Source organism: Actinophytocola sp., from assembly GCF_036002505.1.
Lineage (GTDB): Bacteria > Actinomycetota > Actinomycetes > Mycobacteriales > Pseudonocardiaceae > DASYTH01.
In genome coordinates this window covers 1-56,886 of the sequence record NZ_DASYTH010000335.1, presented here as the reverse complement: position 1 = coordinate 56,886, position 56,886 = coordinate 1, and the positions used below count along the sequence as shown (strand labels likewise).

The window sequence follows — 56,886 nt, the reverse complement described above, 5'->3', positions numbered from 1 at the left end:
CACGGCGCGGACCAGGGCATACAAAGAGCTTTCCCGGCGGACTGAGGGATGCATTACAGTACGTACGAGTAAGTGGACCCGTGACTACTAGGCATCTGACTATGGATCAGAAGGTTAGAGGTTCGAGTCCCTTCGGGCGCGCAAGATTAAATGGCGTCTGGCCTGCGAAAACGCGGGTCAGGCGCCGTTCAAGGTCTGTCCATTGCGGACCTATGGTGCTCCTACGGTGCTCGTCAGTTTCGGAGCCGCCTGGTCCGGGGTTCGCAGCTGTGTCCAGCGCAACGCGGATCAGTCCGGATCACGAGTGGGGCTGGTTACACAGCGTGTCGCCGCGGGGGCCGGGAAGGGCCGCGGTGGGCCGCCGCCTTCGCGCCGGAATCGACCTTGCTGGGCAGCAGGTCCAGGCCGCGGGCTGATCGACGCCGCCGTGCGGGCGGAGACGTGCCCCATTTGGTTTCTGGCACGACCGTCTCGCCTCGCCTCGAGTCGACCGCGTGGCGGGCAGCCAGGGACCAACGTCGGTTACCTCGATCGGCGGCGTTGCTGACAAAGAGGAGTCCGGGTACACGTCGGCGTGACTTCGGATCACGGCATACGACGACTTTCTTGAGCGCCGGGACGGACACGCATACTTCTCGGCACGACCGGACGGCCGTCGTATCCACTCGCCGTGACGCTACGTAGCGCACGTTCGGCGGCGGCTGTTCTATGGTCCGCTTTGGACTGAGCGTCATAAATTCCGCCACTACCCGGCAGGCCGGCCTGAGGGCTGGTTGTGCCTGCGGTCGGTCGCGGTGATTATCGATGCGTGACCTGGCTGTACCGTTTCCATCTGGGTGAACGTCCGGTTGTGGGCGTGGGGCGGCTCGACGTCGTACGCGGATCTTCGCTGCTCAGCCGCTGCCTGGGCATGCTCCTGCGGCTCCCGAGGCAAGGAGCGGGCCAACCGTTGCGGGTATGGATCGAGGAGTACGACGGCATCGAGACATGGCACCGGCTGATCGGTGGGCGGCACCTGGACAGCCGCCAGCGCCGGGACGGTGACCTGCTCGTCGAGTCTGCGGGCGTAGCCGAACTGCGGATGCGGATGCAGGTCACGGATGACTCGATCACGATCGCGCCGGTCAGCGGCGCGTTACGCGTCGGCCGTCTGCGTAGCCCGCTACCGGATGCCCTCGCTCCGCACTCTGCGGCCACAGCGACAGCCACGGCTGACGGCTTCGAGGTGGCGGTCCGGATCTGGATACCGTGGGTCGGACTGCTGGTCGCATACCGCGGGTACGTGTACGAGGAAGGAAGCAGCGATGGCTGAAGTCCTCTGGCTCCTCGCCGTGCTGGGGCTGCTGGGCGGCTTCGACACGGTGTATTTCCATGAGATCCGCGGGCAGTTGCCGGCCCAGTTGCCCGGTCTGCGCCCGGAGCTGGTGCTCCATGCCGGGCGCAGCTTCATCTACGTCGTCGTGTTCGGAACACTTCCGTGGATCTCGTGGCGCGGGGGCTGGGCGATCGTGTTCGCCGTTCTGCTGCTGGCCGAGATCTGCATCACCATCGCTGACTTCATCGTCGAGGATCAGGTCCGCAAGCCGTTCGGCGGTCTGCTTCCGGGCGAGCGCACGACGCACACGATCATGGCGATCGTCTACGGCGCGATTCTTGCGAACCTGATCCCGGTGCTCGTCGGCTGGTGGCGGCTCCCGAGTGGGCTGGTGGGGGATCCGGCGCCCGTGCCGCTCTGGCTACGGCTCGCGCTGTCCGCGCTGGCCGTCGGCACCCTGGCATCGGCGATCCGGGACGCGTACGCCGTGGGCGGGTTCCCGCGTCCGCTGGCGCGCTGGCCCTGGCGGCCGGGCCACGCGGCGACGCGCGCCAAGTGATCCGGCGGCGGCTGCACCGGGTTACGTTCGCGCTGGCCGGGGTTTACAACATTCTGTGGGGCGGGTACGCGGTGCTCGATCCACAGTGGTTCTTCCGGATCACCGGCCTGCCCCTATCGAACACCCCGCAGATCTTCGCCACGCTGGGCATGGTGCTCGGCCTCTACGGAATCCTGTATCTCGAGGTGGCGCGGGTGCCCGAGCGCGGCTGGCTGGTCGCGGCGATCGGCCTGACCGGCAAAGTTCTCGGGCCACTGGGGCTGGCCTGGTTGCTGCTCACCGGAGTCTGGCCCGCAAAGACGCTGATACTGGTGGCGACCAACGACCTGATCTGGTGGGTTCCGTTCGCACTGTACGTCCGTGACGGCTGGCCGTACATGCGGGCTGAACTGCGGCAGCGATGAGCTGGCCACCTGCGTCGTCGCGGCGCGGCGCGGGCTCGGTCAACGGCAGCGGTGTCGGCGCGGCGGTCACAAGCTGATGCTTGATCTTGGTGCGGCGTCCCAGCCGCCGGCGCGCGTCGGATCAAGCGGAGGGAAACCCTCGGATGGCACGAGTCATCATCGGCGTGCACCCGCACAAGCGGTCGGCCACCATCGAGATCATCAACGACCGTGAGCAGACCTTCGGCAAGGGCCGGTTCGGCACCGACCGCGACGGCTACCAAGCGATGCTCTCCGAGCTGATCCACGAACTCGTCGTGATCGACAAGAAGATCAAAGTCGCCAAGCAGGAACTCACTGAGCTGGTCACCAGCACCGGTAGCCGGCTGCTGGACCTGCACGGCATCGGCCGTCCGGACCCGACTGCTCGGCGACATCGGCCGGTTCACCAGCCGCGCCCACTTCGCCTCCTGGAACGGCACCGCCCCCATCGACGCCTCCTCCGGCGAACAGAACCGCCACCGGCTCTCCCGCGCCGGCAACCGGCGCATCAACCGGGCGCTGCACATCATGGCCATCGTCCAAATGCGCCACGACACCGAAGGTCGCCGCTACTACCGGCGCAAGCTGGCTGCCGGCAAAACCCCGATGGAAGCCCTACGCGCCTTGAAACGGCGGCTGTCCGACGTCGACGTGCAGTGACAGTCCCTGCCGGGCGTGCGAGAGCCGGCCGCGGACCGGGAGCGGCCCACCGATGGCGGTGGGCCGCTCGCGGGGTTCAGGCGGCTGGGGTCAGCGGGCGTCCCGTGCCGGTCGGGACCGTGGGCGCGAGGATGGGCGACGGGCGGAAGCCCTTGACGACCATCCAGACACCCAACGACAGCTCCCAGGCAGCCACTGGGAGGGCCGCGATCGCCGACCACGCGGACGTCTGGTCGGTGAGGCCGAACAGGGTCGCCGTGGCGGCGGCGAGCAGCAGCGGCGCTCCGATGAGTCCCATCGCCGGGATGATGCGGGGCACGAGCCGGGATCGGTACATCAGCGTGCCCAACAGCAGGGCGTTCAGGGCGGGCATGAGCCCGGGCCCGAGGAGGAACGTCCAGTCGCGAACGGCGACGAGCGCCCTTCCGGTGGTCACCAGCGTGGCCGTATCCGTTCCGGGGTGGCCGGCGAAGTCCTGTCGCAGGGTCACCACCGCGAGCAGGCTCACCACGCCGATCATGATGACCGCGGCTTCCAGCATGCGAGAGGTCACGAAGCCCAGCGCGAGAGCCTCGTTCTGCCGTTTGACCACCGGGAACAACGTCACTGCGGTGCCGATGCAGGCCAGGGCATTGACCACGTCGAGAAGGCAACCCCACACCACGCGGGTGTCGCTGCCGGCGCTGACGATGTAGTTGGCGTTGTTCAGGATGGGGTCCAGAAACAGGAGTGCGGCGGGGATCGAGGCGATGAAGGTGATCAGGTAGAACGTGCCCGCGACGAGGGCGGTCTTCCGGGTGGATGTCATGGCGGTCTCCTGGAGGCGTCGTTGAGTTCGGCTAGGTCGGTTCGCCCTGGCGCGGGTCGACCCGGGTGACAGAGAGCAAGGGCAGACCGATGTCGCGCAGGGTGCGCAGCAGCCCGTACAAGGCGGCCTGGTCGACGACCGGGCCTTCGATGAGGGTGGTGCCGTCGGCCCGGGCGGTGAGGGTCATCCCGTCGAAGCGGGCCGCCCAGCGGGCTCCGAGGTGCCCCTTGATCCGGATCTCGTACCGGCCGGCTGGCGTGTCGGTCATCGTCCCTCCCCCTTGCCGTGCTGGCCGGACGGGGAGTTCCGCCGTACGCGTCGGCCCGTCGGCTTGTCCGCAAGGTAGGCGCCGATGTGGTGACCACACATCACCACATGTGGTGAGTGGCGGGATCAGTGTTCGCGCGTACGCGACAGAAGGTTGAGGTCGGCGGCCTGGCGCACGGCGGCTCGGCGGTTGTTCACGCCGAGCTTGGCGTAGATGTTCCGGGTGTGGGTCCGCAGGGTGTTCAGCGACACCATGAGCGCCCGGGCGATTTCGGGCCCGTCCAGGTCGGAAGCGAGCAGCCGGAGCACGTCCAACTCGCGTTCGCTCAACGGCTGGACCATCCGCTGCCTGCCCGGTGCGTTGTGTTCGGCAGGGTTGCCGGCCGCCAGGAGTCGACGGACGTAGTCCCGCCTTCCGGCCCGTCTGAGCAGCGACACCATCGGTGCACCGGCGCCGGCGAACACGCGGACGTAACCTTCCGGCTCGGCCAGGGTCAGCGCGCGCTCCAGCGCCGCCAACCCGCCCCGGACGTCGCCCCGGGCCTGTTGAGTGAGCGCCTGCAGCACAAGGATCTCGATGACACTGCCCCACCTCGCCCCGCCTTCGGCCGCCCGCAGCAGGCGCCGCAGGAGCTCGGCGACGTCGCGGACGACAGGCTCCGCGGGCTCCTGCCGGTGCTGGGCCAGAAGCACGCGGGCCAGGGTGAGGTGCTCGAACTCGCGAAGGTAGGACGGGTCGTCCTCGGTCGACAGTCCCTGTTCGCGCGCCCAGGACAACGCTTCGCCCAGGCGACCCTGGGCGGTCAGCACGCGTGCCCGCATCGCCGGGATCGGCCGTACGTTCGGGGAGAAGTCGCCCGTGTACACCCGCTGCGCCTCGTCGAGCAGGTCGAGGGCGCCGTCCAGATCTCCCTCCGCCTCCCGGACCTGCGCCATCGCGACCCGCCAGCGGTACGGGTTCTGCGGCAGCCAGGTGTGTTCGCCCAGTTCCTCGGCGCGCCGCAGGTGCTCGGCAGCGGTGGCCAGGTCGTCCCGCTCGCAAGCGATCTGGCTCATCCCCACGTACATGTCCGCCGTACCGCGCAGCACTGGCCCGTCGTCCTCGGCGGCGAGTCGCAGCGCTCGGCGATAGGTGCGCAGCGCCTCGCCCAGGCGGGCCTGGGTGATGCGGATGTCGGCCAGCGTGATCGAGCAGCCCAAGACGTCGGAGAGGTGCCCGGCCCGCTCCAGTCCCTCGACGCTGACCGAATAGGCCTGGTGTGCGGCGTCGAGGTCTCCGCCGCCCCAGAGCGCGAGCCCGAGGAGGGCCGACGCGGCGGCCCGGACCAGATGGTCGTCGCCGGGCGCCCGATCCATGGCCAGCCGAGCGTGGCGGATCGTGGCCGGCGCGTTGCCGCGAGCCAGTGCCAGGGCGGCGCGGTACGTCTCGATCGCCGCGGGCAGGCGCGGAAGCTCTCCCTCGTCCATGACGACCATCCAGGCACGGTCACCGGTGCCGCCCAGCCATCGCTCGGCGTCCCGGAGCCGCCGCTCCGCGTGGTCGAACTCGCCGACCGCCATCAACGCGCCGATGAAGCCCACCGCGAGCACCGGCCGGATCCGGACGACCTCGTCGGGGATGGCGTCCACCCACGCCCGGATCGTGGCCTCCTGCCGGCTCCTGCGCAGCGCCGGGATGGCCAGCTCGACCAGGCCCGCGGCCCGTTCCACGTCTCCGGCGGCCAGTGCGTGGCGGATCGCCGGCGCCGGTTCGCCGTTCCGCTCGTACCACTCGCTCGCCCGCCGGTGCAGGTGCGGGACCCGGTCGGGCTGCTCGTCCACCAGGTGGGCGTGCAGGACGTCGGCGAAGAGATGGTGGTAGCGGTACCAGCGGCGGCTGTCGTCGAGCGGGACGACGAAGAGGTTTCCGCGGTCCAATGACTCGAGCCTGGCCCGGCCACCGCGCTGCGCCGTCACGGCGTCGCACAGCGGGCCGGTCAGCCGGTCCAGGATGGACGTCTGGACCAGGAAGTCGCGGACATCGGCGGGTTGCCGCTCCAGGACCTCCTCGACGAGGTAGTCGACGATGTACCGGTCGTCGCCGGCGAATCCGGCGATGAAGCCTGCGACGTCGTCCCGTCCCTGTATCGACAGCGCCGCCAGCTGCAGTGCGGCGATCCAGCCTTCGGTACGGCCCTCCAGGGCCGCGATGTCGCTCGCCGCCAGGTCCAGCCCGATGACGTCGTTGAGGTAGGCCGCCACCTCCTCCGGGGTGAAGCGCAGATCGGCGGCTCGGACCTCGACCAGATCGCCGCGTGCCCGCAGGCGAGCCAGCGGCAATGCCGGATCGGCGCGGGTGCTGACCACCAGGTGCACCCGCGGCGGAAGATGCTCGACCAGGAACGCCATGCCACCCTGCAGGTCCGGCCCGTCGACCAGGTGGTAGTCGTCGAGCACTAGGTAGACGTCGTCCGGCACGGCGCTGAGATCGTTGACCACGGCGGTGAGGACGGTCTCGACGGGTGCCCCGGCCGATTGCAGGAGCGGGAGCGCACCGGCGCCGACGCCGGGCACCGCCGTCTGCAGGGCCCTGATCACGTACGTCCAGAATGACGCCGGCCGGCCGTCGGTCTCCTCGAGCGACAGCCACGCCACCGACCGCTTCTCGCCGCCGGCGGCCAGCCACTCGCCCAGCAAGGTCGTCTTGCCGAACCCGGCCGGGGCGGAGACGAGCGTCAGCCTCGACTCGGCCGCACGGCTGAGGCGTGCGCTCAGCCGGGGACGCGCCACCAGACTGCGCCGCCGCCGGGGAACGTAGAGCTTGGTCTCGACCAGGGGGCTTGCCATGTCCGCTCCCCTCATGCACACGAGCGTAGGCGATTCGTGGGCGCCAGAGACGCTTCGGTCCGAGACGGCTGCCGTGACAGCCGAGCGGCCAGAGGCTCTCGCTCAGCCCGGTGCCGGAGGGGTCGGCGACGATCCGCCGGTCGTCCGGCAGATGGCGGGTGACGCCCATGCTCGCGCAGTTCGAGCAACGGCACCGCCACCCGGCGACTGGTGTCCAGCGCCCGGCGCGCCTCGCTCACCGTGAACGGCTGCGGCAGCCCGGCCAGGACCGGCACGGCCTGCTGCGGCGCGCCGGACCGGAGGATCACGTTGCCGGCGAGCTGCACGACGAGCCCGGCGCGGACCGCGGCGCCCGGCGGTTGGGCGGTGGCCCGGTCGGCGGGGATGAGCACGGCGGCGCCGCGCCGAGCAGGACAGGCGGGCCGTGGCGGCCCAATGGCGAGCGCCCAGCAGCTGCGCCGCGCCGCCGCGCGAACTTTCCCGTCAGGCCCGGCTGATCGTGATCGACGAGGCCCAACGGCTGCCCGAGGAGTGCATCGAGCTGCTGCGCTACCTGCACGACCACGACGACACCGCCTTCGGGCTGCTCTACGTCGGCGGCAACGGCTGCTGGGAGGTGCTCTCCCGGCACCCCATGCTGCGCTCGCGAGTCTGGCGCCGCCAGACCTTCACCCCGATGGCCCGCCAAGAGGTACCGCAGATCATGCGCGCCTACCACCAGCTCTACCACGACGTGGACGACGAGCTGCTGCACTACGTCGATGACAAGCTCGCCCACAGCATCTGGCGAAACTGGGCGCTGTTCTCCACCACCGCGGGCTGCCGTACTATGTCAAACACATCGACAGACATCGATTAAGCGGCGCGACATCTGCCCGCGACGCCATATCCAACATGGACATACCCGCCAAGAACACCAACACCGCAACCCGCATCCACGAGTTCGAGGTGTCGCATGATCGCCTACCCGCGCGCTACGGTACCGCGCCATGAGGAATCGCCGCGTCTGTCGCGACGTCGCCCCGGACGCGGGTGCCTGACGGTGTCGCTGCTGGTGGCGGTGAGCGCCACGGTGCTGGAGTTCGGCGGCAGCTCGGCCCAGGCGGCGGTCACCCGACCGACGCTGACCTTCGCGAAGGCCGGCCCGCAGTCAACCCTGGGTGCGGCCTACGGCAAGGCGCTGAAAAATCTGCTCGACATCAACACGGTTCGCTACGACCCCGACGTGTACAACCAGACGGGCCTGCTGACCGACCCGCCCGGCACGTTCATCCGCGCCGGTGGCGGCTACCAGCAGCCGTGGGCCCGCGACGCGTCGGTGAACTCGTGGAACGCGGCCAGCCTGCTCGAACCCGAGGTGGCCAGAAATACGCTGTGGTCGGTGGTGCGCCGGCAGGCGAACGGGCAACTGATCGTCGAACAGGACAATCAATGGTGGGACCAGGTGGTGTGGTTGACCTCGGCCTGGAACCACTATCTCGTGACCGGCGACCGGAGCTTCCTCACCGATGCGTACCAGACGGCAACCAACATTCTCAACCTACGCCGCTGCGCGAACTACAACGCCACGTACGGCCTGTTTCAGGGGCCCTCGTTCTTCAACGACGGCATCGCCGGGTATCCGGTACCGCCGGCGGACACCACCGAGAGCAGAGGCTCGTTCGTCGGTGATTACCCGACGACCGACAAAATGATGTCCTTGAGCACGAACGCGCTCTACTACACCGCCTATCGTGGTGCCGCGCAGATGGCTTCCGCGCTCGGCCGGCCCGCCACCGAGGTATCCGCGCTCAACGCCAACGCGGATTCCCTGAAGACGAAGATCAACCAACACTTCTGGATCGCCAGCAAAGGAACGTACGGCTATTTCATCCACAACGGTGACAGCCTGTCGGGCACGCTCGACCAGTCGGAAGAGGGCACCGGGCTGTCGTTGGCGATTCTGTTCGACATCGCCGATGGCAACCAGGCGCGCTCGATAATGCAGAACACCCATGTTCAGCCGCAGGGCATCGTCGACGTCTACCCGCATTTCGCCCGTTATGGCGACGCTAAGCCCGGCCGGCACAACGTAATCGTATGGCCGATGGTGCAGGGTTTCTGGGCCAGTGCCGCCGCTCACTCCGGTGACCAGAGCCGGTTCGCCACCGAAGTGGCAACGCTGGCCAGCCTCGCCAACTCGAGCGACGGCTTCTACGAGATCTACAACGCGCAGACCGGCGAAGTGGACGGAGGCTGGCAGACCGGCGGACATTGGGGCTCGGTGGAGAATCAAACGTGGTCGGCGACCGCGTTCCTGCGCATGATCTACTCCGGCCTGTTCGGCATGACGTACACGACCGGCGGTATCAACTTCACACCCACGCTCCCGTCGGGCTGGGGTGATGTGACGCTGTCCGGGGTGCGCTACCGCGACGCGACCCTCAACATCACGTTGCGCGGATCGGGCAATGTCATCAGCTCGTTCACACTCGACGGCGCGGCAACCGACAACCACTCGGTCCCGACCACACTGACCGGGACCCACACCGTCGAGATCACCCTGACCAATGGCGAACCTAGCACCACCCTTCAGGCGGAGAACGCGGTGCTCACGGGCGGTGCCAAGGCGAACAACGACCACGCCGGCTACACCGGAACCGAATTCGTCGACGGATACTGGAACCAGGGCGCGACCACCGAGTTCACAATCAATACCACGAGCGCGGGGCAGTACAAGGTCGCACTGCGATACGCCAATGCCACTGGCTCGGCGAAGACGCTCAGCGTATTTGTGAACGGGGTGAGGGTGCGCCAGACCAGCCTGCCGGCGCTGCCCGACTGGGACACCTGGAGCACAAGGTCGGAAACACTCAGCCTCAACGCCGGCCGAAACACGGTGGCCTACAGGTTCTACGCCGGTGACAGCGGCAACGTGAACCTCGACGCCATCACCACCAGCGGCCCGGGCACCGGGTCGAACCTGGCGCTGAACAAGCCCGCCACCGGCAGCATGTCGTGCAATGCCATGGAAGGCCCGGAAAAGGCCGTCAACGGTGGCGTCTCGGGCGGCAACAGCGACAAGTGGTGCTCGGCCGCATCGACCAGGTTCCTCCAGGTGGATCTGGGCCGGGAGTACGCGATCGGATCCTTCACCGTGTACCACGCGGGCGCTGGCGGGGAACCGACCGGTTGGAACACCCGCGACTTCGACCTGCTGGTGTCCAAAGACGCCGGCACCTGGCACACGGTGGCCTCGCCACGAGGCAACACGGCAAACGCCACCACACACCCGCTGGCCGCACCGGTCAACGGGCGGTACGTGCGGCTCAACGTCATCACGCCGACCTCGACCACCGACACCACCGCACGCATCTACGAACTCGAGGTGTATGCGTAGGGGCTAGTCGGCGCCTAGTACCAAGATCGTGTTTCGCCCGGTGAGACCCTCGAGTGCCTCATCTTCCGCGGCCGGCCGGCCGATACACGGTCAACCTGTTCTACACTGGCCGAGACCAAGCACGACAGCTGGTTCGCGAACTTTCCCCTGCCGCCCAGGCGTTACCACTCCTCGAACAGAAGGGAATTCATGGAGACACGCGGGGCCGGGACGGAACGCTACCTGATACGCATGTGGTGGTTCGAAGACCTGCCGGTCGACGTCGCCGACGACCATTGAGGACGAAGCGGGCCGGATTCGGAACCGCCCGGCGTCGCGAGTACCGCGGGTTGGCCGCCCGACACGTCTACGCGCAACGTCTACGCCGAGGCCGCCACGACAAAGAGCCTGGTGTCGTTGGTCCACTCGGCGACCTGCCGAACCGGTCGAGCCGCGCCTTGGTCAGCCGCCTCCGGTTCCAGCCGCGCGAAGGGGAACACGCTGATACCGTCCGGGCCGTCGTCGTAGGCGTACAGCATCTCCTCCTGAGGCGGACGGACACCGCCCACCATCGCCTCCACCGCTAGTCCATCGCGACCGGTCCGCACGACCGCGCGCGGGACATGCGCAGAAGCGACGACGACCTGGAACCCCTCCGAACCAGCCCTGTCAACAACAGCGGTGCCGCCGTCGACCGACGAAATCTTGCCGACGACACCTTGCCGAGACAGCACCAATTGCCCAGGTCGAGGCGAGCTCCCGTCGACTCTGATGGCAGCGTGGCCGGCCGCGCGACCGTTGTGAATCATCACCGCGGTAAAAGATCGGCGGGCGCCGACCGCATCCTCATCAGCCCAGCCCTCGATGTGGACGCCACCATCGACAGTCGTTGCTGAACGCTGGGGGAGCCTAGCTCCGCCGGGCGTCCTTGACGAACACGATCCCGTCGGTGCTGGCCAGGTGGGCCGGGTCCAATGGGGAGTAACCGTACCAGGGGGACACGCGGGGGGCGGGCGTCACGTCGCCGAGGACGGTGGCCAGTCGGCGGGCGTCGACGACGTAACGGTCCTTCGGCAGCGCGTACAGCAGCCCCTCGATGGTGTCCGGGGGTGGGGCGTCCACGCCATGGTGGCGGATCGTGCCGAGGGCGGTGGCCAGGAAGGCGTACCCGTCGCCCAGGTGGGCGCTGACGATCGCGCCGGCGCTCCACCATTCCAGCGGCAGGTCGCCCATCCGCATCGTGCTCTTGTCCCGCTGCAGATGGCCGTTGTGCGCGTTCACCAGCGTCGGGCTCCGTTCGGCGAGGGCGAGCAGGTTGGCGGCCATCATCGAATCCCGCAGGCCCACCAGCCGCGCCATCCGGCCCGGTGCCGTCTCGGCCATCCAGAAGTGGTACCGCAGCAGCCCGATGGCGGTACGACCGTACAGGCGTGCCCGGTCCCGGTCGTCCCGCGAGGACGCCGCGATCAGATGTGGCGTCTGCGCGTCGAGCAGGGCCACCAGGTCGTCGGCGAGCAGCCGCAGCTGGTTGGCCTCGGGTGTCTGCCCCACGGACTGGGACGGGTCCATCATCGCGGCGGGATTGGTCCAGCGGTCGTCGGCGCCGAGCAGGCGGTCGAGCGTATCGGCGGTGCAGAGGAGCAGGTCGGCGTCGGCCCAGGCGGTGAGGTAGGCGTGCAGTGCGGTGAGGGCCTGCCGCGGGCTCGCCGCGCCGGTGATCTCCAGCGGGCCGTCGAACCCGGCGAAGCGGAGCTGCTGTGACCCGGGCCGGCCGTCGTTGTACGCGCGCATCCAGCGCACCAGCTCGCGGTTGGCCGCGAAGGCGCCCCACTCGTGGCTGAAGCCGCGCTCCATGACCTCGTCGAGGGTGCCCGTGCCCGACGTGACGTAGTCGTCCACGACCAGGCCCATCATGCAGTCACTCTCGATCGCGATCGTCCGGTAGCGCTCCTGCTCGACGAGTTGCCGGAAGAGATCGTTTCGCAGTCGAGCAGAACGTCCTCGCCGTGGGTGGGCTCGCCCAAGGCGAGCAGCCGCGGCCGGGCCGGGACCAACCCCATGACGGTAGCAGCGTCGACGACATGGGCGGCGTCTGTGATACCAGCAGTCATGCCCTCAACGGTATCGTTGAACCAACGATGAAAACTTCTCGTCGATATCGGCAGAACAGTGACGCGAAACCTTCAAGACGGTGGACGGCTCAGGCCGGTTGACCTGGCGCGAGCGCACGGGCTGTCCACACAGGCGATCAGGAACTACGAGGCGGCCGGAATCCTTCCGGGCGCCGAACGCACCCTGCATGGCTACCGCACCTACACGCCGTGGCACGCGCAAGCCCTGCGCGCGTTCCTCGCGCTCGTGCCCGGACACGGCCACCAGACGGCCACGGCAATCATGCAGGCGATCAACCGGGACGCCACCGAGGACGCGCTTCGACTCATCGACGAAAGTCACGCCCAGCTGCTCGACGACCGCCGCACCATCCAGGCCGTCGAAGCCGCGCTTCGCGACCTCAATCCCGTACCGCAGGAACGCGGCGGCACGTTCGTCGGCCCCCTGGCCAGAAGGCTCGGCATCCGCGCGGCCACGCTGCGCAAATGGGAACGCGCTGGCCTGGTCCAACCGCGCCGCGACCCGCAGACGGGCTACCGGGTCTACAGCGCAGCCGACGTACGCGACGCCCTACTCGCCCACCAGCTCAGACGGGGCGGCTACCCGCTTGAGCAGATCGCCCCGCTGATCGTCCAAGTCCGTTCCGCCGGAGGCGTCGCACCGCTCGCGTCGACGCTGCGCGACTGGCATGCCCGCCTCTCGGCCCGCAGCCGCGCCATGCTCACTGGCGCCGCCGCACTGGACGCCTACCTCGACTGCCGACCGGCCCCACCCGGAGGCAGGCCGAGTGCCGCACCAGCACCGCCGGGCGCCCGAGCGGGTCATCCCGGTCGCCGTACGCAGGTCACCGTATGACGCTCCGGCTTCCGCAGCCGCGCGAGCCGCCGCCGTGCTGGGGTCGTCATCACCGCGATGACGTCCCAGCGCGGCGCGCCGACACCCCAGCCGGTACAACCCGGACCGGCCCGTGGGGCCCGATCAGCTCCGTGGTGGCGTCGACCTCGACCATGGGTAGGCGCCGTCGGACCGCGCCGATCACGCCGGGCCGGATGACGGCGGTCGGCGAGGCCGCCCGGCTGTTGCGCCCGGGTGGCCGGCTGGTGTTGGCCGATTTCCGCCACGCGCGGGCGTACGCCGACCAATTGGCCGGCCTGGGTCTGGTGCGCGACCTGGGCTGGCGGTTCTGGTACGGCGGGCCGTGGGGACGCACCAGCGCGGTCACCGCGACCCGATGACCGAACACTTCGCGTCAGAGCGGGGCCCGACCGCGCGATGAGGCGATGCGCGATCCTGCGGGCGCATGTGAAAGGCTGGCCCCTGATCAGCCTGGAAACGGGCGCAGGGGCGACTTATCGCCTACCGACCAGTTGTGACCGAACGGGTCCGTGAAGCCACCTTGACGGTGCGTCCCCCAGGGCACGCGGTGATCCTCGATTTCCGCTCCGGCGGTTGCGCCGGCGCCGACGGCGCGCTCGATGAAGGTGTCTGGGTCCTCGGCAAACACCTCGATGCGGGTGCTCGTGACCCCCGCGTGGTCGGGACTGGTCTCCGTGGGGTTCTTGGGATTGACCTCGTGGAGGAAGAAGGGGCCGCCACTGATCTCAAGGCCGGCCACGCCACCAAGGTTCCACAACTCTGTCGCGCCCAGTGCGGTCTTGTACCAGGCAACCGCAGCGTCTGCGTCTGGGACGATCAGCATCACAGAGATCACTGGTGGTGAAGTGGACACCGTGTCGCCGGACGGGGCGGAACGATCTTTCGGTTCCTCGGTCATGCCCACAGCATGCCGGACGTCACCAGCAGCGTCTCCCCGGTCTGGCCGACAGCCCGACTCCACCAGCACCAACGGCCAGCAGATCACGCAGTGTGCCGTCCAACCCTTGCTGAGATCAACCTCAGTGCCCGCACAGCCAGATGAATGCGCGTCACGCGCACCGCGGCGGACGGGTATGGCCGGTCGCCGATGCCGGGCAGGCCGTCAGCGGGTCGCTGTGTCGTGGTCATCTTCTGGGTTGGGGTATGCGGGGCAGTCGAGGTGCCGGCCGATGGTCTGTAGCAGAGCGGCGAGGTCGCGACGCATGTGGTGGGGCAGGCGGCGTTGCATCAGTGGTACGGCCCAGCGGCCGCGTGTGGCGACGTTGTGCACGGTATTCGACCAGGCTGCCGCGCGGGCACTCTAGGCGGAACAGTGCGCCGCGCGGCGCAGCTTGCAACCAGCACCGGCGAACCTTTTCCATCACCCGGCGGCCTGGCGGCTGCTTGCTGCCTACAGGCGACCGTCTGTGGTGGCTGCGGATCGGGACGTCCAGTGATTCACCGGGCGGGACCGCCGGGACCGGGTTAGAGGGCCGTGACGGCGGTTAGAGGACCTTCAAGGCCAGGTGCCTGCCGCGGCCCTGGCTGTGCAGCCGAGCCGGCAGCTGGCCCAGCGGCGCCGGCCGCTGGCAACGGTCGTAGATCTACTCCGCCGGTGTCGCCCCTGACCCCGTCGACGCCGAGGTCGTTCGTGCTGTCGACCTCGTTCGAAAGATGCTCGCCGGCGACCGAACGAAGCCGGGGGATTTCCCCCAGGCAAAGATGGGTGGTTGCCGCGTTCCACCCCGCATGCCCGATTCGTAGCGTTGAATCCGTTGTTCGACTTACGGGCGGACCATGCGACGGAGGTTGTGATGCAGGTAGGGCGAGTGGCAGGGACGGTCCTGTCGTTCTGGCGAGTCGCGTACGGTGTCGGCACCTGGCGCCGGATCGGCTACGCGATCGCCGCGGTGCCGGTCTGTGTGGTGTGCCTGGTCTTGGCGCTCGCCGGTCGGGCCGGCACGGCCGCCCGATACCAGCGAAGCCTCGCCAGCGGGTTGACCGGGCGAGCGGCCGGTGACACGGCGACATCTGAGACGGCGACATCGCTGGTGGCGGCACGGGTGTTGGTCGGGTCCGTCGCCGGCCTGGCGATCGGTCTCGTTTCGTGGGCGGTCCTCCAGTACCTCGCGCTGCATGCGCTCCTGAACCTGGGCTTCCCGCTGCGCAACTACCTGACCATCGATGAGCAGTCCGGCGTCGCGTTCAGCTTGTGGGGCCTGCGCCGGGTGTCACACACCGGCAGCATCTGGGCCAGCACGTACGACGGCTCGTGGGGCGGCCCGACGCTGCTCGGCGCGTGGGCCGTGCACGCCGGGCTGGTCCTGGTGTCGAGCGTCCCGCTGCTGCTGTGGGCGGTGCGCGGTCTGACCCGCCTGCACGGCGGCCTGATCCGGACCGTGCTGGGTGGGACCGCGCCGACGGTCCAGCCGGCTCGCCCCGCTCGTGCCGCGTGAGCAGGAGGCGATCCTGATGATCGAGGTACATGGCTTGACCAAGCGGTACGGTTCGGTGCTCGCCGTCGACCGGTTGAGCTTCGAGGTGCGGCCCGGCATCGTGACCGGTTTCCTCGGCCCGAACGGCTCCGGAAAGTCCACCACGATGCGCATGATCCTGGGGCTCGACGCGCCAACGGCCGGGCAGGCACGGGTCGGTAGCCGCCGGTACCGCGACCTGCGGTGGCCGTTGCGCGAGGTCGGCGCGTTGCTGGAGGCCAAGGCGTTCCATCCGGGCCGCAGCCCGCGTGCCCACCTGGCGGCGCTCGCCGCGAGCAACGGCATCCGCCGATCGCGGGTAGACGAGGTGCTCGCCATCGTCGGGCTCGACGGTGCGGCCAGGCGGCGGGCCGGGAAGTTCTCCCTCGGCATGGCGCAACGGCTCGGCATCGCCGCGGCACTGTTGGGCGATCCCGGCGTGCTGTTGCTGGACGAGCCGGTCAACGGCCTGGATCCGGAGGGGATCCGGTGGGTACGCAATCTCGTGAGGTCGCTGGCGGCACAGGGTCGCGTGGTGTTCGTGTCCAGCCACCTGATCAGCGAGATGGCGTTGACGGCCGACCATCTCGTGGTGATCGGCCAGGGACGGCTGCTGGCTGATACGTCGGTCGCCGAGCTGTCTGCCCGGTCCGACTCGCTGGAAGACGCGTTCCTGCGGCTCACGTCCGCGGCCACCGAGTTCCGCGGCAATGGCGGGTATCCGCGAGTCGATCATGAGCAGGAGGGCAGGGCGTCATGACGGGCGCGACATCGACCGGCCAGCCTCCGGGCCGCTACCGGTTCGGGCACGTGGCTCGGATGGAGTGGATCAAGCTGCGCAGCGTGCGCTCGACGTGGTGGCTGCTCGCGGTCGTGCCGCTGGCCATGGCCGGCGTGGGGGTCGCCGTGGCCGTCGGGTACCGCTCGCACCGGCCGGTCGCCACCACGGCGCAACTGGTCAACAACGGCCTGGCCGGCGCCGTGCTCGCTCAGGTGGTGGTCGGCGCGCTCGGTGTGCTCGTGGTGAGCAACGAGTACTCGTCGGGGATGATCCGGGCGACACTGGCCGCGATACCCCGCCGGGGACTCGTCCTGGCGGCGAAGCTCGCGGTGTTCGGCGTGGTCGCGTTCGCCGTAGGGGAGCTGGGCAGCCTGGCCGCCTTCGCGGCCAGCCAGGCGGCGTTGGCCGGTTCGCCGGTGCCGCGTGCCTCGCTGGGCGACCCGGCGATCCTGCGGACGGTGGTGTGCACCGGGGCGTACCTGGGTCTGATGGGGCTGCTCGGCGTCGGGGTCGGTGCGACGGTCCGGCATACCGGAGGCGCGATCGGCGCGCTGTTCGGGGTGCTGTTCGTGCCGATGTTCCTGGCCGCGGTGCTCGGGCCGTTCGGCATCACCGTGCTCAAGTTCGTCCCGCTGTTCATCTTGGTCAATTCGGTCGGCGTGGTCACGCCGGTGCCGGGCACCCTGTCGGCATGGGCTGGGATGGCGGTCCTGTGCGTCTACCCGGCGGTCGCGCTCGGGTTGGGCGGCTGGCTGCTTCGCCGCCGAGACGCCTGAACAGCGAGAATAAGCGCATGGCGGGTGGTCGGGGGGCTTCGGATGGTGGGGCGGCTCCGGGTAGCGGGCCGGCTTCGGGTGCTCGGGCGGCTTGGGGCGGATGGGCGGTTTTGCGCGCCGCGGCGCGGGCTCCCTTCACCGCACGGACGGCACGCGAGCTGCTGTTCTGCCTCGCCGGGGTGGCGGTCGCGCTGTGTGTCATCGGGGCGCTGTTCGCGGCGCCGCTCGGGCTGAGCGTCGTCGCTCGCCTCGCCGACCGGCGGTCGCCCGTACCCGGAGTTGCTCCGGGGCCGGGCAACCCCGCCGGCGTGGGGCTGTTCGCGTTCGTCACCAGCGCGGTCATCTGCCTCGCGCTGGCGCTCATGCTGGCCCCGCGAACCGCTCGCGGATTGAGTGGGGCGGTGCGGCGCCTCGCCCGGCGGCTTTTCGGCGAGACGATCGCGGCGCCGCCGCCGGTGCGCCGGCGCGGCTGGGGACCGCTCGGCTGGTTCACCGCCGGATGGCGGGACGGTCCAGGTTGGCGGGCGGTGGCGTACCTGCTGGCGCGGCTGCCGGTCGCGATCCTCGATGGATACGCCGTCTTCTGCTGGATCGCCGGGCCGGCGTCCATGACGTACCCCCTGTGGTGGCGGCTGTTCCGCAACCATCCGCCGGATGTCCAGCTCGATCCCGTGCTCGTACTGACCCCGGTCGGCTCGTTCCGGGTCGCTACTTATGCGGGTACTCTCGTTGCGTTTGCGGCCGGAGCGGCGATGGTGCTCGCCGCACCGTGGATCGCTCGGGCCGCCAACGCGGCGGACCTGGCGTTGATGCGGGGGCTGCTCGGCCCGGGCCGGTTGGCGCAACGGGTACGCGATCTCGAGGAGACCAGGGCACGTGCGGTCGACGACACCGCCACGCTGTTGCGGCGGCTCGAGCGGGACCTGCACGACGGTGCACAGGTACGGCTGGCCGCCCTGGCGATGAACCTGGGCCGGGCCAAGGAAAAGCTGGGAGACGGCGGTGAACCCGCCGACCTGGCCGCGGCTCGGGAGCTCGTCGACGCCGCCCACCGCAGCGCCAAGCACGCCCTCGTGGAGCTGCGTGACCTGGCCCGCGGTATCCACCCGCCGGTGCTGGACAAGGGCCTCGCCGACGCGCTCGCCACGCTCGCCGCCAACTCGGCCGTGCCGGTGCGGCTGCACGCCGACATCCCGGTCCGCCCGACGCTGGCGATCGAGACGATCGCCTACTTCTGCGTCGCCGAGCTGCTGGCCAACGCGGCCAAGCACAGCCACGCGAACAGCATCACCATCGAGGCAGCGCAGCGCTTCGACGCGCTGCGGCTGTCCGTTGTCGACGACGGTGTCGGCGGCGCCGACCCGGATCGCGGCACCGGCCTGTCCGGACTCGCCGCCCGGGTACGTACCGTGGACGGTCGGCTGGACGTCGCCAGCCCTCCCGGCGGCCCGACCCGGATCACCGTCGAACTGCCCCTACGAGCGTGAGAGCATCCGGGCCATGCGCGTGGTGATCGCCGAGGATGCCGCCCTCATGCGAGAGGGCCTGGTCGGGCTGCTCGAGGACCGCGGCCACGAGGTCTGCGCCGCCGTGCCCGACGCCGGCGCGCTGCTCGCGGCGGTGGCCACGCACCACCCCGACGTGGCCGTGGTGGACATCCGCATGCCGCCGACCCACACCGACGAAGGGCTACGCGCCGCGCTCGAGCTGCGCCGCGACCACCCCGACACCGGGGTCCTCGTGCTGTCTCAGTACATCGAGACCCGGTACGCGGCCCAGCTGCTGGCCTTCAACGCCGCCGGCGTCGGATATCTGCTCAAGGACCGCGTCGCCGACGTATCCGACTTCGTCGACGCGCTGACCCGGGTCGCCACCGGCGGTACGGCGCTCGATCCGGACGTGGTCAGCCAACTGCTGGGCGCCCATCAACGCGCGCGTGGCCTCGCCGATCTGACGCCGCGGGAACGCGAGGTGCTGGCCCTGATGGCCGAAGGGCGTTCCAACACCGGGATCGCGGCTGCCCTCACCGTCACGGGCGGGGTGGTCGAGAAGCACGTGGCCGGCATCTTCAACAAGTTGGGCCTGCCGCAAGCCGAAGGCGACAACCGGCGAGTGCTCGCGGTCCTGCGCTACCTCGGATCCCCACCCACGTGATGGCATGAACGCAAGCCGAACACGGCGAGGCGGGAGCAGCTTGTGAGCTGCCGGGTATCGCCCACGGCGCGCAACCGCATCGACCAGCCTGAGCCGCGGGCAACCGCGCTGCTGTCCGAACTTCTGCTGGATCGTCGCGGCCCGCCTCGCCGAACGGCTCTGGACCGGGCAGGATATTGACGCATGTGAGAACCTACTGTTAACAAGGTGCAGTGATTTGCCCGGGAGGTCACCATGCGACGGTCCCTACTGCTGGCGGCGGTTCTGCTCCTACTGGCAACAGGCGCTCCACCCGCCGCAGCCGCTCTCCCGGCCAGCTCGCATGCCCGCGTGAGCACTCCGGTCAAGACCGCCAACGCGAGCCAGGCCGTCACCCCCGTGCAGATCTACGGCGCCTGGCACTGCGGCAATGACTATTGCACCTGGGGTGCGGTCCGCAGCATCGCCGAGTTCGACAGCCAGAACCACTGGCTGATCGACCGAGGTGACGGTCGCCCGTCCGTCAACGTGGTCATCCTCAGCTTCGTCAACCCGCTTTCGCTGCTGCACCAGACCACCGACGCGGCGACGCTCAACGGCGTACCGCGCGGCATGACCCCCGAGATCGTCAACTACTTCAGCTCGCGCGGCATCCGGGTGATGCTCTCCATCGGTGGTATCACCTACACCGACGACTGGGACGCCGCGCTCGCCGAGAACCCGACGCTGTTCGGGCAGCGGGCCGCCGCCGTGGCCAGCCAGCTCGGCGTCGGCATCGAGATCGACTATGAGCAGAACACCGACCCGAACCTCACCGCCCTGCAGTCATTCATCGACGCCTACCGCGCCATCAACCCGTATGACGCCACCGGTACCCGACCCCAGGCCCGGCTCACCATCGATGTCGCGGCCGGCGACCGCTGGCTCATTGCGCTGAACCGCAAGGCGACCGCTGACTGGCTGCGTACCGACACCCCGGTACTCGACTACGCCAACGCCATGGTGCCCGCCCGGCCGGCCTCGGCGACCAGCTCACAGGCGAGCTGGCAGGAGCACGTCGACGGCAAGCCGCAGTACAGCCCGCCGGTCCCACCGCTGGCCCCAGCCAAATTCACCGGCGGGATCTACATCGCGTACGGCGGCAAGGCCCTACCCGAATGCATCGACTACAACACCTCGCTACAGCGGGCCACCGCCCCGTACGTGCAGACTGTTGTGCCCAACGGTGCTGGTACAACAGCCGGCATGCTCGGCTTCATGTTCTGGGCCGCCGAGCGACCCTCTACCCGGGGCATCGGCACCGTGCCCCCGTACACCTGCGAAGGCGGTGTCGGTGCGGGAGCCACCGCGCTGACCATCGCGGTGCCAATGCCGGCACTCCGACAGAGCTGAACGGCTGACCCGGGCGACCGCGACCGCGAGGCCGGCAGCGTCGGCGAGCCGGCCGATGACGTCGAGGTGGTTGGCCGAGCACCGCGGTCAGCCGTACCGGGTCATGGTCTGTGGCGGTGGCGTACGTACCTTGTCAGGTGGGAGGCGGCGCGCATGTGCCTCCATGGACTGAGCGACGCGGCTGGCACCGCAGCGCGCGACCGCCGGCGCGCGGTTCGCGACGCCGAATCTCATCGCGCGCCCGGCGGCGTACGGCGGGTCCGCATCCTGATGGATGACGACCCAAATCGCTGCGTCCCACGCTGACAACCTGGCAGGGAGCACACCCGTGATCGGTGACAGCGACGAGGCCAACCCGGCTGCGGCGACCCCGGCGGGCGGTCGCTGGTTGACCCGTGGCGTGGCCGGTGTCGGTGCGTCGAGTTTCTTCTCCGATGCCGGCCACGAGATCACCACCGCCGTCCTGCCTAGCTTCCTCAGCGCCACCCTGCATGCCGGAGCCGGCGCCCTGGGTCTCATCGAAGGCGCCAGCGACGCCCTGATCGGCCTCGCCAAGGTTGCCGGCGGACCCCTCGCCGACGACCCGCGCTGGCGGTCTCGGCTGGCCCGCGGCGGCTACCTGGGCACCGCCGTGCTAGGCGGCGCGATCGGTCTGGCCACGGCGGTGTGGCAGGTCGCGATCCTGCGAGCCGGGTCTTGGGTCGCTCGGGGGCTGCGCTCACCGGCGAGAGATGCGCTGCTGGCAACCTTGGCCCCGCGCTCGGCCTACGGACGCGCCTACGGACTGGAACGCGCCGGCGACAACGCCGGCGCGCTTGTCGGGCCATTGCTGGCCGCGTTGCTGGTCAGCGTCATCGGAGTCCGCCCGACCCTGCTGATCGCCGCTATCCCTGGCGTGTTCGCCGCCATCGCGATCACCGTCGCCGCCCGCGAAGCCAGCCGCGTCGTGGCGGCGCCCGCCGGTCGGCGACGCCTCGCCGTCAACCTGTCCGCGCTTCGCGGGTACGGGCTGGTCCGCGCGCTGCTGCCGGTGGCCCTGTTCGAATGCGGCAACATCGCCACCACGCTGCTGATCCTGCGCGCCACCGACCTGCTGCACCACGGCGGGCGCGGGGTGGCCGCCGCGACCTCGCTGGCGATCCTCATCTACGCCGCGCACAACGCGTTCGCCACCGTGGCCGCCCTCGTCGGCGGCACCGTGATCGACCGGGTCGGCGCCCGGATGGTCTTCGCGGCCGGTGCCGCCGTATACATCGTGGCGTACGCCGGGTTCGCGATCGGTACCCACAACTGGGCCTGGCTACTGGTCGCGTTCTGTCTGGCTGGGATCGGGATCGGGTTTGCCGAAACCGCCGAGTCCACCCTCGTCGCCCACGCGCTGCCCGACCGGTTGCGCGGCAGCGGCTTCGGTCTGCTCGGCGTTGTGCAGGCCGGCGGGGACCTCCTCTCCTCTGCCGTGGTGGGCCTGCTGTGGGCCACCCTGTCACCGACGGTCGGATTTGCGTACGCCGCGGTATGGATGAGCGCCAGCCTGGTCGCGGCGCTCGTCATCCGCACCGTCCGGCCCGTACCCGCACAGCCGGGCGCCCCCGATGACGTGTAGCACGCGGGGCGGGAAAGCCGGCCGGTCCCACCTGCATCGTCGGATCCGCGAGGCGGCCCAACGCGTCGACGGCGGTCATGCGACGCTCGGTCAGCACGTGCTCCAACGCCCGCAGCTGCCGATCGAGATTGCCGGTGCCAGGCGGCGAATCGGGTGCCGCGCCGCAACGCCCCGAAGGACGTGACGATCCTGGATCGTGGCGACGTCGCATCGCAGCGGCAGGCGTCGTAAGGTCCCGGCTATGGGTGGAGCTGTGGAACGCCAGCCGCGCAGTCATGAGGTCACTCGCGGATTCGAGCGTGCGCCGGCGCGTGCGATGCTTCGGGCGGTCGGTATGACCGACGAGGATTTCGTCAAGCCGCAGATCGGGGTGGCCTCGTCGTGGAACGAGATCACGCCGTGCAACCTGTCGCTGGACCGGCTCGCGAAGCGAGCCAAGGACGGAGTACGCGCGGCCGGCGGGTTTCCGCTGGAGTTCGCCACGATCTCGGTGTCGGACGGCATCTCGATGGGCCACGAGGGGATGCGGGCGTCGCTGGTAAGCCGTGAGGTGATCGCAGATTCGGTGGAGTGCGTCATGCACGCCGAACGATTCGACGGCGCTGTCCTGCTCGCCGGATGCGACAAGTCCGAGCCGGGCATGCTGATGGCCGCCGCGCGCCTGGACCTGGCCGCGGTATTCCTGTACGCGGGTTCAATCCTGCCCGGTCGGCTCGGGGACCGGGACCTGACCATCGTCGACGTGTTCGAGGGCGTCGGCGCCTGCGCACTCGGAAAGATCACGCGCGAGGAGTTGGACGCGATCGAACGCGCGGCCTGCCCGGGCGAGGGCGCCTGCGCGGGCATGTTCACCGCCAACACCATGGCCAGCGCGGCCGAGGCGCTGGGCATGTCGCTGCCGGGCAGCGCCTCGCCGCCGGCACCGGACCGCCGCCGCGACGAGTACGCGCTGCGCTCCGGTGAGGCGGTCGTCCGGCTCATCGACCAGGGCATCACGGCACGGCAGATCCTGACCCGTGAGGCATTCGAAAACGCCATTACGGTCGTGATGGCACTCGGTGGCTCCACCAATGCGGTGCTGCACCTGCTGGCGATCGCCAACGAGGCCCGCGTCGAGCTGACCCTCGACGACTTCAACCGGATCGGCGACCGAACCCCGCACCTGGCCGACGTGAAACCGTTCGGTCGCTATGTCATGAACGACGTCGATACCGTCGGCGGGGTGCCGGTGGTCATGAAGGCGCTACTCGACGCCGGTCTGCTGCACGGCGACTGCCTCACCGTCACCGGAAAGACCATGGCGGACAACCTCGCCGAGATCACCCCACCCGACCCGGACGGGAAGATCCTCCACGCCATCGACAACCCCATCCACAAGACGGGCGGCCTGACCATTCTGCGAGGATCGCTGGTCCCCGACGGCGCGGTCGTCAAGAGCGCCGGGTTGGAGAGCACCGTCTTCGAGGGCCGGGCGAAGGTCTTCGACGACGAGAAGTTCGCGATGCAGGCGCTCACCCGCGACGAGATCCGGCCCGGTGACGTCGTGGTGATCCGGTACGAGGGGCCCCACGGCGGCCCGGGCATGCGGGAAATGCTCGCGATCACCGGTGCGATCAAGGGTGCCGGCCTGGGCAAGGACGTGCTGCTGATCACCGACGGGCGGTTCTCCGGTGGTACCACCGGCCCATGCATCGGACACGCCACCCCCGAGGCTTCCAAGGGCGGTCCGATGGCGCTGGTCCGCGACGGCGACATGATCCGCCTCGACATGCGCACCCGCACCCTCGACCTGCTCGTCGACGCGGACGAGCTGGCGCTTCGACGGCAGGGGTGGACCCCACCGGCGCCGCGCTACACCTCCGGCGTACTCGCGAAATACGCCAGGCTGGTCGGCTCCGCCGCCACGGGCGCCGTCTGCGCCTAGACCCGGAGGCCAGCACACCGAAGCCAGCCAGGCCGACGAGGTCCAGGAACTCGCGGGCCCGCGACTCGCTGCTGCCGCGGCAGACCGTTGGCCTCCAGCCCGAACTCGACGTTGCCCTGCGCGGTACGCCAGGGCAGCAGCGCGTACTGCTGGAATACGATGCCCCGGTCCAGGCCGGGCCCGCTCACCGGCATCCCGTCCACCAGGATCTGGCCCGAGGTCGGGGCAGACAGCCCGCACAGCAGGTCCAGCAGTGTGGACTTGCCGCAGCCGCTCGGTCCGACCAGGACCACGAACTCTCCGGTTTGGGACATCGAAGGAGATGTCGTCGAGGGCGGTCACCGTACGACCGCGGGCGGCGAACACCTTGCCGACACCCTGGAAGCTGATCTTCGCGGTCGTGGTCGCCAACGCAGAGACGGCGTGCAAGCACTTGCGTCGAGCTGGGCCTGTCCTGCGTTGCCCTAGGGTCCTGACCGCGGGATTACCCCGATCGTCGCGCCAAGGGTCCCCTGGGTGGCGGGGCAATCGATGTCCGGCGGAATCCCGGAGGCGATCAGTGTCGCCGGTGGGTCACGCTGAGGCCGTATCTTCCACGAGATCGGAGTTGATCGACATGCGAAGCCAACTGCTCGCCGCCCGCGCCGCCGCCCTGTTTGCCAGCGACCTGCCGGCCGGTTCCCGACCCAGCGGTCCCGTCGTCGACGCCGCCATCGCCGGAGCCCTGCGCGCCTGCGGTGGCACGCGTGGCTGCGTGGCCACGATGGCCGGCGCTTACGGCGACTACCCGGAGACCGCAGCCTCGCGCATGCGCTGGGCGCGGGGTGTGGTGGTGACCGTCTACGGGTCACGACGCCTGGAGCCCGATCGGGAGCTGGTCGCCGCCTGATCCCGTTCCCCCGGGGTTTCCGGGACGCGGGCCGGACTCCGCGGACGGTGGGATGACACGAAAGTTTGGCTGGCCCGGCTCGACGCCGAGACCGCAAACCTGCGGTCGGCGCTCGCCAATGGCGGCGGGCTGCGCCTCGCCAACGCTCTGACGTGGTACTGGTTCCTGCGCGGTCGCTTCACCGAGGCCCGGGCCGCACTTGCGCTGGACGGAGACGCCGCGGCACGCGCCCGGGCCGCGGCGTGGCGGGCCGGCTTCGCGTTGCTCCAGGGCGACCCCGTCTCACCCGCCGAGATACGATCAACCCTTTCCGGGTACGCGGACAGCCGGGTCACCTGGTTCGTGGCCCACGCGCTGATCGACCGTTCCGAGCTGGCGCTCGCGTCCGCGTTGCTGGACGACGCCCTCGGCGGCGGCGACGAGTGGACAGCGGCCGCCGTGCTCGTCTCCCGGGCCAAGCTGGCCCACGCCGCCGGCGACCTGGCGGCCCTGGAACGCGACGGCAACCGCAGCGCCGGGTTGTTCGCCGGGCTCGGCGACCTCTGGGGCCGCCTGCAGGCAACCGACTGGGTCGGCGGCCTGGCCGAGCTGATCGGCGATTACGACCGTGCCGCCGCCCTGCATGAGGAGGGCCTGCGCTGGGCCGAGGAACTGGAACTCTGGCCGGAGGTCGGCAGCAAGCTGTCCTGGCTCGCCTGGATCGCCGTGCAGACCCGCGACTACCCGCGGGCCCGCGAGCTGGCCGACCGTGCGTACCGGCTCGCGGTCGAGCAGGGCGCGCCGGCCGCGATCGTCTTCGCGGAGCTGAGCCTCGGCTTTGCGGCCCGCCGCGACCGCAAGCTCGACGTCGCCGTCACTCACCTGCAACACCTGGCGGAGCTGGGCCGCCAGGAGAACCAGCCGGCGCTGTACCTGCCGATGGTCCTGGTCGAGCTGGGTTATGCGGCCGAACAGGGCGGTGACCCGGCGGCCGGGCTGGCCCTACACCTCGAGGCGTTCCAGGCGGCGCAGGCGATGGGCGCGCCCCGTGACACGATAACCGCCCTGGAGGGCCTGGCGTCGGCGGCCGGCGACCCGGAGGTCGCGGCCCGCCTCCTGGGCGCCGCGGCCGCCGCCCGGTCGGCCGCCGACTTCACCACCGCACCTGCGGAGCGCGACGACCTGGACCGGATCACCTCCCGCCTGGTCGCTGCCCTCGGGCGTGAGCGCTTCGACGCGTTGGTCGCCGAGGGACACGACCTGGGCCCGGGGGAGGCCCGGGCCCTGGTCTGATCGATCTGCGCTCACTCGGCCGCCGTCGGCCGGTAGCACGCGATGATCACGCCACTCTTCATGACCTTGGTGTCGGCCAGGTCGAACGACGCCTTGAAACCGGTCAACGGCGCGGTGACGCTGTCGCCGCCTTCGAGAACCGGATGGATCCAGAACCGGACCTCGTCCAGCAGCCCCGCCTTGATCAGCTGGGTGGTGACCGAACCGAACCCGTACTGCAGGATGTCCTTGCCGTCCTGAGCCTTGAGCTTGGTGACCTCCTCGACCAGGTCGCCTTGCAGCACCTCGGTGTTGTTCCACGTGGGGTCCGTCAGGGTGGTTGATGCGACGTACTTCTTGACGTGGTTGAAGTAGGCCGCGCCGGTGCTCGGGTCGCTCTCGTCCCGGGTCGGCCACGAGGCGGACATGACGTCGTAGGTGGCACGGCCCATCAGCAGCGCGTCGGCGCCGTTCGTCTGTTCGGCGGCGAAGGCGGAGGCCTCGTCGTCGAAGTACGGCATGGTCCACGCGGGGTCTTGGATGACGCCGTCGAGGGTGATGTAGGTCGAGTTGATGAGCTTGCGCATGACATCCTCCCGGGGAGTGCTCGGTTTGACACCCCGAACGCTGCCGGGCCGCGCTTACGGTTTCCTTCAGATGCCCTTACATCCCAGACGCGGCGCTGCCCCGTGCGCGTCTCGGCCAGCACGGCATCGACCATCTCGAACGGCACCTGCTGTGTCAGCTACCCCTGGGGTTGCCCGCGCTCGGGGTCTCGCGCGTTGACGTCGCAACCGCGAGGGCGTTACGCCGAGGGCACGAGCGAGATGATCACGCAGCTGGCGGGATCCGGCGGCGCACGTCGTCCACCGTGGCCGGGCCCGGCTGCCACGCGGCCACCCAGGCGCTGTCGGTCGGCGAGGTGACGATGCCCTCCTCCAGGAAGGCGTACCGCCCGTCCAGCACGCGCCGCGCGACCTTCACATCCAGCGAGTCGGTGTTGTCCCAGAGCGCCGCGAACAGGGCCTCCGCCCGCAGCCGCGCCTGCTGGCAGAAGAGATCGGCCAGCTCCACGCCCTCGGGCCGGTCCTGCCGCTCCGCGCGAGCGCGCACGCACACCGCCGACATCGCGAACAGCTCCGCTCCAATGTCGACGATGCGACCGAGGAAGCCTTGCTTGCGCTCCAGCTTGCCCTGCCAGCGCGACATCGCGTAGAACGTCGACCGGGCGAGCTTACGCGAGGCCCGCTCGACGTACCTCAGGTGAGCGGCGAGCGGACCGAACTCGCCGTACCCCGTCGGCACCTGGCCGCGACCAACCGCCAGGGTCGGCAGCCACCGCGCGTAGAAGGCGCCGGCCCGCGCCCCGGCCCGTGCCTTGCGGCCGAGCCCAGCGTCCGGGTCGATGATGTCGCCGGCGACCGAGAGGTGCGCGTCGACCGCCTCGCGGGCGATGAGCAGGTGCATGATCTCCGTGGAGCCTTCGAAGATGCGATTGATCCGCAGGTCGCGGAGGATCTGCTCGGCCTCGACCGCGCGTTCGCCACGGGCGGCCAGCGATTCGGCCTTCTCGTAGCCGCGGCCGCCGCGGATCTGGATCAGCTCGTCGGCGACCTGCCAGGCCATCTCGCTGGCGAAGAGCTTGACCAGCGCGGCTTCGATGCGGATGTCGTTGCGGTCATCATCGGCGATCACGCAACAGAGGTCCAACATGGACTCCATTGCGTACGTGGTAGCCGCGATGAATGCGATCTTCTTGGCTACGGCCTCGTGCTGCCCGACCGGGCGGCCCCACTGGACCCGCTTCGCCGACCACTCGCGCGTGATGTTGAGCGACCACTTACCCGCGCCGACGCACATCGCGGGCAGCGACAGCCGGCCGGTGTTGAGCGTCATCAGCGCGACCTTGAGGCCCTTGCCAAGGCCACCGATGACGTTCTCCTCCGGCACGAACACGTCGTGGAACCGGGTCACGCTGTTTTCCAGCCCACGCAGGCCGAGGAACTCGTTACGCCGTTCCACCGTGATGCCCGGCGCGTCGCCCTCCACCACGAACGCGGTGATGCCCTTGTCCGGCACCCGGGCCATCACGACCAGCAGGGTGGCGACCGTACCGTTGGTGGCCCACAGCTTCACCCCGTTGAGCCGGTAGCCCCCCTCGACGGGCTCGGCGACGGTGCCCAAGCGCGCCGGGTCGGACCCGACGTCTGGCTCGGTTAGCAGGAACGCGGACACCTCGCCCGCCGCCAGCCGGGGCAGGAACGCCTTCTTCTGCGCAGGAGTGCCGAAAAGCTTGAGCGGCTGCGGCACGCCGATCGACTGGTGCGCGGACAGGAGCGCGCTGATGGCGGGGTTGACCGAGCCGACGAGCGTCAACGCCTTGCAGTAGTGAAGGTTGGAAAGCCCGAGGCCGCCGTACTCCTTGTCGATCTTCATGCCGAACGCGCCGAGCTGGGCGAGGCCGTGGAAGACCTCGTCGGGGATGCGGGCCTCCCGCTCGATGCGCGCGCCGTCCACCTCCGAGCGGACGTACGCCTCCAGCTTGGCGAGGTATTCGTCCGCGTCGGGACGGGGCTCCGCGGCGGGCCACGGATCGATCAGGTGGAGCCGGAACCGCCCGAGGAACAGTTCCTTGCCGAAGCTCGGCTTGCGCCACTCGGAGTCGCGAGCGGCCTCGGCTACCTGCCGCGCCTGCTTCTCCGAAACGTCGGCTGGCTTGCGCTGCGTCGTGGTCACCGCTTACCCCCTTGACCCGAGTACGGCTAGCACCCCGCGAAGATGCTCCGCTCCGCATCTCCGCTGGACCTCGCTACGCACGCTACCCACGAGTATTACTCTGCGGTAGCCTTCGGCGCATATTCGTCAGCTTCGTCTCCGCCCAATTGCGGCGTGCCTCGCGCGGGCCGAAGAACTCCGCGAGCACGGCGTCACCGCTCTCGCCGTGACCCCAGGCGATCGGACGCGAGAATGTCGTGCTCGCCCAGGCCGGCGGCAGCCGCCCTGTCACCGATCCTCAGCTGAGCCCTTCTACGCGGCTCGTTCATACCGTTGATCAGTCCGCCGAGGACCCCGATTGGGGTGCACGCCGACCCGCCGAGCGGGTCCACGCCGAGCACGGTAGCGGACCTGGATCGGCTCAGGAGGCCCAGTTCTCCCGCTGTGTGGTGACGGGCCTCCCGGTACGTGCCGCTTCTTCAATGGCCAGGCCCAGCAAGTGATCCTGGCACGCCTCGGCTAGCGGGTATGGCTCCGGCCCGTCGCCGCGGGCCCAGCGTCCGGTGTCCCGCAGGATGGCCGCGACCGCTAGGTCGTCGTCAGAGAAACGTGCTCCTGGGAAGGGATTCCGGTAGAGCACCCGGCCGTCGAAGCTGATGTGGGCCAGCTCGGTCCCCTCCAGGTTGAGGTCGATACCGAGCTGGCGGCGGGTGAGCGCGGAGGCCACCGGTGTGGTGCCGTCGGCTAACCGCACTACGGTGTCGTCGACTATTTCCCCGCGCGAGCCGCGGATGACGATGCGACGCGCCCGCAGCGGGTTCCACCACTGGTTGTCGGTGAAGTCGTAGAGGCCCGACCGGCTGCCGCCGAAGTCGAGCATCGCGATGGTGGTGCCGAGCTCCTCGGGTTCGTCGGACTGGGTCCAGCCGTCCGGCGACAAAGGGTTGACAAGTGGGGCGCGGAAGGTGCGCGCGATGATGGTTGCGGGCTCGAAGCCGACGCCGAGCATGTGCCGGATCATCGAGGTTGCGTGGTACAGGTGAGTCGAACTGACCTGCACCGATGTGACGTCGCCGAGGATGCCTTGGCGCAGCACCGCCAGCCGGGCGGCGTGTCCGGGCATGAGCAGATACTGCTCGGCCACCTGTACGCGTCGGCTCGCGCCGACCGCCTGCCATAGCTGGCGGAGACCCGCCGCGTCGGGCGCCGGCGGGGTCTCCGCCAGGACGTGCAGGCCGAGGGCGACGGCATCAGTCGTGATCTGCGGGGTGACCGACCACGGGACGGACGCCACCACGAAGTCGGACTTCGTCGCCGCGGCGAGATCCGGGAGTGCGCGAAACGTGGGTACGTCCCACGCAGCCTCGATCTCTGCCGCTCGCTCGGCGCTGCGAGTCACCACGCCGGTGACGGCCAGGTGTTCGGGGGCCATGCGCGCCAGGCGCAGGAAGAACTGCGTACGCCAGCCACTGCCGACGACGCCGAAGCGGGCTGCTGGTGTGGTGGTCACGGCGCTCCTTCCGAGCGGGAAAGCCAGTGTCAGAGGTGTTCGACGGTGAGCCCCAGCACGCTGGCCATCAGTTCGATGCGCCGAGACAGGGCGCCAGGGGCTAGGACGGCGTGGTGGGAGGGCAGCTTCTCGACGAAGCGGTAACCGTCCCGGATGCGCAGCACACCGCCGTTGAGGCAGTCGGAGTTCTCATACTGCACGTAGCGCGATAGCACGGCCGGGGTCACCACGAGCGTGCGCATGTCGCTGGCGACCTTGACGATCGTGGTGGGGCCTTCGGGCAGCCGCGCGTCGATGGCGTGCGCGTTCTCGTCGATGATCTTGAGGACGGGTGGGCGCACCGTCCACTCCGTCGCGCAGGACTGGGGGACCTCGCCGAGATAGCCGCAGTGCGCTACGAGAATGTGGTTCTCCGGCTCGTCGACCTCGGGAAAGGCGGGGATACCTTCGTGCTTGAGGGCAGCCTGGCCCATCAAGAACGGGTACAGGTTCGTCATCATGACCGGCGCCTGCAGCGACCTGTGGACCAGCGTCTCGGTGAGCATGGAGGTGAGGTCTGCCTCGCACCCCCACAGCAGGCCCCGTTCCTCGAAGAGCAGGTTCCACGCCAGGCAGGGGGTTGTCGGCGAGGTTGCCGACTCGTTCAGACAGTTGATCCCGGCGGCGATGACCTCGCCGGCCTCGTCGAGCTCGTCCCGGAGCGCGAGGTACAGACGCAGCGCGTCCGCCCGCGCGCTCGGCCGGAGGCCGACGATCGGCACGGTGTCGGCGATGCGGGCCCACTCAGCGTCGACCCGGGCGTCGGGGACAGCGGCGGCCCGGGCCGCCAACTCGCGGAAGCTGCGCCGTTCGATGGCGACGCCGAACGCCTCCTGCATGTCCCGTACGCACTCGTCCTCCCACCAGTAGAAGCGCTTGAAGATGTCCGGCTGCATCCCGGCTCCCAGGTCATCCTGGTAGGCCAGCATGGTGGACCGGGCTAGCGCCTCTTTGGTGGCCAAGGTCCGGCAGACGTCCTCACACTCCTGCAATGACGTCGGCGCGATGGTGGCGATGCCCCGACGGCGCAGGTGGTCGCGAATTTCCCAGTCCCACATGGACACGGTTCCGAACTCGGAGGTGATCAGCAGGATCGGGCGGTCGATCCGGCGGAAGGCATCGACCATGCGGTACGCCCGGCCACTCAGGTCGGGCACAACCACCGCACTCGTGTCGTCGGGCACCGGGGCGTCGATGCGGGCAGGATCCATCCAGTCCACCAGCTCGCCGGTCATCCGCCGCAAGTGAGCCAGCTGGACGGTGAACGATTCGGCCGGCCGATCTTCGAGGTGGACGGGGAGCAGTCGGGGCTTCATCGGGCCGCTTCCTTCGCTGTCGAGGGCTTGACCACGACCTTTAGAGTCGCGGCGTCCCGAACCTTGGCAATGGCCTGCGGGAGGTCTGGCAGGCCGATACGGTCGGAGATCATCCAGTCCAGCTCGATCCGCCCGTGGCCCACCAGCTCGGCCGCGCGTCGGCAGTCGTCGAGCGTCGACGCGGTCGTTCCGGCCACAGTGAGCTCCTTGTAGTGGATCGCGTTGGTGTCCAGTTCCACCGTGGGGCGGCTGCGTGGCAAGCCGCCGAAGAACAGGACCCGGCCGGTGGGTGCCGCGAGGCGCACGGCCGCGGTCTGCAGCGCGTGCACCGGCGCGGCGGTGATCACCACGTCCACGCCGGCCCCGTCGGTCGCCTCGGCAACGGCCGCGTCAAGGTCACCGCTGCCGGGGTCGACCACGACCGCGGCGCCGGCCGTGCGTGCCGCCGCGCGGCGCTCCGGGGACGGCTCCGAGCAGATCACGAGCGATGCGCCGCGCACCCTGGCGAGGGCGATGTGCAGCAGGCCCACGGGACCTCCACCGCCGACGAGGACGGTATCGCCCGAGCCGACGTTGATCTTGTCCTGTCCGCGGAGCACGCACGCCAGCGGCTCGATGAGGACCGCCGCGTCGGTACCGGACGACGCGTCGTCGAGGCGGATCAGGTTGCCTCGGGTGACCGCCCTGGCCGGCACCACGACGTGCTCGGCGAACCCTCCGTCGAGGGTGATGCCGATACCCTCGGTCGTGGCGCACAGGTTCTCGTTGCCACGCGCGCACTGCCCGCACAGGCCGCAGCCGATGTTGGGTGCGATGAACACCAAGTCGCCTCGTGCCAGCCCCGGCGGCATAGTGTCGGCCTGGGCCACGCGGCCGACGATCTCGTGACCGGGCACCCGTCCGATGCCGTTCGCGTAGGCGGAGTGTTCCCCCTCATAAATACGTACGTCCGTACCACACACGCCGGCTGTTACCACCGAGACGCGTACGTCGCCGGGGCGCAGCGGGCGATCGGGGACGTCCGTGACGGCGAGGTCCCGGGGACCGCGGTAGACGATGGCCCGCACGGTCAGGCCTCCGACCGTGCGGCGGCCTGCCACGACGGGACGAAGGCCGGCGAGGTGACCTCGGTCAGGGACACAGTGCGTTCCTCGAGCATGGACAGCGTGCCGGCCAGCACCAGCGCCACGGCGCGGGTGCCGTCCTCCGCGCCGACCCGAACCGGTGCGCCGTCGGTCGCGGCCACGAACTCGGCCATCTCCCGGACGTAGGCCTCGGCGAACCGGTCGCGCCAGGACGCGAACACCGGCGCGCAGCGCCGGGCTTCTCCGGCGGAGATGCTGACCAGCCCAGCCGGCCCCGCCTCCCCGACCTGCACCATGCCGCCGGTGCAGGTCACCTCGACCCGCGCGTCGTATCCGTAGTCGGCGGGGCACACCCCGGCGATGCTGGCCAGGGCCCCGGATTCGAAGGCGATCGTAGCCAGCATCGTGTCATAGAAGTGCTCCGTCGAAACCCCGCGCGCGGCGCCCTTGAAATTGGCCACGCGCACGTGGATGTCCACCGGCGCAGAATCGGCGAACCAGCCGACGGTGTCGAGGTCGTGGCTGTTCACCTCCGCGAGCATGCCGTTGGAGGTGCGGATGTCGTTGGCCCACGGCGGGGGTAGGCCGGGACCGTGTGTCAGCGACTTGATGATGACGGGGGCGCCGATGGCGCCGCCGCGCAGCAGTTCAGCGGCCTGGATGAAGTCGTGGTCGAACCGGCGCATGAAGCCCACCTGCAAGGCCGCACCGGCTCGCTCGGCGGAAGCTTTGATTTCCGCGCACTCTCGCAGGTTCATCGCCATCGGCTTCTCGAGATGGACGTGGAGCCCCGCGTCGAGCGCCCGGACTGCGAGCGGATGGTGGGTGAAGGTCGGGGTGGTGATGACCACGCCGTCGAAGTCGCCGCCCTCGAGCGCCTCGTCCAGCGATGAGCACACGACGGAAACGTCGTAGTCGCCTGCCAATTCCTCGGCGGTCCGCCGATCGGGGTCGACGATCGCCGCGACCTCAGCGCGGTGCCCGACACGTTCGGTGATGTTGCGGGTGTGCAGCCGGCCGACGCGGCCCGCCCCCACCATGCAGAGTCGCTTCTTCCTCATCAGGGCCTCTCCCCGATCTCGTCGGACCGGACGGTTTCCGATTGATGGCCCTCGACCAGACGGTCCGACCACCGGTGGTAGCGGGCGTAGGCGGCGCGGTAGGCGGGCCGGTTCGCGGCGTCCGGCGTCGCCACGGGTCCCGAAACGGAGGGGTCGAGCGGCGGAAGGTCGTGCCCGAGTGCCGCCATGGCGACCAGCGCGGCGCCGCGCGTGCCGGACTCGACGCCGGCGACGGGGCGGTAGAGGGTCGAGAGGACATCGGCCTTGATCTGGTTCCACACCCGGCTGCGGCTGCCGCCGCCCGTGCCGACGACCTCCTCGATCGACGACCCCGGTACGAGGACCTGCGCGATGTCCGCGTATCGGCGGTATTCGAACGCGATCGACTCCAGGATGGCGCGCGCGAGGTGGGCACGGTGGTGAATCGGAGACAGCCCGACGACGGCGCCGCGCAGGGCGGGTGCGACCGGCGCGATGCGTCCGGAGAAGTGGGGCGACACTATGAGGCCGTCGCTGCCGGGGGCAACCTCGGCCGCCGCGGTCGCCAACTCCGCGTAACCGGCGTCCCCGAGCGCGGCGTGGCCGAAGATCTCACGGCAGATCCACTCGATGACCTGCCCGGCCCCTCCCACGTACGCCAGCGAGTACCAGCGCCCCGGCAGTGCGGCGCGCATCGTCATCAGGGTGCCGTGGTTGGTGTCGGGCGCAAACGTCGGCAGACAGACGCCGAACACGGCGGCCGTCCCGGCGATGTCGAACGCCTGGCCAGCCGCGGTCACACCGGCACCGAGCGCGCTGGCGGCCGTGTCCCCGCAACCGGCGGCGACCGGTGTCCCGGCGAGCAGGCCGAAGTCGGGCGCCGTCTGGGCGCTGAGCTCCCCGACGATGCTCGTGCTCTCCACGATTGTGGGCAGCAGGTCGGGGTCGATGCCCACGGCGTGGCCGAGGGCCTCGTCCCATCGGCCCCGACCCACGTCCGCGACGGAGGTGAAGTGCAGGTAGGAGGGGTCGATGAAAGCCTTTTTGCCCGACAGGCCGGCGGCGCGCCCGGCCACGTACCCGGCAGCGGTCACGAAGGCCGCCGCGTCGGCGCATACCTTCGGGTGGTGGCGGTGCCACCACACCATCTTGGGTCCGACGCTGATGGTGGGGGCGCACCCGGCGACGGCAGTGATGCGGGGGCCCAGGGTCGCAGAGAGTTCGTCGACCACCGGGGCGCATCGCGTGTCCAACCACGAGTCGTACGGGGCGAGCGGCCGATGCTTGGCGTCGACAATGCCGACTCCCGCCATCTGCCCGGCCACGGCAATGGCCCCGATCCGCTCGGCGGCGAAACGCGATCCGCTCAGACACTGCCGCGTCGCGTCAGCGGCGGCGCGGTAGAGGTCGTCGAGGTCCTGCTCGGCGCGTCCGGAGCTCCGCTGCTGCAACGCGACGGGGCGGCTGGCGGTGGCTTGCATCACGCCGTCGATTGTGAGAACGCCTGCCTTGACCACGCTCGTGCCTACATCGATACCCAGCACAGCGTCGGGGCGGGCGGTCATAGCTGTCTTCCGTTGGACGATGGCTGGGGATGATGATCTCGTTCGCTGCTGCCCCGGAAGGACGACAAGTCCTCCTTCATCTGTCCCAGCCGCTCCAGATGCTCGGGACCACGGCGCACGGCGACCGCGGTCGCGAGGACGTCGATCAGCACCAGGCCCGCCAGGCGGCTGATCGTCGGCGTGTAGATGTCGGTGTCCTCGAAGGTCCGCAGCACTACACCGACGTGGGCCATCTCGAGCAGCGGACCCCGGCCGCCCGTGACGCCGATGATCTTCGCCCCGCGCCGCTTCCCCTGAGCGGCGATGTCGAGGATGGAGGTGGTGCGTCCGGTGTTGGAAATGGCGACGAGCACGCTGCCGGGACGGCACATCGACGCGGACATGAACTGCTGGTGTAGATCTACCGGCGCGGCGCATGGCACACCGAAGAGCACCGCCTGCTGCAAGGCGTCCTGCGCGATGATGCCCGAGGCGCCCAGCCCGACGAACAGCACGTCGCGTGCCCCCAGCAGCAGGTCGACGGCCGCTGCCACCGCGTCGGCGTCCAGGGATCGGCGGGTGCGGTCCAGGCTGCTCAGCGTATGGTCGAAGATCTTCGCTGCAACCGCCTCGACGGGGTCCTCGAGCCGGATCGCCGAGTGCGTCACGGGAATCCCGATGGCCAGGGCCTCGGCGAGGGCGTACTTGAACGACTGGAAGCCGTCGAAGCCGAGGCCGTTGCAGAAGCGCATCACCGTCGGCTCGCTGACCCCGGCGGCGCCGGCCACGGCGGCCATGCTCAGCCGCATCGCCCGAGCCGGGTCCTGTAGCACCAGCTCGGCGACCTTGCGTTCCGAGGGCCGTAGCTGCTCGAGCCCTCGGGTCAACCTCTCCATCAGGGGGGTGTCCGTCGTCATCTCGCTTCTTCCAGGCCGGCCTCGGTGAGGGAGCGTGGTGTGACGAGGATCCGCCCGCCCGTACTCATCGACGTGCCGCCGTCGCGATGCGGTTCAGCGCCTCGAACCGCGGCCCGGAGGTGGGGATGTCGACGTCGAAAACGTCGGCGATGACCTGCATCCACCCGTGCAGGAAGTACACCCAGCCGTCCTCGGTCCGCACATGGCCGGCCGCGCGCGCCTGGTCAAGGAACTTGAGGTCGCCGCGGTAGTTCAAGTCCCAGGCGACGGCCGACCTCGGAAAGCGGGCGGCGTCGGTCAGTGGCGATCCGGGAGCGTCCTTGCCCAATCCGGTCGCGTTGACGACCAGCGAGCGCGGCGCCAGCCCGGCCAGGACGAGGTCGTTGTCCGTTGGTCCGGGGGTGTGGACGCACTCCACCGTAATGTCCGTGCCGAGCTGGGCGTGCACCTGCCGGATCGTCTCCAGCCGCCGCGGGCTGCGGTTGGACACCACGATGCGCGACGGGCGGTCCGGTCCGTGCTGCGGGCGGGCAAGGTACCAGCTAATGGCTATCGACGATCCTCCGGCACCCATCAGAAACGCTTCGGCATCGGTGGCGCGCCAGTATCCCGGCGGCAGGAACGCCTTAATCGCCAGGCCGGAGGAGACGGGGTCCTTGGCGGAGCAGAGGAGCTGGCCGCCGCGCTTGGACAGGCAACTGGTCTCCCTCATCAGGCGCGCCAGCGGGTCGACCTCGTCGAACATGTCGCCGCACGCCTCATAGAGGTCGATCTTGTGGGTGGTCACCAGCGCGCCCCTGCTCAGCGGGTCGCGGGCCAGAAAGTCAACCACGCGCCGGTAGCTGTCTCGGGGTGCGTGCACCGGCAGGTCGATGCCGACCAGCCGCACGTCGCCCAGGCCGAGCTCGCCGGCCCAGAGCGGGAAGACGGTCCGGATGGACGAGCTACCGGTGGTCACCCCGATGAAGTACAGCGTCGGAATGGTGGCCCGGCCTGGCAGATCGACGAACGCGTGGCCCGGCCTGTTCATCGCGCCTCCACCGCGCCCACAGTGGTCATCGATTCTGCTTCTCTCAAAGAGGGCCCGATGTAGCGAAACTACGCGGCCTGGTCAGGACGGTCAACCACGTCGCCGCCCGAGTAGAGCTCGAGCAGGGCCATCGCCCGAGCTCTAGGATGAGGAAATGTAGTGGCACTACTCGTAGGCGTCCAGGTCGAAAGGAGTCGCGTCGCGATGTCCGCCCCCGAACCCTGCGCGGATGCTGACGACAAGGCGGTCCGTACCGTGCTCGGGGACCGCCCAGCCAACGAACTGGGCCGATGCGATTACCACGAGCACCTGTTCCAGGTCTCACCGCTGCTCAGCGGAGAAGAACTGGACGACGAAGAGGCCAGCGGCCGCGAGGCCGCCGCGCTGCGCCGGGCAGGGATCGACTCGATGGTCGAGGCCACCCCGACAGGACTCGGTCGCAACCCCGCCGCGGTCGCGCGGGTCAGTGCCGCCACCGGGCTGACCGTGGTGCACGTCAGCGGGGCTCATCGGCAGGAGCACTACGCCGCCGGACACTGGATCCTGGACTGCGACACGGCAGAACTCACCGCGCGCTTCGCGGCGGACGTTCGCGACGGGCTGCCGGCCCGGGACAGCGCCGAGCGGGGTGCGCCGGCCGTCGGCCCGACGGGAGCTCCGGTACGGGCTGGGATCCTCAAGGCGGGGATCGGTTACTGGCGGATCAGCGCGTTCGAACGTCGGGTCGTCGCCGCCGTCGCCGCCGCGGCCGGCGAAACGGGGGTGCCGGTGATGGTGCACCTCGAGCACGGGTCCGCAGCGTGGGAGGTGCTGGCGGCCCTGGCGGAGGACGGGCTGAGCGCCGACCGGGTCATCCTCGCGCACGCTGACCGCAACCTCGATCCGGAGCTGCACGCCGAGCTTACGCTGGCCGGCAGCTGCCTAGGCTACGACGGCATGGCACGCCACCGGGAGGCGCCCGACTCGGCCATCCTCGACTGCCTGCAAGCCGTGATCGCCCGAGGGGACCCCGGCCGGGTGCTGCTCGGCGGCGATGTCGCCCGGCGCAGCAGGTACCAGGCATACGGCGGGATGCCGGGATTGGCGTACCTACCCGCCCGTTTCCTGCCCCGGGTCCGCGAGCGCCTCGGCGACGAGCTGACCAACCGGCTGATGGTGGCGAACCCGAGGCAGATCCTGTCGCTTCGGGCGCCGGTCGCGAAGGTTCCATAGCCACGTCGCCCGCGACTGTTCCGGGGTCGCTCACAGTAAGCCGTTCGTCTCGTTCTTCCCATCATCGCCGTGTACGTTCGGATGCAGCGCCGCTTCGTCGCTGGCATGACGCTCGGCGCGGTCGAGGACTGACCCGCCGAGCGGCGCAGCAGACACCCACCAAGGAGGCGCCCGTGCCACCGGGGTTCCAGTTCGTCGAAATCGGTAGCAGCGACATTGACCGCTCCCTGGACTTTTACCAGTCGATGCTCGATCTCACTCCGTTCGATCACGTGCCGTGGCCGCCACATGAGCGGGTGCACTGGCTGGCGGCCAGCCCCGTCTTCGAGCGGGAACGGACGGCAGCGCAACGGCGCCCGAAGGAGGCGGCGCCGATCTTCCACCACGTGGCCCCGACGGTGTCCGATCTGGACGGGGTCCCGCTGCAGGCGGTCACCGCCCGATGAGCGCGCCGACCGGCGCCCTGTCCAGGCGCCCGCTGGGTCGCACCGGTCTGCAGGTGACACCGGTGTGCGTGGGCGGCGGCCCGCTCGGCAGCATGCCCGAGAACTTCGGTTACGACGTCCCAGCGGAACGTGGCATCGCCACCGCCAGGCGAGTCCTTGACGGGCCCATCAACTTCCTCGACACCGCCGCCGGGTACAGCGACGGCGAGAGCGAGCGCCGGATCGGGGCCGCGTTGGCCGAGGCCGGTGGCCTCCCACCGGGATTCGTGCTCGCCACCAAGGTCGATCGGGACGCAAGCACCGGGGACTTCTCCGGGGACCAGGTCCGCCGCTCCGCCGAGGGCAGTCTCGCCCGCCTCGGTCTCGACACGATCCAGCTGCTGTACCTGCACGATCCGGAGCACATCTCCTTCGACGAGGGCATGGCACCCGGAGGCCCGGTGGAGGCGCTGCTCAAGCTGAGAGACGAGGGCGTCGCGCAGCACATCGGCGTCGCTGGCGGTCCGGTGGCGCTCATGTCCCAGTACCTGAAAACGGGGGCGTTCGAGGCGCTGATCACGCACAACCGGTGGACGCTCGTCGACCGATCCGCCGGGGATCTGATCGACGAGGCGGTGGACCTGGGGATCGGCGTGGTCAACGGCGCGCCGTTCGGCGGTGGCATCCTCGCTAAGGGCAGCGCGACATGCACCGACTACGCGTACCACTCGGCCCATCCGGAGATCCTCCAGCGGGTCCGGGCGATGGAGGCGGCATGCCGGGACCATGACGTGCCGATCGCGGCGGCGGCCCTGCAGTTCTCCACCCGGGATCCACGCATCACCTCGACGATCGTGGGAATTTCCCGTCCGGAACGCGTCGACGAAACCCTCCGGCTGGCCGAGTGGACCATTCCCGATGCGCTGTGGGACGCCCTCGGGCCCCTGGCAGCTCCGTCCGAGCTGTGGCAGTGGTAGCGGAGCGAGGCCGAACGTGCGGCGGGGCGCCTTAGGAAAAGGAAGGACGAGAGATGAGCAGCGAGGGCATGACTGCCGCGCCGGGTCCCGGTTCGGTGGGCGACGTGCTGCGCTTTCCGGACGGGTTCGCCTGGGGCGCGGCCACTGCCAGCTACCAGATCGAAGGTGCGGTGCATGAGGGCGGGCGCAGCCCGTCGATCTGGGACACGTTCGCCCACACGCCCGGCAAGGTGCAGAACGGCGACACCGGCGACGTCGCCGACGACCACTATCACCGTTACCGCGAAGACGTGGGACTCCTCGCCGACCTCGGTGTCACCCACTACCGCTTCTCGCTGGCCTGGCCACGACTGCAGCCCGGCGGACGCGGCGGCCTCAACCACGACGGAGTCGACTTCTACAGCCGACTCGTCGACGAGCTCCTTGGCCGTGGGATCCAGCCCTGGGTCACGCTCTACCACTGGGACCTGCCGCAGGTGCTCGAGGACTCCGGCGGCTGGCCGGTGCGCGACACCGCCGAGCGGTTCGCCGAATACGCCGCCGCGGTTCACGACCGGCTGAGTGACCGCATCCGCCACTGGACCACCCTGAACGAGCCGTGGTGCTCGGCCTTCCTCGGCTACGCCAACGGCCACCACGCCCCCGGACGGACGGAGCCCGGCGCGGCGCTCGCGGCGGCGCACCACCTGATGCTCGGACACGGGCTGGCCGTACAAGCGATGCGCAGCCAGGACGCCTCCAGCACGCTCGGCATCACCCTGAACCTGTACCCTGTCGATCCGGCCAGTGATGCCCCCGCAGACGCCGACGCAGCCCGACGCGTGGACGCCGTCAGCAACCGGATCTTCCTCGACCCGCTGCTGCGCGGCCGGTACCCCGAGGACCTGCGCCGGGACGTGGCCGAGATCAGCAACATGGCGTTCGTCGCCGGCGGCGACGAGAAGGTTATCAACGCTCCCCTGGACGTGCTCGGCGTCAACTACTACACCCGCCACGTGGTCCGCGCCTCCGGGGCCCGGCAGCCGACCTCGACGCGGGCGTCGGCCTGGGTTGGCAGCGCCGACGTGCAGTCGGTCGACCGCGGTCTGCCAAAGACCGAGATGGGGTGGGAAATCGACCCCCAGGGTCTCTACGACGTCCTCGAACGGGTCCAACGCGAGTACGGACCGATCCCGCTCTACATCACCGAGAACGGTGCCGCCTTCGCCGACGAGCTTGGGCCCGACGGCACCGTCGCCGACCCGCAACGGGTGGCCTACCTCGACGACCACTTCCGGGTCGCCCGCCGGGCCATCGACGACGGCATCGACCTTCGCGGCTACTTCGTCTGGACTCTGATCGACAACTTCGAATGGGCGTGGGGCTTCTCAAAGCGGTTCGGCTTGGTCTACGTCGACTACGAGACCCAGCGGCGCATCCCCAAGGACAGCGCCCGTTGGTTCGCCGGCGTCACCCGCCGCAACGGCCTTGCCACGGCGGTGTAATCGTTTCCACTCAGCCCATCCGGATTGGGACAGATCTAGAGCTGCATCCCTCGCAGTTGAGAAAGCGACCCAGAGAACGGTTGCCGTGCAAGGCTTACGGCAAGCCGATGCGGTACAGCCGCGCTACCGGCCGGTGACACCCCGCCCCGGCCCACCCGAAGAAGTCCGATGAATCGCGTCAGCGGTGTAAACGATGACAGAACGACGTTCCGGCGGTAGTGTCGTGGATGGATACCGCTCGGCATCTGTCTACACCTGACGCCGACGAGCTGGCCGAGACCGACCGGCACGCCGTCGATAGGCGACATCGACCTGTGGGCCCGAGTCGACGGCGATCTGAGCAGGCCCGGCTGCGATGCGACACGCTGCGACGCGAGGGTGGGACACGACGGTCGGTGAGTGAGAGGGTGATGTCGCCGGTGGGACGCCGATCGTCGCCGCCCATGATGGGCGCCCGATGACCACGATCTTTGACGTCGCGCGCCGCGCGGGAGTCTCCACCGCGACGGTCTCCCGGGTGCTCAACGGGACGGCGGAGGTGACCGCCGAGCTCGCGGCCAAGGTGCGGGCAGCTTCGCAGGAGACCGGCTACGAACCCAACCGGGTGGCCCGCCGACTGCGGACGCAGCGCAGCAGCGTCTGGTCGGTCATAATCTCCGACATCCGCAACCCGTTCTTCACCGAGCTCATCCCAGGGGTAGAGGAGGTCGCGTTCAGCCGCGGTAACTCGGTCATCCTCTGCCACGCCGGCGAGGACCTCGCGCGTGAGGCCACCTACCTGCGGCTCGCCGCGGCCGAGGCAGTCGCCGGCGTCATCCTGAGCCCCGCGTCGCCGGTGCAGACGGACGTGCAGCCGGTGCTTAGCCGCGGCATCCCGGTCGTCACCGTGGACCGGCGGCTGAGCGACGTCGCGCTCGACCACGTGTTGGTGGACAACATACACGGCGCCCAGCAGGCGACAGCCCATCTCATCTCCGTCGGATGCCGGCGCCTGGCCTGCGTCTGCGGGCCGCTCGAAACGACCACCGGCGCCGACCGGTACGCGGGCTATCAGCGCGCGCTGCTGGCGGCCGGGCGCGCCGCCGAGGCGCGCGAGGTGGAAGTCGGGGATTTCCGCGAGGAGGGCGGCTACCTAGCCACTCAGAAACTGCTCGCCCGCCGGGAAATGCCCGATGGCATCTTCGTGAGCAACAACATGATGGCACTGGGCGCGCTGCGGGCGCTCGATGACGCCGGGCTGAGCGTGCCGGCTGATGTCGCGGTCGTCGGCTTCGACGATCCCGTCTGGGCGCCGCTGTTGAAGCCGTCGCTGACCGCGGTCGCGCAGCCGAACTACGATATCGGCCAGGAGGCGGCGCGGCTGCTGCTCAGCCGCATCGAGGGCTACACCGGGGCGGCTCGCGAGGTGGTGCTCGCCCCGACTCTGCGGACGCGCGACAGTACCCGGCGGACGGCGTTGAATCCCGTGAAGCCGGCTGAGGCGGCGGACCCCGTCGCGGTCCCGCGGCTCCGCGGCGACGGCAGCCGGCGCAGGGCAGCTCGGCCGCGCTGAGCGCCGCCAGTGAGCACAGTCGAGCGCCACCGCCTTGTCGAGCGCCGCCAGCACGTCTTCGTGCGTGGTCGCCGCGTTTGGGGTCCGTGACGACTACGCGACCGGCCGACCACAATCGCCTGGGCGCCGCACCCGTTCGATGACTGTCACTTGATCGCCCCTGCTGCCATGCCGCGCTCGAAGTGCCGTTGGAGGGCGATGTAGGCGATGATTTCGGGCAGCGCGGCCAGGACCGCCCCGGCCAAGATCTTTGTCTGATCGTCCGTGTACTGGGTCTTGAACGAGTTGGGCAGCTGGGTGACCACCATGTGCCCTTCCGACTGGCCCAGCAGCACCAGCGGCAGCAGGTACGCGTTCCAGGAGTTGATGAGCACCAGCACAATGATGGCCACTGCCATGGGCTTCGCCAGCGGCACCAGCACGTTCCAGAACTGCCGCCAGGTCCCCGCCCCGTCGATCCGGGCGGCCTCGAACAGCGCATCGGGGACGCCGTCCACGTAGCTTCGGGTGAGCAGGACGGTGAAGGGTATCTGCAGGGCCACCAACGGGATGATCACTGCCCAGTAGGTCCCGGCCGTGCCGGACTCGGACGCCAGGATCACCAGCGGCGTCAGCAGAACGACCTCCGGCATCGTCAGAGCACCCATCATCAGCCAGAAGTAGACCTCCTTATTGCGGATGCGGAGCTTGGAGAAGCCGAACGAGGCCGTCATCGTCAGTATGTAGACGAGGGCGATCGTCGCGAGCGAGATAATGATCGAGTTCCGGAAGTACAGCCAGAAGCCGTTGAGCCTTATAACGCTCAGGTAATTGGCCCATCCAGAGCCCTGCAGTGAGCCGTGGACCATCGTGAACAACGGTATGACGAAGGGAATCACCAGGACGGCCGTGATGACCGTCAACCCGATCCGGGCCCGTCGGTTTCGTGTCTCGAACATCTAGCCCCGCCTCCCCTTGATGTCCGGGACCGCCCTGCGTTCACGGGCCGTCACGCTCATGATGATGGAAACCCCCAAGGCCAGGACGAGCAGCAAGATCGACAGGGTGGCCGCGTAACCGTAGTGGCGCGAGACACCGAAGAGCTCGGCGTAGATGTAGGTCCCCAGGAACTCTGAGGAGTGCGCCGGACCGCCCGCGGTGATGAGGTACGGGTAGTCGAACAGCTTCAGCGCGGTGATCGCGTTGAGGATGGCCAGCGCCAGGATGGTGGCTTTCATGTTAGGCACCACGATCGAGACAAGCGCGCGGATGTTGCCCGCGCCGTCGATCCGCGCCGCCTCCAGCAGGTCGGGATCGATCTGACCCATCGCCGCGTAGAAAAGGATGAACGCCATGCCGATCGAGCTCCAGATCTGCACCGCGATGATCACCCACAATGACGTGGCCGGTTGAATCCAGTTAGGGGTGACGTTTTCCATCCCGAGGTGCGTCAGCAACCAGGAGACCCATCCGGTCCAAGCGCGGTTACCGAGCTCATTGACGTGGATGAGTCCCAGGTGTTGCAGGATCCAGTTGATCGGTCCGTCCACCGCGAACACCCGCCGGTGGACCGGCGCCATGATGGCCGGCGCGATCACGACCGGCACGAAGATGAGCACCTTGAAGATCGTTGCCCCATACACCCTCGAGTGGAGCAGCGCCGCGAAGAGGATCCCCATGACGCACTGGACCACGAACGCTGCGATGAAGAAGACCAGCGTGTGCTCCAGGCTCGTCCAGAACAATGGGCTGTGGAAGGCCCTGACGTACGAGTCGAAACCTTCGATCGTCTCGGGACGGTTAGGCCGCCAGTTCCACGGGAGCAACGAGATGTATCCCGAGTAACCGATGCAGAAGTAGATCAGGCCAACACACAGCACGAACGCCGGGAGGATCCACCGCAATCCGGGGGGCGTCCGCTGGTGGCGCCTGCGCGAGGCGCCACCACCGAATCTCGCCCGGCGGCCTGGAGCCGGAGGCTTGCTGGGTGCCGCTGTCACCGGCGTTGCCATGGCAACCGTCCCCTTCGTTGACCGGTGTCGGCGTCACTCCTCCGGCACGTCGACCGAGGCGGCCTCGGCCTGCTTGGCGATCTGCGCCGAGCTCTTGGACCGGTCAGCCAGAGCTTGCTGGACCGCGATCACCTGAGCGTTACCCGTCTCCGCCGCGATGTACAGATTGCGGGACTCCTGCACGGCCGCCGCATCTGCGAACAGCTTCTTGAAGGCCGGGATCTGGATGTCGGGCGACACCAGGCCGAGGTTGTTCCAATCGGCCTGCACACCCTTCAACGCGGGCACCAGGTCGATCGCGTTGGCAACGATCTGCTGACCCTCCTTGGTAGCGGACAGCCAGGTGATGAACGTCTTCGCGGCCTCGGGGTTCTTGGCCTTTTCATTGATGGCGAGGCCGTAGTCCGCCTCACCCACGTACTGCGGCACGATGCCCTTACCGACGAGGTCTGGGCTCACCATGGGCATCATGGTGAACGGCTTCGGGTTGCTCACACCGGCACCCTGCATCGAGGCCGTCATGGACGCCTTGGCGGCGTACTGCGCGTACCAGGTGCCCATCTGCACGATCGCAGCCTTCTGCGACAAGAAATTGTTGTTGGCCTCCGGGTACTGCTTGATCGACGTCGCGTCCTGGCCGATGATCCCGTCGTCCTGCATTCGACGCATGATGTCGATCGACTGCGTGAAGACCGGGTCATTCCAGCTGGCCTTGCCGTGCAGCGCCCGCAGGTAGTACGTCGGATCGATCGAGTTCATGATCGTTCGCAGCAGCTCGGTCGAGAACGTATCGGTCGAGTTGGTGCCCATGGTGAAGCACTGCACACGGGCCTTCGCGAACTTGTCGCAGGCGGCCTTGAGATCGGCATAGGTCTTCAGCTCGGTCGGCACGCCGTTAGCGTCGAACAAGTTCTTGTCGATCCAGAAGAAGCCGGCCGCCACGCCGCCCAGAGGCAGGGCCACCACCTTGTCCTCGAAGGTCAGCTGGTCGACATATCCCGGTGCGAACTGGTCCTTCCAGGCGTCGCCGAGGGCCGCTTTGCCAACCGGGGCCAGGTCCATGGCGTAGTCGCCCCAGAGCTGCTTGCCGCCCACATTGCCACCCGCGGACACGTCGAAGATATCGGGACCGGCGCCAGTCTGGAACGCGGTAGACATGGTGGGGGCGTAGTCGGCGTTCTCGTAGTTGGTGTACTTGATCGTGATGTTGGGGTAGACCTTGTTGAACTGGGCGATGTAGCGCTGCGCCACCGGGGTGTCCGGCGTCCATCCCCACCAGGTGACGGTGCCCGAGGCTTTCGCGCCGGCCGACGGACCGGTTGAATTCTCGTTCTGGCTGTCGCCGCCGCTACAGGCAGCCACGGCCATCACCATGCTGCTTGCTGCCATCAACGCGATTGCCGGGCGCATGATCCTTATCATCGTGGTCCCTTCCGCTACTGCGGTCTAACGATCACAGCCGATTTACAGTCCCTCGAGGACTGCAAATTGAGCCAGGCGAACGAACTCCTCTACCCAAGCCCCGCGGTGCGTCGGGCGGATCGAGTGCCTGCAATAGCTGGAGTGTGTAATCGTTTACTTCACGACCTAAGGATCTCAAACTAGCAGCGGGCGCGGTGGTCGTCCAGGACTTCGGACGGGGCCTGTCAGGACTTCTGCATGAGGTGATCTAGGGGTCCGTTATGTCAAGTAGAAGTCGAGGCGGTCGGGGGTAGGCCAGGGCTAGGGCGTCGAGGGCTTTCCGCCAGCCGGGAACGACAATTCTTATTCGGTGGGCTGCGGACGCACTTGCCCCCTGATGGTGGACACCTGAGACGATCACACGGCACGATTGACTATCCTCACCGCCGCTTCACCGCCCGTACCACCATCGGGGATCGGGCCTTCCGACCCGCGTCCATTCCTCCACACCAATCAGGGGGAGCAGTGGCTGACAACACGTTCGTCAAGAACAACTACAGTCATAACAAGGGGTGGGCAAAGGACATCTTCTCTGACGTCGCTGTGATCGAGGGGAACGCAAAGCTGCTGTTCCTGTCCGGCGTCGGCGCTGAGAACCCCGACGCCACCGATCCAGCCACCGTGGAGATCCTGGGCGGAGTGGACTTTGCCGAGCAAACGCGAATCGCGTTCGCGAAGATCAAGTCTTTGCTCGCCGCCCATGGCGCGACGATGCACGACATCGTGCGGATGACCGCCTACGTGACTGAGCCGGCGGACATCTGGACGTACTTCCAGATTCAGGGTGAGGCACTCGAGGGCGCTCCGCGCCCGCCTCACACGTTCCTGCGGGTCGCGGGGCTGGCGGTTCCGGAAATGCTGGTTGAGGTCGAGGTCACCGCCGCCATTCCCGCGGGATGACGGGTCTTGGCGTGTAACCGGGCTTATGGTGTGGTCCGGTCGCCCAGAGTGGCTGTGTCCCCAGTTCGGGCGAGGTGCGCAGCCGGCAGATCGCCGCTTCCGCCTCGGCGGGCACCCGCTGCGGCTGGCGATGCGACCGGTACGACCGGTCGGCCGCCCGGACAGGCCGCCCTGTTGATGGCGGCGCACCTGCGGCCGCTCGGGTTGACCCCTCCGGCGGCAGACAGATCAGCGGATGTGAAAGAGCGGACCGGTGATAGTCAGGCCGAGGTCGTCACCGGTGAAGGAGAAGAACGCGAACAGCATCAGCGACGCACCGGCCAGCGCGATGTCCTTGCTGAACTGAGTCGTCTCGTTCATGCGCGCCTGCGGGTCGCGCTCCCTCCAGAAGCCGTGCATCAACACCGCGGTCGGCACGAGGAAGACGACCAGCAGCAGCGCTCCGAGATCGGCCCACACGCCGAGCAGCACGCTCAGCGAGCCGGCCAGCAGGAGGACTCCGCCGCCCAGGACGGCCGCCATGGGAGCGGGTACACCCTTGGACGCCGCGTAGCCCGCCATCATCTGCCTTTTGGCGAAGTGGGCGACGCCGGAGGTGAGGAACAGGTACGCGAAAAGGATACGTCCGACGAGGACGATGATGTCCATCACAGCCTCCCAGCCAAGATTCGTTGCTGCGTGAAGCACATCTTGGGCCCGTGCGGTGTCGCTGTCTACCGCTCGACGGCGCGTCGGGAGCCGCGCGCTCGGTCTGTGTCTGCGACGCGGGACGGCCAGACCAAGCAGAACAGCTGAGCAGTGACTCCCGGCGCAGCGGTATCCCGGTATCGCAGCACACCTGCGCGCATGCGGACCATCCTCGGAAGCCTTCCATGGCTTGCTCGCCACGGTGACCGACGCGGCAAACGGGACGGCCGAACACCGGGACCAGGGCATCACTACTCCGAGAGCCATCGCGCGACCGTCGGCATTGGACTCTCTCCGCGTGTCCGGGTGGCTGTACGGTCATCGACATGGCTGACGCTGTCGTGATTCCCGGCGGGGCGTTTGGGCCGGCCGCGGGGTTGCTCATGTATGTCGGGGAGTTGGTTGAGCGGCGGGGCGCGAGGGTGCACAGGCACTCGTGGTCGCACGACCCGCCGATGGAGTTCGGTCCGCGGCTTGAGGGCTGGGTGCGGGATGAAGTCTGGCCCCTTCTCGAGACGGCTGGTGATCGTCCGTTGCTGATCGGTAAGTCGCTCGGCACGCTCACCGCGGCGCTTGCCGCCGAGAATTCCCTGCCGGCGGTGTGGCTCACGCCGCTGCTGACTGCGCCGTGGGCGGCCGCGGCGTTCGACGCAGCGAGCGCTCCGTTCCTGCTCGTGGGCGGCACGGCCGACAGACTGTGGGATGGTCGGCTCGCCCGCCGGCTTACCCCATATCTGTTGGAGGTCGACGGCGCTGACCACGGGATGTATGTGCCGGGCCCGCTGACCGACTCGATCGCGGTGCTGGCTCGGGTGATCGCAGCCGTAGAGGAATTTCTCGACGCAATCCGCTGGCCAGGTTGAACCTCAGTCTGACCCAGGGGGTAGCCGGTGCCGACCTGCGTAGGTGTCTCGTTCTCGTCCATTGCCAACGTGGCGGGCTTCGCCCCCGCGCCCTCCGGGTCCGCAGCCCGGTGCTCTGCTGACTGAGCTACACGCTGTCGCCACCGGGCAGATATCCTACCGAGAGATGGCATTCCGGTTGAGTCACAGGATGATCACCTTCGTGGCGGCGCCGAGGATACAAGCCGGCGGCGGTTCTGCATATGGTCCTCATCCGACCAGGTTGAGGGCCACAGCAACAGCCGAGCCGCCGTTGAAGACCCACCTTGCCACCATGATCGGGAGCAGCCGCCGCCCGAACGCGTAGTACAGCGCGGTCCAGGCGGCCAGGAATGGCAGCACCGACACCACGCGGTAGCCGGCGAAGACGAGGTCGATGCCGCCGTCTTCGGTCAGCAGCGGGGCGAAGGCGTGCTCGGCTGCCCAGATGATGACCACGGCCGTGGCGGCCAGCCAGGACCGGCCGATACGCCGTTCTAGCCAGGGCAAGAGGATTCCCAGGTACGCGACGGGTTCAGCCAGCTCGGTGAGCACCGGTACGACCAGGACGCCGAATACGCTGGCCCATGTCGGGACATCCACTACGGCGAACATCGGCAAGGTAGCGTCACCGTAGAAAGCTTTGTTGATCTCGGCACCGCAGGCAACTGCCGGCACTGTCGCCGCCAGGACGCCGAGCGCGCCGAGCGCGACCTGCCAGGCCGCCGCCGGTGGCCCGAGCAGGCTGCGGTATGAGATGCCCTGGCGACGGACCAACCAGTAGATGACACCGAGGGTGCCCAGGTCGACGACCACGGCGTAGATCATCCACCATGCGGCCGCCGCGTTGAGAGCGTGACCCGCCACGGTCGCGCCGCTGAGGATCAGAAGGCCGGCCACCACCAGTTGCACCCCGACCCAGAGGCCGATCCGGGTGGGCACCAGCAACGGAGCGCCCCGCAACGTCGCGGGCGCTGCCTGGAGGCCGGCGAGCGCGTTCCCCGACGGCTGCATGGCGGGCGGCGTTGCCGGGGTCACGGCCGGCCCTCCGCGTCTGTCGCGGACCGGGCGGCGCGCCGCGCCTGGTGCTGCTGCCACCAGACCCGAGTCTCGTAGAGCGAGGTGACTGCCAGCACCGTCACGAACGTCACCAGCACGACGAAGGCCAGCCAGCCAACGACCGGCCAGTCGTACCCGTCGAGGATCATCGCCGGCGGCTCCACCGCGTACGGGCCGAAGTGGACGGCACTGACGAAGACGGCGCCGCCGCCGGAGACCAGCGCCCAGAAGCCGGGCCCCACCCGGCCGGCGCGGTACAGCAGCAGGCCGGTGATGATGATCGGGTAGATGATCAGGCTCAGGGTGAACGCGTTGACCTCGCCGGTCAGTGGCCAGCCGACCGCATTGTGGCGGATGACGTGGTCCAGGTGGTGCGCGAGCGACAACGCCGCGGCCAGGAAGGTCAGCCGGTACACGATCCGGTGTTGCATTCGTCCTCCTCCCGGGTTGCTGGGATGGCGGTCCGTCGTGGGGTGTCAGGTGGGTGGTCGTCGCTCTGGCGACCCGGCCGCGATTGCTACACCCAGGGCGTGCAATCCAGGTGAACCGTTGTTCAAGGGCACCTGCCCGACCTATGACATCCGGGTAAAGGTCATGTCCATCCACGGCTGTCACGCGGCACCGTCGTCCCAGCGCTCCCACTTTTGGCCGTCATGCCGCTACCGTCGAGACGCACGGTCCGACATCGTCCCTCCTTCCGTTCTGATGGCTGACGGTAATCGCCGGTGCGGGACGCGCACCCGTAGCCCGTGGCGGTTGCGCTGTTCAGTCCTGGTGGAGGTCGAGCAGGTTGCCGCAGGTGTCGTCGAAGACCGCATCGGTGCCGCCGTGGGGCATCTTTGTAGATTCCATGACGAACACGACGCCCTTGGCCTTGAGCCGTTCGGCTTCACTCTGGCAGTCCGCGGTGCGCAGCGATAGCACCGGCCGCCCGATCTGGCGGCGGGCCGCCTGGAAGGCCCGCGCGGGCTCGTCGGCGAGGTGCATTGCCAACCCACCCCGTCCGGCTCCTCCGGGGAGACCATGCTCAACCAGCGTTCGGAAGGACCGTAGGGGGCGCTGGTCTTGATCTGGAAGCCGAGGACGTCGGTGTAGAACCGCTCGGCATGGTCCTGGTCGTCAACGTAGATCGTCGTCAATCCGATTCGCATCGCGCATCCTCTCCCCGGTTGTTGGGTCAGCCCTTGCATCGGCCCGCTTCGCCGTGCTCGGATCTCCGCCAGGGGGCCCCGCGGCGACCAACTCGGAAACCACCCTGAGCAGCTCCAGCCACCCGTCGAAGTGCAGCGGCTCGCCACCCTCGATCGCCGCGGTCCCCTCCAGCGGTTGGCGGCCCTCGATCCAGACGTGGATCAGCATGGCCGCCACCTCCCGAGAACGCCTCCACCGCGCACCACGGCTCCTCCCTCGAGAGATCCGTCGTCCGCTCCTGGGGGCGTTCAATCGGGGTGCACGCTTGTTCAGGCCGCGTGCGGTTTGGGCCCGGGTCAGCGGTCCCAGGTGATCGGCGCGCGCGGATCAGGACCGTACGAGCAGTAGCGGCCGGTCCGGATCGTCGCGGCCAGATGCCGCCCCAGGGACGGGTTGTCGCGGGCCAGATTGGCCATCGCCGCCCGGATCGCCCTGGACACATTCAGCCGAGCCCGTTCGGCGTGGGAGGCCGCCCGGCGGTCGCGGCCGCCCAATCCCACCGCGCGGGCCAGCTCCGCCACCAGGAAGTCGAGCTCCGCTCGTGCCTTGGCGGCGCGGGCGGGGTCGTGGAAGGCCTCGGCCTCCTCCAGCTCCGCGCGGAGCTCCCTCACCCGGGTCTGGTAGGCGGCTTTGGCGGTGGCGTCCAGCAGGACGCCCGCATCACCCAGGTCCGGGCGGACCGCCAACTCGCGCTCGCGACTCCCGGCCCCTGACGCATGGGACGCCGCCGGCGGTGGCTGGTTGCCGGCAGTCTCCAGGTCGATGGCGTGGAACTCCCGGCCGGGATTGGCCAGCAACCGGGCCAGGTGGCGCAGCCCCTTGGCGTCCCGCAGGCGTACCACCGAGCCGTCGTAGACGACGGTCCAGTACTCGCCTTCGCGGCGAAACACGTTCCTGGGGAGCGCGGGCGGCGCGATCCCGGCCGCCGTTGGCCCCGCCGGCACCATCCCGTCGGCGCGGGTGGCTTGGAGCGTCCGGATCCCATCCGCCACGGCGGCCATCCGCAGGGTGCCGGCGGTGGCAAGCGCCTGATCCAGAAGTCCCAGCGCCCGATTCCGGTCCGCGGTCTCGCCCCCGGCCAGCAGCATGCGGGCGTACTCGTAGCGCGTACGAGCCAGCAACGGTCCGGCCTCGAGCCGGTCATGGGCCCGGATCGCGGTCTGGAAGTGGTCGGCGGCCGCCGTCCACTGTGCCGTCACGGTGGCCAGCAGGCCCAGGTAGAACGACACCGACCCGTAGCACGCGACCGGCTGGGGTGCCGTGAAGGCAACGACGTGCTCCGTGTAGGGAGCCAGGAGCGGGTACAGGCCGCCGGCGGCTTCCGGCTCGTTCAGGTGCGCGGACAGCACCGACGCCAGTGCCATCGCCGGCAGCCAGATGCCGTCTCGAGGTCGCCGGGGAAGCTGTTCGGCCAGCCATCGCAGCCCCCTGCGCGCATCATCGCTGCGACCAAGCTCGGCGTCGGCGAGCGACAGCCATGCCCTTGCGAACGCGGCCCGGGGAAACTGGTCCACGACCGTCCGCAAAATGTCCCGCAGCTCCGGCAGGCGCCCCTGCTCCCACCGCAGCAGCGCCACCTGGACCAGGTGCGTGAACACCACGTTGGGTCGCCCCGGATGCGCGGCCAAAGCCTCGTCGGCCAGCCGCTCGGCGTCCTCAAAGGAGCCATACAGCAGCGCTCGCAGCGCCCGCATCGTCGTCGCTGACCATCGGTCGATGGCCGCGGGCAGCTCCTCGGCCAGCCGGGCGTGGGCCGCGATGTCGGCCTGGAGCGCCTGAGCATCGCCCGATTCGAGCGAGCTGGCCGCCCGGTAGGCGTAACCACCCATCTCCAGCTCGCGGTCGCCGGTCTCCCGTGCCTGCCGCAGGATCTCTGCTGCCAGCGCGGTACGTTCATCCAGCCCGTCCGGACCCCACACCGCCATCCACCTGGCATCGACCGCGGTGCGCAGCGCTACCGGGTCGGCGAGCCGGCGGGCCATGTCGATCGCCTGCCCGCTGAGCGACTCGGTGCGCCGCGGCTCGTCGGAGAACGTGAGCTCCAGGGACAGACGGCCCAGCAGCCGCGCGCGAAGCGCCGAATCGTGAGGGCTCAGGCCATCGAGGGCCTCCTGCAGTAGCGCGACGAGCTCGCGGTTGACCAGGCCGCCCTCGACCTGCCGCTCGCCGAACCCGAGCGCGGCGCGGGCCAGCTGCTCCGGTGCGCCGAGCCGCCTGCTGATCTCGGCAGCCTGCAGGCAGCTCTGCTTGGCCTGCTGATAGTTGCCCGCTCGGGACTGGGCAGCGCCCAGCCGCAGCAGCAACTCGCAGCGGGCAGGCTCGTCCGGGCCGGCGAGCCGCAGCGCCTGCAGGGCCCGCTGGTACTCGGCGGCCGCCTCCTCGTAGGCGTACATACCCATGGCCCGGTCGCCGGCCCGGCGGGCATACGTCAGCGCCTTGCCGGCCTCCCCGCCGGCGGTCGCGACCTCGGCGAAGTGGCGGGCCAGTTCGGCGACGTGGGCCTGCGACCCGGTGCCGTACTGGCGCTCGATCGCCTCACCAACCCGCCAGTGCAGCTGGGTTCGGGCCGGGATCGGCAGCCGCTCGTACAGCACCTCTCGCATGAGGGAGTGCGAGAAGCGGTACCTGCCGGCGGCGCCTTCCTCCTCGGCTATGACGCCGAGGGCCGCCGCCTCCGACAACCCGCCGAGGACGCGCTCGACCGGCAGCTCGCAGGCCGGGCCAACCAGCGCCAGGTCGAACTCCCGGCCCACCACCGCGGCCGCGGACAGCACCTGGACCGCGTCGGGAGGCAGCGGCGTCAGCCGAAGCCCGATCACCGCCCGCACGCTGTCGGGGATCGGCACCCCGCCCCGGCCGGGACGCTGCAGGGTGGCCTCGACGGCCAGCAGGCGTACGATCTCGCGGACGAACAGCGGGTTACCCTCCGTTCGCTCGTGGACGGCGGCCACTTGCGCCGGCGAAGGCACCACTCCCGAGTGAATCTCGATGAGGTCTTTCACGTCGTCGCGGCCCAGCCCTCGAAGGTTGATGAGCTGCCCTTCGCGTACCAGCCGCCCCATCGCATCGCCGGTGCCCGATCGCGCCGCCTCGACGTCGCGGAAGGTCCCCACGACCAGCAGCCGGACGCCGCGCAACTGCCGCGCCAGGAACTCCAGCAACAACCGGGAGGGTTCGTCGGCCGCATGCAGATCGTCGAAGACCAGCAGCATCGGCTGCGCCGACGCCGCACGCCTGAAGAGGCCGGTGACCGCCTCGAACAGGTAGAAGCGCGCCGCGTCGGGCTCGCGCGAGGCAACCTCCGGGACCGCGGTTGTCCCCAAGCGTCCGGCGAGGCCCGGGACCAGTTGAGCGACATGGGCCGTCCCCGCACCCAGCCAGGAGGCGATGGTCTGATCGTCGTGGTCCTCGGCGAGCGCACCGATCACCTGGCCCCACGGCCAGAACGGCGGTGCGCCCCCACCCTCCCAGCATCGACCCCGGTAGACACAGATCCCCTGCGCGCTCGCGCGCCACGCCAGGTGCTCGACGAGCCAGGTCTTACCGATCCCAGGCTCGCCCACGATCAGAAACAGTCGTCCCCGGCCGTCGATCGCGTCTTCCAGGCCGGCCAGAAGTTCCGCGACTTCCCGGTCGCGACCTACGAAGGAACGCGCTGAACGCGGGGCGGGACCCCCCATCGCAGCCATCGTGCCAGTCAGCGTAGCGCCAGCCGCGCACGCCCAGGAACCCCTGGTCAACCGGCTTCGAATGACGGGATCCTAGGGTGCCTGCGGCGGAGTCGGGAACCTGGGCGTCGTGTCGCGGAGCGGGTCGAGGGTGTGCCGCTGCACCGGCACCGGCGCGGTCCGGTATGCCGCGCATAGCTTGGGCCCTGCTGGAGTCGGCGGTGGCCATCGCGGACCTCCTCGGGTTTGGTGGGTGACGGGTCGCCCTGTGCGGGCGGGGTTCGGGCAGGACCCGGAGGCGATGACGCTAGGCGCAGACGGGCAGCGGCACGGACCTGTCTGTTGGCCGGGGGCGTTCATCGCGAGGGACCGCTGTTCAACCGGGCAGCAACCAGCGCAGCGCGCCAGCCGCGCAATGCCCGCGCCGGCGGGAAGGATCCGGGAGCTAGCCGCCGCCGACCGGTCCGGCAGCGTCATCGGCAGCGGCTAGGAGCCGACGGGCCGTGGCTTCATCGGAGGGGGCAACCAGCACGCGAACGCCCTGCCTTTGCAGCTGCGGCTCCTGTCCTCCGACATCGTCTGCCGCGAAGGCTGCCCTCAAGCCGTTACTGCGCAGCATGCCGACGATCAGTTCCGCCTCGATGCGGCTGTCAACGATCGCCACAGGCACGGGCGCGCCGTCCACGATCTCAACTCCTCTGCTCCGTTACTGCTTTGGGCGGCTCGGCGTACCCGTGGAGCCGGGCCAGGACCGCTCCAGCTCGTCGGCGACGGTGAGCCGAAACGACTCGCCGTCCAAGCCGACCTCCGAGCGACCAGTGCCGGCGTCAAGCGGATGGGACGACAATGTGCTTGACCTCTGCCATGTAACGCCCGGCGGCCGCGGCGGCCTCGTCCGGGGTGCTCCCGGCTTCACGCGCGTGCATGTACGCCGCGTACCAGTCCCACCAGTCGTGCGGTGGGGCGACCGCCTCAAAGGAGCCGTGATGCAGGGACGTCTCATGTAGGAGCTCGGCAAGAGCTGCAACGTCCATCAGTCACACCCGCCCCGGGAGCCGCTCCGTAATCTCCTGCAGCAGCCAGCGGTTGCCGTCGGGATCGGTGAACGATGCCCAGCTGCGGTACGAGCGGCGTTCTGGGTCCGGGCCGGGCTCGCGTCCCTCGGTTCCCAGACCTCGTCCGTGCCAGACCTCGCTGACGTCCGCGCCGTTCTTGATCAACTCGTCTCGGGCGGCGTTGATGTCCTCGACGATCAGAAACATGTCCTGCATTGAGCCGGGCGCCATCGTCGACGTTCCCGTCCCGAACTGGATCGAGGCCGGCGAGCCCGGTGGGGTGAACTGCACCACCCGGAAGTGCTCGTCGATCGGGAAGTCGGCGTCAAGACGCCATCCGAGGCGCTGGTAGAAGGACTTGGCGCGGTCGACGTCGGCGACCGGCAACACCGTGACCTCGTAGCGCATCGGGACGGCTGTGCGGCCGGACGCCTCTGCCGCGGTCTCAGCGCCCTGTTGCGAACTGCTCATGGGGACCTCCGTTGAGTTGGGTCGTCCCAGATTGGTCGTTCACCGCGCCGAGGCTACGCCGTTGGGCCGGGGTGGCGGGAGGGTCTGACGTCGGGCTGGCCGGATTTCCATCGCAGCGTCAGGTCAGGTCGAGAATCTTCACCAGATCCCGAAGGTCCGTGATCGTGTAGTCGGGCATGCAGTCGAAATGGGTCTTTCTTCCCTGATCGGAATCGAACATCACGGTCCACATACCGGCCTCGCGTGCTCCGAAGATGTCGCGGTACAT

52 protein-coding genes, 1 tRNA gene and 4 pseudogenes are annotated in these 56,886 nt (G+C 69.2%); 27 read left to right on the top strand and 30 right to left on the bottom strand.

The window, feature by feature from the left end:
- The first annotated feature begins 775 nt into the window (after positions 1 to 775).
- The 5 genes and pseudogenes from VGR06_RS29335 (at position 776) to VGR06_RS44060 (ending at position 2,959) form a co-directional block, all read left to right on the top strand.
- Positions 776 to 1,312: a DUF4166 domain-containing protein gene (locus VGR06_RS29335; protein ID WP_327562386.1), complete on the top strand. Its 537-nt coding sequence runs from the start codon at positions 776 to 778 to the stop codon at positions 1,310 to 1,312.
- Complete coding sequence (locus VGR06_RS29330) at positions 1,305 to 1,874, top strand: hypothetical protein (RefSeq protein ID WP_327562385.1); 570 nt, start codon at positions 1,305 to 1,307, stop codon at positions 1,872 to 1,874. The genes VGR06_RS29335 and VGR06_RS29330 overlap by 8 nt, the downstream gene beginning before the upstream one ends.
- The gene (locus tag VGR06_RS29325) at positions 1,871 to 2,278 is read left to right on the top strand and encodes a hypothetical protein (protein ID WP_327562384.1); all 408 of its coding nucleotides are present in this window, start codon (positions 1,871 to 1,873) and stop codon (positions 2,276 to 2,278) included. Before VGR06_RS29330 ends, VGR06_RS29325 begins: the two co-directional genes overlap by 4 nt.
- 336 nt (positions 2,279 to 2,614) lie before the next feature.
- Positions 2,615 to 2,818, top strand: a pseudogene (locus VGR06_RS44065) (transposase); the annotation flags it as partial.
- A 9-nt stretch (positions 2,819 to 2,827) separates the two neighbouring features.
- On the top strand, positions 2,828 to 2,959 hold the full coding sequence (locus VGR06_RS44060; RefSeq protein ID WP_414637361.1) for a hypothetical protein: 132 nt from the start codon (positions 2,828 to 2,830) through the stop codon (positions 2,957 to 2,959).
- Between the two features lie 76 nt (positions 2,960 to 3,035).
- On the opposite strand, the gene VGR06_RS29315 is transcribed toward VGR06_RS44060, so the two are convergent.
- From VGR06_RS29315 to VGR06_RS29300, 4 genes are all read right to left on the bottom strand, one after another.
- A complete protein-coding gene (locus tag VGR06_RS29315; RefSeq protein ID WP_327562383.1) occupies positions 3,036 to 3,767 on the bottom strand; it encodes a DUF4386 domain-containing protein in 732 nt (243 codons plus the stop codon).
- Between the two features lie 31 nt (positions 3,768 to 3,798).
- Positions 3,799 to 4,035, bottom strand: a complete 237-nt coding sequence (locus tag VGR06_RS29310) for a hypothetical protein (protein ID WP_327562382.1) — start codon at positions 4,033 to 4,035, stop codon at positions 3,799 to 3,801.
- Between the two features lie 125 nt (positions 4,036 to 4,160).
- On the bottom strand, positions 4,161 to 6,860 hold the full coding sequence (locus VGR06_RS29305; protein WP_327562381.1) for a LuxR C-terminal-related transcriptional regulator: 2,700 nt from the start codon (positions 6,858 to 6,860) through the stop codon (positions 4,161 to 4,163).
- Between the two features lie 11 nt (positions 6,861 to 6,871).
- Positions 6,872 to 7,099, bottom strand: a complete 228-nt coding sequence (locus tag VGR06_RS29300; RefSeq protein WP_327562405.1) for a SelB C-terminal domain-containing protein — start codon at positions 7,097 to 7,099, stop codon at positions 6,872 to 6,874.
- Here VGR06_RS29300 and VGR06_RS29295 point away from each other — a divergent pair.
- From VGR06_RS29295 to VGR06_RS29285, 3 genes are all read left to right on the top strand, one after another.
- The gene (locus VGR06_RS29295) at positions 7,028 to 7,357 is read left to right on the top strand and encodes a hypothetical protein (RefSeq protein ID WP_327562407.1); all 330 of its coding nucleotides are present in this window, start codon (positions 7,028 to 7,030) and stop codon (positions 7,355 to 7,357) included. The genes VGR06_RS29300 and VGR06_RS29295 overlap by 72 nt on opposite strands.
- A 2-nt stretch (positions 7,358 to 7,359) precedes the next feature.
- Positions 7,360 to 7,719 carry an ATP-binding protein gene (locus VGR06_RS29290; protein WP_327562404.1) on the top strand — a complete coding sequence of 120 codons (360 nt, stop codon included), beginning with the start codon at positions 7,360 to 7,362 and terminating at the stop codon, positions 7,717 to 7,719.
- A 96-nt stretch (positions 7,720 to 7,815) separates the two neighbouring features.
- Positions 7,816 to 10,239, top strand: a complete 2,424-nt coding sequence (locus VGR06_RS29285; protein ID WP_327562380.1) for a discoidin domain-containing protein — start codon at positions 7,816 to 7,818, stop codon at positions 10,237 to 10,239.
- Positions 10,240 to 10,598: 359 nt separating this feature from the next.
- On the opposite strand, the gene VGR06_RS29280 is transcribed toward VGR06_RS29285, so the two are convergent.
- Entirely contained in the window at positions 10,599 to 10,955 is a 357-nt protein-coding gene (locus VGR06_RS29280) for a hypothetical protein (protein WP_327562379.1), read from the bottom strand.
- A 172-nt stretch (positions 10,956 to 11,127) separates the two neighbouring features.
- A complete protein-coding gene (locus VGR06_RS29275; protein ID WP_327562403.1) occupies positions 11,128 to 12,204 on the bottom strand; it encodes an erythromycin esterase family protein in 1,077 nt (358 codons plus the stop codon).
- Between the two features lie 183 nt (positions 12,205 to 12,387).
- Between VGR06_RS29275 and VGR06_RS29270 the strand changes: the two genes are divergently transcribed.
- Both VGR06_RS29270 and VGR06_RS29265 read left to right on the top strand, forming a co-directional pair.
- A complete protein-coding gene (locus VGR06_RS29270) occupies positions 12,388 to 13,185 on the top strand; it encodes a TioE family transcriptional regulator (RefSeq protein WP_327562378.1) in 798 nt (265 codons plus the stop codon).
- Positions 13,186 to 13,337: 152 nt separating this feature from the next.
- A complete protein-coding gene (locus VGR06_RS29265) occupies positions 13,338 to 13,565 on the top strand; it encodes a hypothetical protein (protein ID WP_327562377.1) in 228 nt (75 codons plus the stop codon).
- 86 nt (positions 13,566 to 13,651) lie between these two features.
- Here VGR06_RS29265 and VGR06_RS29260 read toward each other — a convergent pair whose 3' ends face one another.
- The gene (locus VGR06_RS29260) at positions 13,652 to 14,104 is read right to left on the bottom strand and encodes a VOC family protein (RefSeq protein ID WP_327562376.1); all 453 of its coding nucleotides are present in this window, start codon (positions 14,102 to 14,104) and stop codon (positions 13,652 to 13,654) included.
- A gap of 910 nt (positions 14,105 to 15,014) precedes the next feature.
- Here VGR06_RS29260 and VGR06_RS29255 point away from each other — a divergent pair.
- The 8 genes and pseudogenes from VGR06_RS29255 (at position 15,015) to ilvD (ending at position 24,268) form a co-directional block, all read left to right on the top strand.
- Positions 15,015 to 15,641, top strand: coding sequence for a hypothetical protein (locus tag VGR06_RS29255; protein ID WP_327562375.1), 627 nt, complete (start codon positions 15,015 to 15,017; stop codon positions 15,639 to 15,641).
- 16 nt (positions 15,642 to 15,657) lie between these two features.
- A pseudogene (locus VGR06_RS29250) lies at positions 15,658 to 16,305 on the top strand (ABC transporter ATP-binding protein); the annotation flags it as partial.
- A 110-nt stretch (positions 16,306 to 16,415) separates the two neighbouring features.
- Complete coding sequence (locus VGR06_RS29245) at positions 16,416 to 17,216, top strand: ABC transporter permease (RefSeq protein ID WP_327562374.1); 801 nt, start codon at positions 16,416 to 16,418, stop codon at positions 17,214 to 17,216.
- A gap of 110 nt (positions 17,217 to 17,326) precedes the next feature.
- On the top strand, positions 17,327 to 18,703 hold the full coding sequence (locus tag VGR06_RS29240; RefSeq protein ID WP_327562373.1) for a sensor histidine kinase: 1,377 nt from the start codon (positions 17,327 to 17,329) through the stop codon (positions 18,701 to 18,703).
- 13 nt (positions 18,704 to 18,716) lie between these two features.
- Complete coding sequence (locus VGR06_RS29235) at positions 18,717 to 19,370, top strand: response regulator transcription factor (RefSeq protein ID WP_327562372.1); 654 nt, start codon at positions 18,717 to 18,719, stop codon at positions 19,368 to 19,370.
- Between the two features lie 330 nt (positions 19,371 to 19,700).
- A complete protein-coding gene (locus VGR06_RS29230; protein ID WP_327562371.1) occupies positions 19,701 to 20,741 on the top strand; it encodes a hypothetical protein in 1,041 nt (346 codons plus the stop codon).
- A gap of 328 nt (positions 20,742 to 21,069) precedes the next feature.
- A complete protein-coding gene (locus VGR06_RS29225; protein WP_327562370.1) occupies positions 21,070 to 22,344 on the top strand; it encodes an MFS transporter in 1,275 nt (424 codons plus the stop codon).
- 241 nt (positions 22,345 to 22,585) lie between these two features.
- Entirely contained in the window at positions 22,586 to 24,268 is a 1,683-nt protein-coding gene (ilvD, locus tag VGR06_RS29220; RefSeq protein ID WP_327562369.1) for a dihydroxy-acid dehydratase, read from the top strand.
- Between the two features lie 19 nt (positions 24,269 to 24,287).
- On the opposite strand, the pseudogene VGR06_RS29215 reads toward ilvD, so the two are convergent.
- A pseudogene (locus VGR06_RS29215) lies at positions 24,288 to 24,679 on the bottom strand (ABC transporter ATP-binding protein); the annotation flags it as partial.
- Between the two features lie 205 nt (positions 24,680 to 24,884).
- On the opposite strand from VGR06_RS29215, the gene VGR06_RS29210 reads away from it, so the two are divergent.
- Together VGR06_RS29210 and VGR06_RS29205 are read left to right on the top strand one after the other, a co-directional pair.
- The gene (locus VGR06_RS29210) at positions 24,885 to 25,157 is read left to right on the top strand and encodes a hypothetical protein (RefSeq protein ID WP_327562368.1); all 273 of its coding nucleotides are present in this window, start codon (positions 24,885 to 24,887) and stop codon (positions 25,155 to 25,157) included.
- A gap of 342 nt (positions 25,158 to 25,499) precedes the next feature.
- Positions 25,500 to 26,429, top strand: a complete 930-nt coding sequence (locus tag VGR06_RS29205; protein WP_327562367.1) for a hypothetical protein — start codon at positions 25,500 to 25,502, stop codon at positions 26,427 to 26,429.
- Between the two features lie 11 nt (positions 26,430 to 26,440).
- On the opposite strand, the gene VGR06_RS29200 is transcribed toward VGR06_RS29205, so the two are convergent.
- The 9 genes from VGR06_RS29200 to VGR06_RS29160 all read right to left on the bottom strand — a co-directional run bounded on the left by VGR06_RS29200 (position 26,441) and on the right by VGR06_RS29160 (position 37,604).
- Positions 26,441 to 26,995 carry a dihydrofolate reductase family protein gene (locus tag VGR06_RS29200; RefSeq protein ID WP_327562366.1) on the bottom strand — a complete coding sequence of 185 codons (555 nt, stop codon included), beginning with the start codon at positions 26,993 to 26,995 and terminating at the stop codon, positions 26,441 to 26,443.
- A 244-nt stretch (positions 26,996 to 27,239) separates the two neighbouring features.
- Positions 27,240 to 29,144, bottom strand: coding sequence for an acyl-CoA dehydrogenase family protein (locus tag VGR06_RS29195; protein ID WP_327562365.1), 1,905 nt, complete (start codon positions 29,142 to 29,144; stop codon positions 27,240 to 27,242).
- Between the two features lie 400 nt (positions 29,145 to 29,544).
- Positions 29,545 to 30,633 carry a Gfo/Idh/MocA family protein gene (locus VGR06_RS29190; protein WP_327562364.1) on the bottom strand — a complete coding sequence of 363 codons (1,089 nt, stop codon included), beginning with the start codon at positions 30,631 to 30,633 and terminating at the stop codon, positions 29,545 to 29,547.
- A gap of 29 nt (positions 30,634 to 30,662) precedes the next feature.
- The gene (locus tag VGR06_RS29185; protein ID WP_327562363.1) at positions 30,663 to 31,988 is read right to left on the bottom strand and encodes a hypothetical protein; all 1,326 of its coding nucleotides are present in this window, start codon (positions 31,986 to 31,988) and stop codon (positions 30,663 to 30,665) included.
- Positions 31,985 to 33,088 carry a zinc-binding dehydrogenase gene (locus VGR06_RS29180; protein ID WP_327562362.1) on the bottom strand — a complete coding sequence of 368 codons (1,104 nt, stop codon included), beginning with the start codon at positions 33,086 to 33,088 and terminating at the stop codon, positions 31,985 to 31,987. Before VGR06_RS29180 ends, VGR06_RS29185 begins: the two co-directional genes overlap by 4 nt.
- On the bottom strand, positions 33,058 to 34,134 hold the full coding sequence (locus VGR06_RS29175; protein WP_327562361.1) for a Gfo/Idh/MocA family oxidoreductase: 1,077 nt from the start codon (positions 34,132 to 34,134) through the stop codon (positions 33,058 to 33,060). Before VGR06_RS29175 ends, VGR06_RS29180 begins: the two co-directional genes overlap by 31 nt.
- Positions 34,134 to 35,678, bottom strand: coding sequence for a xylulokinase (locus tag VGR06_RS29170; protein WP_327562360.1), 1,545 nt, complete (start codon positions 35,676 to 35,678; stop codon positions 34,134 to 34,136). Before VGR06_RS29170 ends, VGR06_RS29175 begins: the two co-directional genes overlap by 1 nt.
- On the bottom strand, positions 35,675 to 36,574 hold the full coding sequence (locus VGR06_RS29165) for an SIS domain-containing protein (RefSeq protein ID WP_327562359.1): 900 nt from the start codon (positions 36,572 to 36,574) through the stop codon (positions 35,675 to 35,677). Before VGR06_RS29165 ends, VGR06_RS29170 begins: the two co-directional genes overlap by 4 nt.
- A 64-nt stretch (positions 36,575 to 36,638) precedes the next feature.
- Entirely contained in the window at positions 36,639 to 37,604 is a 966-nt protein-coding gene (locus VGR06_RS29160) for a hypothetical protein (RefSeq protein ID WP_327562358.1), read from the bottom strand.
- Between the two features lie 204 nt (positions 37,605 to 37,808).
- Between VGR06_RS29160 and VGR06_RS29155 the strand changes: the two genes are divergently transcribed.
- The 5 genes from VGR06_RS29155 to VGR06_RS29135 all read left to right on the top strand — a co-directional run bounded on the left by VGR06_RS29155 (position 37,809) and on the right by VGR06_RS29135 (position 43,254).
- Positions 37,809 to 38,816, top strand: a complete 1,008-nt coding sequence (locus VGR06_RS29155; RefSeq protein WP_327562357.1) for a hypothetical protein — start codon at positions 37,809 to 37,811, stop codon at positions 38,814 to 38,816.
- A 173-nt stretch (positions 38,817 to 38,989) separates the two neighbouring features.
- Positions 38,990 to 39,262 (top strand): VOC family protein, encoded by a 273-nt coding sequence (locus tag VGR06_RS29150; protein ID WP_327562356.1) that lies wholly within the window; start codon positions 38,990 to 38,992, stop codon positions 39,260 to 39,262.
- Positions 39,259 to 40,218, top strand: a complete 960-nt coding sequence (locus tag VGR06_RS29145; protein WP_327562355.1) for an aldo/keto reductase — start codon at positions 39,259 to 39,261, stop codon at positions 40,216 to 40,218. The genes VGR06_RS29150 and VGR06_RS29145 overlap by 4 nt, the downstream gene beginning before the upstream one ends.
- A 53-nt stretch (positions 40,219 to 40,271) precedes the next feature.
- Positions 40,272 to 41,702 carry a GH1 family beta-glucosidase gene (locus VGR06_RS29140; RefSeq protein ID WP_327562354.1) on the top strand — a complete coding sequence of 477 codons (1,431 nt, stop codon included), beginning with the start codon at positions 40,272 to 40,274 and terminating at the stop codon, positions 41,700 to 41,702.
- 457 nt (positions 41,703 to 42,159) lie between these two features.
- The gene (locus tag VGR06_RS29135; protein ID WP_327562353.1) at positions 42,160 to 43,254 is read left to right on the top strand and encodes a LacI family DNA-binding transcriptional regulator; all 1,095 of its coding nucleotides are present in this window, start codon (positions 42,160 to 42,162) and stop codon (positions 43,252 to 43,254) included.
- Positions 43,255 to 43,400: 146 nt separating this feature from the next.
- Here VGR06_RS29135 and VGR06_RS29130 read toward each other — a convergent pair whose 3' ends face one another.
- The 3 genes from VGR06_RS29130 to VGR06_RS29120 are packed head-to-tail and all read right to left on the bottom strand — an operon-like array spanning position 43,401 to position 46,655.
- Complete coding sequence (locus VGR06_RS29130; protein ID WP_327562352.1) at positions 43,401 to 44,156, bottom strand: carbohydrate ABC transporter permease; 756 nt, start codon at positions 44,154 to 44,156, stop codon at positions 43,401 to 43,403.
- Between the two features lie 36 nt (positions 44,157 to 44,192).
- Positions 44,193 to 45,245 (bottom strand): sugar ABC transporter permease, encoded by a 1,053-nt coding sequence (locus tag VGR06_RS29125; protein ID WP_327562351.1) that lies wholly within the window; start codon positions 45,243 to 45,245, stop codon positions 44,193 to 44,195.
- A 33-nt stretch (positions 45,246 to 45,278) separates the two neighbouring features.
- Complete coding sequence (locus tag VGR06_RS29120) at positions 45,279 to 46,655, bottom strand: ABC transporter substrate-binding protein (RefSeq protein ID WP_327562350.1); 1,377 nt, start codon at positions 46,653 to 46,655, stop codon at positions 45,279 to 45,281.
- 516 nt (positions 46,656 to 47,171) lie between these two features.
- Between VGR06_RS29120 and VGR06_RS29115 the strand changes: the two genes are divergently transcribed.
- Positions 47,172 to 47,606 (top strand): RidA family protein, encoded by a 435-nt coding sequence (locus tag VGR06_RS29115; RefSeq protein ID WP_327562349.1) that lies wholly within the window; start codon positions 47,172 to 47,174, stop codon positions 47,604 to 47,606.
- A 228-nt stretch (positions 47,607 to 47,834) separates the two neighbouring features.
- Here the strand turns inward: VGR06_RS29115 and VGR06_RS29110 are convergent, their stop codons facing one another.
- Entirely contained in the window at positions 47,835 to 48,254 is a 420-nt protein-coding gene (locus tag VGR06_RS29110) for a DoxX family protein (RefSeq protein ID WP_327562348.1), read from the bottom strand.
- A gap of 365 nt (positions 48,255 to 48,619) precedes the next feature.
- Between VGR06_RS29110 and VGR06_RS29105 the strand changes: the two genes are divergently transcribed.
- Entirely contained in the window at positions 48,620 to 49,156 is a 537-nt protein-coding gene (locus VGR06_RS29105; protein ID WP_327562347.1) for a hypothetical protein, read from the top strand.
- A gap of 64 nt (positions 49,157 to 49,220) precedes the next feature.
- Here the strand turns inward: VGR06_RS29105 and VGR06_RS29100 are convergent.
- The 9 genes and pseudogenes from VGR06_RS29100 to VGR06_RS29060 all read right to left on the bottom strand — a co-directional run bounded on the left by VGR06_RS29100 (position 49,221) and on the right by VGR06_RS29060 (position 56,618).
- A tRNA-Arg gene (locus tag VGR06_RS29100) sits at positions 49,221 to 49,293 on the bottom strand.
- 112 nt (positions 49,294 to 49,405) lie between these two features.
- Complete coding sequence (locus VGR06_RS29095) at positions 49,406 to 50,116, bottom strand: type II CAAX prenyl endopeptidase Rce1 family protein (RefSeq protein ID WP_327562402.1); 711 nt, start codon at positions 50,114 to 50,116, stop codon at positions 49,406 to 49,408.
- A 92-nt stretch (positions 50,117 to 50,208) separates the two neighbouring features.
- A complete protein-coding gene (locus tag VGR06_RS29090; RefSeq protein ID WP_327562346.1) occupies positions 50,209 to 50,664 on the bottom strand; it encodes a hypothetical protein in 456 nt (151 codons plus the stop codon).
- A gap of 334 nt (positions 50,665 to 50,998) precedes the next feature.
- A pseudogene (locus VGR06_RS29085) lies at positions 50,999 to 51,384 on the bottom strand (VOC family protein).
- Positions 51,353 to 51,592 (bottom strand): hypothetical protein, encoded by a 240-nt coding sequence (locus VGR06_RS29080; protein WP_327562345.1) that lies wholly within the window; start codon positions 51,590 to 51,592, stop codon positions 51,353 to 51,355. Before VGR06_RS29080 ends, VGR06_RS29085 begins: the two are co-directional and overlap by 32 nt.
- 128 nt (positions 51,593 to 51,720) lie before the next feature.
- Positions 51,721 to 55,104 (bottom strand): ATP-binding protein, encoded by a 3,384-nt coding sequence (locus tag VGR06_RS29075; RefSeq protein WP_327562344.1) that lies wholly within the window; start codon positions 55,102 to 55,104, stop codon positions 51,721 to 51,723.
- A gap of 433 nt (positions 55,105 to 55,537) precedes the next feature.
- Complete coding sequence (locus tag VGR06_RS29070) at positions 55,538 to 55,777, bottom strand: hypothetical protein (protein ID WP_327562343.1); 240 nt, start codon at positions 55,775 to 55,777, stop codon at positions 55,538 to 55,540.
- A 142-nt stretch (positions 55,778 to 55,919) separates the two neighbouring features.
- Positions 55,920 to 56,126, bottom strand: a complete 207-nt coding sequence (locus VGR06_RS29065; protein WP_327562342.1) for a hypothetical protein — start codon at positions 56,124 to 56,126, stop codon at positions 55,920 to 55,922.
- Positions 56,127 to 56,129: 3 nt separating this feature from the next.
- Positions 56,130 to 56,618, bottom strand: a complete 489-nt coding sequence (locus VGR06_RS29060; RefSeq protein ID WP_327562341.1) for a VOC family protein — start codon at positions 56,616 to 56,618, stop codon at positions 56,130 to 56,132.
- Positions 56,619 to 56,886: the final 268 nt, after the last annotated feature.

Excerpts from the sequence above, each read along its gene's own strand:
- VGR06_RS29160 (WP_327562358.1), bottom strand. The coding sequence starts at position 37,604 with ATGAACAGGCCGGGCCACGCGTTCGTCGATCTGCCAGGCCGGGCCACC.
- VGR06_RS29295 (WP_327562407.1), top strand. The coding sequence starts at position 7,028 with ATGCTCGCGCAGTTCGAGCAACGGCACCGCCACCCGGCGACTGGTGTC.
- VGR06_RS29305 (WP_327562381.1), bottom strand. The coding sequence starts at position 6,860 with ATGGCAAGCCCCCTGGTCGAGACCAAGCTCTACGTTCCCCGGCGGCGG.
- VGR06_RS29235 (WP_327562372.1), top strand. The coding sequence starts at position 18,717 with ATGCGCGTGGTGATCGCCGAGGATGCCGCCCTCATGCGAGAGGGCCTG.
- VGR06_RS29170 (WP_327562360.1), bottom strand. The coding sequence starts at position 35,678 with ATGACCGCCCGCCCCGACGCTGTGCTGGGTATCGATGTAGGCACGAGC.
- VGR06_RS29120 (WP_327562350.1), bottom strand. The coding sequence starts at position 46,655 with ATGCGCCCGGCAATCGCGTTGATGGCAGCAAGCAGCATGGTGATGGCC.
- VGR06_RS29185 (WP_327562363.1), bottom strand. The coding sequence starts at position 31,988 with ATGAAGCCCCGACTGCTCCCCGTCCACCTCGAAGATCGGCCGGCCGAA.
- VGR06_RS29315 (WP_327562383.1), bottom strand. The coding sequence starts at position 3,767 with ATGACATCCACCCGGAAGACCGCCCTCGTCGCGGGCACGTTCTACCTG.
- VGR06_RS29245 (WP_327562374.1), top strand. The coding sequence starts at position 16,416 with ATGACGGGCGCGACATCGACCGGCCAGCCTCCGGGCCGCTACCGGTTC.
- VGR06_RS29075 (WP_327562344.1), bottom strand. The coding sequence starts at position 55,104 with ATGGGGGGTCCCGCCCCGCGTTCAGCGCGTTCCTTCGTAGGTCGCGAC.
- VGR06_RS29210 (WP_327562368.1), top strand. The coding sequence starts at position 24,885 with ATGCGAAGCCAACTGCTCGCCGCCCGCGCCGCCGCCCTGTTTGCCAGC.
- ilvD (WP_327562369.1), top strand. The coding sequence starts at position 22,586 with ATGGGTGGAGCTGTGGAACGCCAGCCGCGCAGTCATGAGGTCACTCGC.
- VGR06_RS29140 (WP_327562354.1), top strand. The coding sequence starts at position 40,272 with ATGAGCAGCGAGGGCATGACTGCCGCGCCGGGTCCCGGTTCGGTGGGC.
- VGR06_RS29145 (WP_327562355.1), top strand. The coding sequence starts at position 39,259 with ATGAGCGCGCCGACCGGCGCCCTGTCCAGGCGCCCGCTGGGTCGCACC.
- VGR06_RS29175 (WP_327562361.1), bottom strand. The coding sequence starts at position 34,134 with ATGAGGAAGAAGCGACTCTGCATGGTGGGGGCGGGCCGCGTCGGCCGG.
- VGR06_RS29155 (WP_327562357.1), top strand. The coding sequence starts at position 37,809 with ATGTCCGCCCCCGAACCCTGCGCGGATGCTGACGACAAGGCGGTCCGT.
- VGR06_RS29125 (WP_327562351.1), bottom strand. The coding sequence starts at position 45,245 with ATGGCAACGCCGGTGACAGCGGCACCCAGCAAGCCTCCGGCTCCAGGC.
- VGR06_RS29285 (WP_327562380.1), top strand. The coding sequence starts at position 7,816 with ATGATCGCCTACCCGCGCGCTACGGTACCGCGCCATGAGGAATCGCCG.
- VGR06_RS29105 (WP_327562347.1), top strand. The coding sequence starts at position 48,620 with ATGGCTGACGCTGTCGTGATTCCCGGCGGGGCGTTTGGGCCGGCCGCG.
- VGR06_RS29065 (WP_327562342.1), bottom strand. The coding sequence starts at position 56,126 with ATGGACGTTGCAGCTCTTGCCGAGCTCCTACATGAGACGTCCCTGCAT.
- VGR06_RS44060 (WP_414637361.1), top strand. The coding sequence starts at position 2,828 with ATGGCCATCGTCCAAATGCGCCACGACACCGAAGGTCGCCGCTACTAC.
- VGR06_RS29260 (WP_327562376.1), bottom strand. The coding sequence starts at position 14,104 with ATGACCGAGGAACCGAAAGATCGTTCCGCCCCGTCCGGCGACACGGTG.
- VGR06_RS29060 (WP_327562341.1), bottom strand. The coding sequence starts at position 56,618 with ATGAGCAGTTCGCAACAGGGCGCTGAGACCGCGGCAGAGGCGTCCGGC.
- VGR06_RS29165 (WP_327562359.1), bottom strand. The coding sequence starts at position 36,574 with ATGACGACGGACACCCCCCTGATGGAGAGGTTGACCCGAGGGCTCGAG.
- VGR06_RS29265 (WP_327562377.1), top strand. The coding sequence starts at position 13,338 with ATGGGTAGGCGCCGTCGGACCGCGCCGATCACGCCGGGCCGGATGACG.
- VGR06_RS29330 (WP_327562385.1), top strand. The coding sequence starts at position 1,305 with ATGGCTGAAGTCCTCTGGCTCCTCGCCGTGCTGGGGCTGCTGGGCGGC.
- VGR06_RS29110 (WP_327562348.1), bottom strand. The coding sequence starts at position 48,254 with ATGGACATCATCGTCCTCGTCGGACGTATCCTTTTCGCGTACCTGTTC.
- VGR06_RS29135 (WP_327562353.1), top strand. The coding sequence starts at position 42,160 with ATGACCACGATCTTTGACGTCGCGCGCCGCGCGGGAGTCTCCACCGCG.
- VGR06_RS29080 (WP_327562345.1), bottom strand. The coding sequence starts at position 51,592 with ATGCTGATCCACGTCTGGATCGAGGGCCGCCAACCGCTGGAGGGGACC.
- VGR06_RS29200 (WP_327562366.1), bottom strand. The coding sequence starts at position 26,995 with ATGCGCAAGCTCATCAACTCGACCTACATCACCCTCGACGGCGTCATC.
- VGR06_RS29090 (WP_327562346.1), bottom strand. The coding sequence starts at position 50,664 with ATGCAACACCGGATCGTGTACCGGCTGACCTTCCTGGCCGCGGCGTTG.
- VGR06_RS29310 (WP_327562382.1), bottom strand. The coding sequence starts at position 4,035 with ATGACCGACACGCCAGCCGGCCGGTACGAGATCCGGATCAAGGGGCAC.